The 57671-nt window shown below is 60.6% G+C and carries 51 protein-coding genes and 1 riboswitch (1 of these 52 running past the window's edge); of the genes, 17 read left to right on the forward strand and 34 right to left on the reverse strand.

Annotation, left to right across the window (positions count from 1 at the left end):
- The 11 genes from B5F88_RS06785 to B5F88_RS06835 all read right to left on the reverse strand — a co-directional run.
- On the reverse strand, positions 1 to 247 hold a 247-nt coding region (locus B5F88_RS06785; RefSeq protein WP_275532917.1), incomplete at its 3' end, for a cyclic pyranopterin monophosphate synthase MoaC.
- Positions 190 to 1227: a molybdopterin molybdotransferase MoeA gene (locus tag B5F88_RS06790; protein WP_087343355.1), complete on the reverse strand. Its 1038-nt coding sequence runs from the start codon at positions 1225 to 1227 to the stop codon at positions 190 to 192. The genes B5F88_RS06790 and B5F88_RS06785, both read right to left, overlap by 58 nt.
- An 83-nt stretch (positions 1228 to 1310) precedes the next feature.
- Positions 1311 to 1428, reverse strand: a riboswitch (molybdenum cofactor riboswitch).
- 16 nt (positions 1429 to 1444) lie between these two features.
- Complete coding sequence (locus B5F88_RS21765) at positions 1445 to 2014, reverse strand: hypothetical protein (RefSeq protein ID WP_087343358.1); 570 nt, start codon at positions 2012 to 2014, stop codon at positions 1445 to 1447.
- Positions 1951 to 2442 (reverse strand): hypothetical protein, encoded by a 492-nt coding sequence (locus B5F88_RS21770; protein ID WP_087343359.1) that lies wholly within the window; start codon positions 2440 to 2442, stop codon positions 1951 to 1953. Before B5F88_RS21770 ends, B5F88_RS21765 begins: the two co-directional genes overlap by 64 nt.
- Positions 2443 to 2466: 24 nt before the next feature.
- Positions 2467 to 2991 (reverse strand): 4Fe-4S dicluster domain-containing protein, encoded by a 525-nt coding sequence (locus B5F88_RS06805; protein WP_087343362.1) that lies wholly within the window; start codon positions 2989 to 2991, stop codon positions 2467 to 2469.
- 3 nt (positions 2992 to 2994) lie between these two features.
- A complete protein-coding gene (locus B5F88_RS06810) occupies positions 2995 to 5148 on the reverse strand; it encodes a molybdopterin-dependent oxidoreductase (RefSeq protein WP_087343367.1) in 2154 nt (717 codons plus the stop codon).
- Entirely contained in the window at positions 5141 to 6418 is a 1278-nt protein-coding gene (locus B5F88_RS06815) for an NAD(P)/FAD-dependent oxidoreductase (RefSeq protein WP_087343369.1), read from the reverse strand. Before B5F88_RS06815 ends, B5F88_RS06810 begins: the two co-directional genes overlap by 8 nt.
- Positions 6419 to 6525: 107 nt before the next feature.
- Complete coding sequence (locus tag B5F88_RS06820; RefSeq protein ID WP_087343372.1) at positions 6526 to 8001, reverse strand: MmgE/PrpD family protein; 1476 nt, start codon at positions 7999 to 8001, stop codon at positions 6526 to 6528.
- A gap of 37 nt (positions 8002 to 8038) precedes the next feature.
- Complete coding sequence (locus B5F88_RS06825; protein ID WP_087343375.1) at positions 8039 to 9421, reverse strand: MmgE/PrpD family protein; 1383 nt, start codon at positions 9419 to 9421, stop codon at positions 8039 to 8041.
- A 28-nt stretch (positions 9422 to 9449) separates the two neighbouring features.
- Positions 9450 to 10175 (reverse strand): aspartate/glutamate racemase family protein, encoded by a 726-nt coding sequence (locus tag B5F88_RS06830; protein WP_242959665.1) that lies wholly within the window; start codon positions 10173 to 10175, stop codon positions 9450 to 9452.
- A 31-nt stretch (positions 10176 to 10206) separates the two neighbouring features.
- Complete coding sequence (locus B5F88_RS06835; RefSeq protein WP_087343378.1) at positions 10207 to 10926, reverse strand: aspartate/glutamate racemase family protein; 720 nt, start codon at positions 10924 to 10926, stop codon at positions 10207 to 10209.
- 167 nt (positions 10927 to 11093) lie between these two features.
- Here B5F88_RS06835 and B5F88_RS06840 point away from each other — a divergent pair, with 167 nt between their 5' ends.
- The 4 genes from B5F88_RS06840 to B5F88_RS06855 all read left to right on the forward strand — a co-directional run bounded on the left by B5F88_RS06840 (position 11094) and on the right by B5F88_RS06855 (position 15647).
- A complete protein-coding gene (locus B5F88_RS06840) occupies positions 11094 to 12461 on the forward strand; it encodes a hypothetical protein (protein ID WP_087343381.1) in 1368 nt (455 codons plus the stop codon).
- Between the two features lie 133 nt (positions 12462 to 12594).
- Complete coding sequence (locus B5F88_RS06845) at positions 12595 to 13662, forward strand: NAD/NADP octopine/nopaline dehydrogenase family protein (RefSeq protein ID WP_087343383.1); 1068 nt, start codon at positions 12595 to 12597, stop codon at positions 13660 to 13662.
- A 68-nt stretch (positions 13663 to 13730) separates the two neighbouring features.
- A complete protein-coding gene (locus B5F88_RS06850; protein ID WP_087343386.1) occupies positions 13731 to 14609 on the forward strand; it encodes a LysR family transcriptional regulator in 879 nt (292 codons plus the stop codon).
- Between the two features lie 75 nt (positions 14610 to 14684).
- Complete coding sequence (locus B5F88_RS06855) at positions 14685 to 15647, forward strand: LysR family transcriptional regulator (protein ID WP_162612128.1); 963 nt, start codon at positions 14685 to 14687, stop codon at positions 15645 to 15647.
- A 122-nt stretch (positions 15648 to 15769) separates the two neighbouring features.
- On the opposite strand, the gene B5F88_RS06860 is transcribed toward B5F88_RS06855, so the two are convergent.
- From B5F88_RS06860 to B5F88_RS06915, 12 genes are all read right to left on the reverse strand, one after another.
- Positions 15770 to 16582 (reverse strand): PHP domain-containing protein, encoded by an 813-nt coding sequence (locus B5F88_RS06860; RefSeq protein ID WP_087343392.1) that lies wholly within the window; start codon positions 16580 to 16582, stop codon positions 15770 to 15772.
- A gap of 4 nt (positions 16583 to 16586) precedes the next feature.
- The gene (locus B5F88_RS06865) at positions 16587 to 17330 is read right to left on the reverse strand and encodes a phosphocholine cytidylyltransferase family protein (protein WP_087343395.1); all 744 of its coding nucleotides are present in this window, start codon (positions 17328 to 17330) and stop codon (positions 16587 to 16589) included.
- The gene (locus tag B5F88_RS06870; protein ID WP_087343399.1) at positions 17327 to 17923 is read right to left on the reverse strand and encodes a gamma-glutamyl-gamma-aminobutyrate hydrolase family protein; all 597 of its coding nucleotides are present in this window, start codon (positions 17921 to 17923) and stop codon (positions 17327 to 17329) included. The genes B5F88_RS06865 and B5F88_RS06870 overlap by 4 nt, the downstream gene beginning before the upstream one ends.
- Complete coding sequence (locus B5F88_RS06875) at positions 17920 to 20217, reverse strand: PEP-utilizing enzyme (protein WP_087343401.1); 2298 nt, start codon at positions 20215 to 20217, stop codon at positions 17920 to 17922. Before B5F88_RS06875 ends, B5F88_RS06870 begins: the two co-directional genes overlap by 4 nt.
- Positions 20218 to 20221: 4 nt before the next feature.
- On the reverse strand, positions 20222 to 20995 hold the full coding sequence (locus B5F88_RS06880) for a class I SAM-dependent methyltransferase (RefSeq protein WP_087343403.1): 774 nt from the start codon (positions 20993 to 20995) through the stop codon (positions 20222 to 20224).
- Positions 20986 to 21489, reverse strand: a complete 504-nt coding sequence (locus B5F88_RS06885) for an adenylyl-sulfate kinase (RefSeq protein WP_087343406.1) — start codon at positions 21487 to 21489, stop codon at positions 20986 to 20988. The genes B5F88_RS06880 and B5F88_RS06885 overlap by 10 nt, the downstream gene beginning before the upstream one ends.
- A gap of 18 nt (positions 21490 to 21507) precedes the next feature.
- Positions 21508 to 22971 carry a hypothetical protein gene (locus tag B5F88_RS06890; protein ID WP_087343411.1) on the reverse strand — a complete coding sequence of 488 codons (1464 nt, stop codon included), beginning with the start codon at positions 22969 to 22971 and terminating at the stop codon, positions 21508 to 21510.
- A gap of 13 nt (positions 22972 to 22984) precedes the next feature.
- On the reverse strand, positions 22985 to 25135 hold the full coding sequence (locus B5F88_RS06895) for a glycosyltransferase (RefSeq protein WP_162612129.1): 2151 nt from the start codon (positions 25133 to 25135) through the stop codon (positions 22985 to 22987).
- A 124-nt stretch (positions 25136 to 25259) separates the two neighbouring features.
- The gene (locus tag B5F88_RS06900; RefSeq protein ID WP_087343415.1) at positions 25260 to 26879 is read right to left on the reverse strand and encodes a flagellin; all 1620 of its coding nucleotides are present in this window, start codon (positions 26877 to 26879) and stop codon (positions 25260 to 25262) included.
- A 403-nt stretch (positions 26880 to 27282) separates the two neighbouring features.
- Complete coding sequence (locus B5F88_RS06905; protein WP_087343418.1) at positions 27283 to 28434, reverse strand: RNA-guided endonuclease TnpB family protein; 1152 nt, start codon at positions 28432 to 28434, stop codon at positions 27283 to 27285.
- A gap of 21 nt (positions 28435 to 28455) precedes the next feature.
- Positions 28456 to 28905: a carbon storage regulator gene (locus tag B5F88_RS06910; protein WP_087343420.1), complete on the reverse strand. Its 450-nt coding sequence runs from the start codon at positions 28903 to 28905 to the stop codon at positions 28456 to 28458.
- A 169-nt stretch (positions 28906 to 29074) separates the two neighbouring features.
- Positions 29075 to 29683, reverse strand: a complete 609-nt coding sequence (locus tag B5F88_RS06915) for a recombinase family protein (protein ID WP_087343423.1) — start codon at positions 29681 to 29683, stop codon at positions 29075 to 29077.
- Between the two features lie 324 nt (positions 29684 to 30007).
- Between B5F88_RS06915 and B5F88_RS06920 the strand changes: the two genes are divergently transcribed.
- The gene (locus B5F88_RS06920; protein ID WP_087343426.1) at positions 30008 to 31138 is read left to right on the forward strand and encodes an anaerobic sulfatase maturase; all 1131 of its coding nucleotides are present in this window, start codon (positions 30008 to 30010) and stop codon (positions 31136 to 31138) included.
- Between the two features lie 56 nt (positions 31139 to 31194).
- Here the strand turns inward: B5F88_RS06920 and B5F88_RS06925 are convergent, their stop codons facing one another.
- From B5F88_RS06925 to B5F88_RS06935, 3 genes are all read right to left on the reverse strand, one after another.
- Positions 31195 to 32553 carry an alpha-L-fucosidase gene (locus tag B5F88_RS06925; protein WP_087343490.1) on the reverse strand — a complete coding sequence of 453 codons (1359 nt, stop codon included), beginning with the start codon at positions 32551 to 32553 and terminating at the stop codon, positions 31195 to 31197.
- Positions 32554 to 32675: 122 nt separating this feature from the next.
- Positions 32676 to 34460 (reverse strand): histidine kinase, encoded by a 1785-nt coding sequence (locus B5F88_RS06930; protein ID WP_087343429.1) that lies wholly within the window; start codon positions 34458 to 34460, stop codon positions 32676 to 32678.
- On the reverse strand, positions 34457 to 35536 hold the full coding sequence (locus B5F88_RS06935) for a response regulator (protein WP_087343432.1): 1080 nt from the start codon (positions 35534 to 35536) through the stop codon (positions 34457 to 34459). The genes B5F88_RS06930 and B5F88_RS06935 overlap by 4 nt, the downstream gene beginning before the upstream one ends.
- 228 nt (positions 35537 to 35764) lie before the next feature.
- Between B5F88_RS06935 and B5F88_RS06940 the strand changes: the two genes are divergently transcribed.
- From B5F88_RS06940 to B5F88_RS06975, 8 genes are all read left to right on the forward strand, one after another.
- Positions 35765 to 36718, forward strand: coding sequence for an ABC transporter permease subunit (locus B5F88_RS06940; protein ID WP_087343433.1), 954 nt, complete (start codon positions 35765 to 35767; stop codon positions 36716 to 36718).
- A gap of 23 nt (positions 36719 to 36741) precedes the next feature.
- Positions 36742 to 37674: a carbohydrate ABC transporter permease gene (locus B5F88_RS06945; protein WP_087343435.1), complete on the forward strand. Its 933-nt coding sequence runs from the start codon at positions 36742 to 36744 to the stop codon at positions 37672 to 37674.
- A 73-nt stretch (positions 37675 to 37747) separates the two neighbouring features.
- Positions 37748 to 39295 carry an ABC transporter substrate-binding protein gene (locus B5F88_RS06950; RefSeq protein ID WP_242959667.1) on the forward strand — a complete coding sequence of 516 codons (1548 nt, stop codon included), beginning with the start codon at positions 37748 to 37750 and terminating at the stop codon, positions 39293 to 39295.
- A 108-nt stretch (positions 39296 to 39403) separates the two neighbouring features.
- A complete protein-coding gene (locus tag B5F88_RS06955; protein ID WP_087343438.1) occupies positions 39404 to 40864 on the forward strand; it encodes a sulfatase-like hydrolase/transferase in 1461 nt (486 codons plus the stop codon).
- 29 nt (positions 40865 to 40893) lie between these two features.
- A complete protein-coding gene (locus tag B5F88_RS06960) occupies positions 40894 to 41583 on the forward strand; it encodes a class II aldolase/adducin family protein (protein WP_087343496.1) in 690 nt (229 codons plus the stop codon).
- Between the two features lie 18 nt (positions 41584 to 41601).
- Positions 41602 to 43050, forward strand: coding sequence for a rhamnulokinase family protein (locus tag B5F88_RS06965; RefSeq protein ID WP_087343441.1), 1449 nt, complete (start codon positions 41602 to 41604; stop codon positions 43048 to 43050).
- 1 nt (position 43051) lies between these two features.
- Positions 43052 to 44836: an L-fucose isomerase gene (locus B5F88_RS06970; RefSeq protein ID WP_087343444.1), complete on the forward strand. Its 1785-nt coding sequence runs from the start codon at positions 43052 to 43054 to the stop codon at positions 44834 to 44836.
- Positions 44837 to 44890: 54 nt separating this feature from the next.
- Positions 44891 to 47884, forward strand: a complete 2994-nt coding sequence (locus tag B5F88_RS06975) for a glycoside hydrolase family 2 TIM barrel-domain containing protein (RefSeq protein ID WP_087343445.1) — start codon at positions 44891 to 44893, stop codon at positions 47882 to 47884.
- A gap of 19 nt (positions 47885 to 47903) precedes the next feature.
- Here B5F88_RS06975 and B5F88_RS06980 read toward each other — a convergent pair whose 3' ends face one another.
- From B5F88_RS06980 to B5F88_RS06990, 3 genes are all read right to left on the reverse strand, one after another.
- The gene (locus tag B5F88_RS06980) at positions 47904 to 48587 is read right to left on the reverse strand and encodes a D-lyxose/D-mannose family sugar isomerase (RefSeq protein ID WP_087343448.1); all 684 of its coding nucleotides are present in this window, start codon (positions 48585 to 48587) and stop codon (positions 47904 to 47906) included.
- A 292-nt stretch (positions 48588 to 48879) separates the two neighbouring features.
- Positions 48880 to 50970, reverse strand: coding sequence for a rubrerythrin (gene rbr / locus B5F88_RS06985; protein ID WP_242959669.1), 2091 nt, complete (start codon positions 50968 to 50970; stop codon positions 48880 to 48882).
- A gap of 13 nt (positions 50971 to 50983) precedes the next feature.
- On the reverse strand, positions 50984 to 51343 hold the full coding sequence (locus B5F88_RS06990) for a transcriptional repressor (RefSeq protein ID WP_087343454.1): 360 nt from the start codon (positions 51341 to 51343) through the stop codon (positions 50984 to 50986).
- A gap of 419 nt (positions 51344 to 51762) precedes the next feature.
- On the opposite strand from B5F88_RS06990, the gene B5F88_RS06995 reads away from it, so the two are divergent.
- From B5F88_RS06995 to B5F88_RS07010, 4 genes are read left to right on the forward strand one after another with little or no spacing between them, the layout of a single operon-like run.
- Entirely contained in the window at positions 51763 to 52035 is a 273-nt protein-coding gene (locus tag B5F88_RS06995; protein ID WP_087343457.1) for a DUF6809 family protein, read from the forward strand.
- A gap of 2 nt (positions 52036 to 52037) precedes the next feature.
- Positions 52038 to 52244: a hypothetical protein gene (locus B5F88_RS07000; protein ID WP_087343463.1), complete on the forward strand. Its 207-nt coding sequence runs from the start codon at positions 52038 to 52040 to the stop codon at positions 52242 to 52244.
- A gap of 33 nt (positions 52245 to 52277) precedes the next feature.
- A complete protein-coding gene (locus tag B5F88_RS07005) occupies positions 52278 to 53483 on the forward strand; it encodes a site-specific integrase (protein ID WP_087343466.1) in 1206 nt (401 codons plus the stop codon).
- Entirely contained in the window at positions 53441 to 54415 is a 975-nt protein-coding gene (locus tag B5F88_RS07010; RefSeq protein WP_087343471.1) for a tyrosine-type recombinase/integrase, read from the forward strand. The genes B5F88_RS07005 and B5F88_RS07010 overlap by 43 nt, the downstream gene beginning before the upstream one ends.
- 55 nt (positions 54416 to 54470) lie before the next feature.
- Here the strand turns inward: B5F88_RS07010 and B5F88_RS07015 are convergent, their stop codons facing one another.
- The 5 genes from B5F88_RS07015 to B5F88_RS07030 form a co-directional block, all read right to left on the reverse strand.
- Entirely contained in the window at positions 54471 to 56105 is a 1635-nt protein-coding gene (locus B5F88_RS07015) for a recombinase family protein (protein WP_087343475.1), read from the reverse strand.
- Positions 56105 to 56551, reverse strand: a complete 447-nt coding sequence (locus B5F88_RS07020) for a recombinase family protein (RefSeq protein WP_087343478.1) — start codon at positions 56549 to 56551, stop codon at positions 56105 to 56107. Before B5F88_RS07020 ends, B5F88_RS07015 begins: the two co-directional genes overlap by 1 nt.
- A gap of 100 nt (positions 56552 to 56651) precedes the next feature.
- Entirely contained in the window at positions 56652 to 56804 is a 153-nt protein-coding gene (locus B5F88_RS20630; protein ID WP_162612132.1) for a hypothetical protein, read from the reverse strand.
- 578 nt (positions 56805 to 57382) lie between these two features.
- Positions 57383 to 57625: a helix-turn-helix domain-containing protein gene (locus tag B5F88_RS07025; RefSeq protein WP_087343480.1), complete on the reverse strand. Its 243-nt coding sequence runs from the start codon at positions 57623 to 57625 to the stop codon at positions 57383 to 57385.
- Positions 57622 to 57671, reverse strand: the final stretch of a protein-coding gene (locus tag B5F88_RS07030) for a sigma-70 family RNA polymerase sigma factor (RefSeq protein ID WP_162612133.1). 370 nt of this gene lie beyond the right edge of the window; 50 of the gene's 420 nt are visible here — the last part of the coding sequence; the start codon falls outside the window, past its right edge; it ends in the stop codon at positions 57622 to 57624. The genes B5F88_RS07025 and B5F88_RS07030 overlap by 4 nt, the downstream gene beginning before the upstream one ends.

Below are 57671 nucleotides of genomic sequence, written 5' to 3' on the forward strand. Positions count from 1 at the left end.
TGAGCAGCAGGGGGTGGCACAGGGGGATGACCTCCCAGGTGCGCTTGGCGGCCATAATGCCCGCCACCCTCGCCACCCCAAGCACGTCCCCCTTGGCGGCGGTGCGGCCAGTGATGGCGTCCAGAATGGGCCGGGTGACGAAGATTTTTCCCTCGGCCACAGCGGTATGGTAGGTGGGCTCTTTGCCGGTCACATCCACCATAACGGCGTTGCCCGCCTGGTCAAAATGATTGAAAACAGGTTCCATGACAGCCTCCTCATTCCAGCAGCAGAATCCGCACCCGGGTGCCCGCCTCCGCCGGGGGAGAGCCCGCCGGCAGCTCCGCCAGGCAGTTGCACCCCACCAGAGAGGCGAGCATCCCGGAAGAGTGTCCCTCCGGCAGGGTGATATGTCCATGTTCGTACCGGCCCCGGATAAACCGCCGCCATCAGGGGGAGGGCCTGATGAAAGATATCCTTGTCCCCCACCGACACCCCGCCGGTGGTGAGCAGTACGTCGCAGGTTTCCAGCAGCTCCCTCATGGCCTCCGCCACGGCGGCGGGGTTGTCCCCCTGGTGGGCGGTTTCGGTCTCAAACCCCAGCTCCGCCAGCCGGGCGGCCAGCAGCATCTGGTTGGAGCCGTAGATCTTCCCGGCGGGGAGGGGCGTTCCGGGGGACACCACCTCGTCTCCGGTGGTGAGCAGGCCCACTCTGGGCCGGCGGCACACCTCCACCTCCGTGAGCCCAGCGCTGGCCAATACCCCCAGGGCGGCGGCGTCCAGCCGGGTGCCCTTTTCCAGCAGCAGGGCGCCCTTCCGGTAGTCCTCGCCCTGATAGACATAATTCTGGAAGGGCTTCAGGGAGACAAACACGGAGACCGGGTCTCCCTGGTCGGTGTCCTCCTGGGGTACCACGCAGTCGCAGCCGGGGGGCAGCATGGCCCCCGTCATGAGCCGTACCGCCTGACCGGGGCCCACGGGGATTCTGGCTTCATCCCCGGCATACACCGTGTCCACCACCTCCAGCACGGCGGGGTGTTCCCGGTTCGCCCCCGTCAGATCAGCGGAGCGAAGGGCGTAGCCGTCCAGAGGGGAGCGGTCAAAGGGGGGCTGATCCAGGGGGGCGGCGACGTCAGCCGCCAGGGTCCGGCCCAGGGCCCGCTCCAGGGGCAGCATCTGCGTGCCCAGCGGGACTCGGTTCAGCAGGATGGCTGTCTGGGCCTCTTCCAGCGTAAGACCTGTTTTCATCAGCAGCTTCTCTCCTTCGGTGAAAGTGGCGTTTCCCACAAAATGCGGGGGAGCCGTCGGAAAAGACGGCTCCCCCGCATTTCATCTGTCCTGGAGCAGCCCCTTTTCAAATACGGAAGGTCAGACCGTTTCCGGTCTGGCCCAGGCGGAACCGCCATAGCCAAGGCCTGCAGGCGATTCCACTCGGAGCAATTCAGTTGTATCTCTCTATCCTGGTTCAGGCCAGCCGGAACGTCTGGCCCAGGCCCTGTTCCCGCGCCCGCTCGTATACCGTGGCGGCGCAGTTTACGTCGTGGGCCCCCATTCCCATGTGGGTGGAGACGATGATCTCATCCTCTCGCTCTCTGCCGGGGCACTTTCCGGTGAGCAGCTCGGTCATATCGCCGAACACGTCGGATTCTGTCAGCAGGTGGCCGGGGTTGAGCTTGGGGCTGCGGAGAATGTGGGCGTCGGGCACCCGATAGCCCAGATACCACTTGTCCGCCGTCTTGCCCAGCCGGGGATCCAGGTCCCGGAAGCCCTCAATGCCGATGACGGTGGTGCCCGGGCGGAGCAGCTCCGCGGGGAACAGGGCCTGCTGGGCTCCGGAGGCCATCAGCACCAGATTGCTCCCGGCCAGGGCCTCCTCCGGGGCGGCGCAGAGCACCGTCTCCACCCGGCCGTCGTACTGCCGCCGGACCTCCTCCATGGGGCCCCGGCTGCGGCTGAAGAGGTGCAGCTGCTTCAGGGAGGGGAAACCCTCCAGAAAACCCCGGATGCCGGCTCTGGCCTGGGCGCGCAGCCGAATACCGTCAGCACCTCCGGCTCCGGGTTGGCCAGGTGTCTGGCCTGGACCACCCCGTGGCCTCCGGCGGTGCGCATGTTGGTGCTATTGGTGGCGCCCACGATGGCCACCGGGGAGCCGGTGCGGGTATCGCTGAGAGCCACCAGATTGCCGTGGCTGAAGGGATAGCCCGGCAGCGGTGCGGCGTAGGTGTCAATCCACTTCACGCCGGCGTAAGCGCGGTGGCGCAGGATGGCGGGCATGGAGTGGAAATTGTTTTTGTGCTCGGGGTCCACGTACATCAGCCCCATCTCGCCCACGGTGATCTCCCCCGTACCCACGCGGTAAAAGGTGTCCTCCGCCAGGGTAATGACGTCGGCGGGGGTGAGAAGGGCCAGCACGTCGTCCTCACTGAGCAGGAGCAGCTGCTCCTGGGGATAATTGATCGCCATATTACGCTCCTGATCCTCCCCGGCTCACTTGCGCCGGAGGTGGAGGCTGTCCAGCAGGGCGCTGCACGCCTTGTCGCTGCCGCTGGCCCGGTACTCCTCCTCGGTGACGCAGGTGAGGGCCCCGAAGGTGCAGGCCCGCACGCAGGCGGGCTGGAGGCCGTTTTTCACCCGGGTGTTGCATCCGTCGCACTTGACCATTTTGCCGTCGCTCTCGCGGTAGCGGGGCGCGCCAAAGGGACAGGCCATGGCGCAGCTCTTGCAGCCGATGCAGTTGGTGTTGTCATAGATGGTAAAGCCGGTCTCCGGGTCCTTTTTCAGGCAGCCCACCGGGCAGGCGTCGATGCAGGGGGCGTCGGTGCAGTGCATGCAGGCAGTGGACAGGTAGGCGCAGTACACCCCTCCGTCGGCCAGCTCGATTTCATTGTCAAAGGTCTTCCGGTAGCACTGCTCGCCGGCGGCCAGGTCGATGTCGTTCTGGTCCATGCAGCCCATCATGCAGGCCGAACAGGCGCAGCACTTGTCCGCATCAAATACAAAGACATGTTTCATGGTTCAACCCTCCTGGACATTCCGAATGTTGCAGCGCATCCCCTTGAAGCCGGGGAAGCCCGAATAGGGGTCCAGATGGTCCCGGCCGATGAGCAGGTTTACGTTGGCCTCGGTGTAGCCGTGGAGCATCATGATGACCCCCGGCTTGATCTTGTGGGTAAACTTCACCTTGACCCGGATGGAGCCGTAGGGGCTGTAGAGCTCCACGCTGCCCCCCTCTTTCAGGCCCAGGCGCTTGCCGTCCTCGGGGTTGATCTCGCAGGTGGGCTCGGGCCGCAGGCTGCGCAGCCAGGGGGTCTCATGGGCCCGGGAGTGGATGGCGTGGGCCAGGCGGGCGCCGGTACACAGGTAGAAGGGGTAATTCTCTCTGGTCTGCTCGTCGTTCTGGTCGGCCAGGGAATCATAGTAGGAGGGCAGGGGGTCCAGGCCGTACTTGGGGTCGATGGCGGCGATGGCGGTGGAGTAGAACTCGAACTTGCCCGTGGGGGTCTTGAAGCCGTCCCGCAGGCACTTGCCGGGCTCCGCCGGCCACTTGGCAGCGGGCACCTTAACCGGCAGGTCGCTCTTTTTCAGGTCGGCCACCGTCAGGCCGCAGCCCTCCATCATCCAGTCCAGGCTGGCCTCGTACCCCTTCTGGAGGTATTCGTCATCCAGGTTCATCAGCCGGGCCAGGTCACAGAGGATATCCACATCCGACCGGGACTCATACAGGGGCTGGATGGCGGGCTTGGTGTAGAACAGATAGCCCCCCTGGTAGGCCTTCAGCTCGCTGCGCTCCACCGAGGTGCAGGCGGGCAGGACGATGTCGGCGTACTTTGCGGTCATGGTCATGTACACGTCGGTGTCCACGAAGAAGTCCAGCTTGTCCTTCATGGCCCGGAGCAGATCGTCGGTCTGGGGGTACATCTTGGCGTTCATGCCCAGGGCAAAGATGGCCCGGACGGGGTAGGGCTTGTCCTCCTCCAGCTGGCGCAGCAGGTCCATGCCCTGCAGCTCATCGAACTGGGCGTTCCACAGTGGGAAGCGCTCGGCGCCGATGCGCTCAGCGCCGCCGGGGTAGCGGTCGGAGCGGAACTCGTGCTCCCGCATTTTGAAGCCGGCGGGCTTGTGGAGGTAGGTGGCCGGGTTGGGCACGTTGCCGCCGGCCCGGTCAAAGTTGCCGGTGAGGGCGGTGAGGCAGAAAATGGCCCGGTGGGAATTGAAGCCGTTGATGTGGTGCACCAGGGCCGAGGCGGAGAAGTTGGTGCAGGCCGGGCCGTTGGTGGCGTACAGCTTGGTGGCCTCATAGATGTCATTGGGGTCCAGGCCGGTGATCCGGGCCACCTTGTCCAGGGGGTACTGGTCGGCCAGGGCCTTGTACTGCTCAAAGCCGTAGGTGTACTTCTCCACATAGTCCATATCGGCCCAGCCGTTGTCAATGATAAGCTTTGCCATGCCCAGAGCCAGGGCGCCGTCGGTGCCCGGGTTGATCTGCAGGAAGATGTCGGCCAGGTTTCTGGAGGCCGGGGTCTGGCGGATGTCGATGATGATGACCTTGCCCCCCCGCTCCTTCAGCTTCTGCACGCCCAGCACGGACAGGTGGGCGGAGTAGTAGCCGTCAAAGTTCCAGCCCAGGAAGGTGTTGGCGTGGGCCATGTCCGGTCCGGCGCCGGTGCCGGCGGTGACCTTGTTGGCGATGACCATGGCGGCGCTGCAGGTGGAGTCGTCGGTGCCGAAGTTCACGCTGCCGAACACATGGGCAAAGCGGTGGAGGATGGGGCGGTACCACTTGCAGTAGCCGCTGAGGAAGGCCACGGAATTGGGGACGTACTGCTCCTTGACCTCATTGAGCTTCCGGGCGATGGTCTGATAGGCCTCGTCCCAGCTGATGGGCTCGAACTTGCCCTCGCCCCGCTGGCCCACCCGGCGCAGGGGGGTCCTGATGCGGTCCTCCCGGTAGACGGCGTTGCGCAGGGCGGAGCCCTTGGTGCACAGGTGGCCGTGGTTGTAGGGGTGCTCCGGCGTGCCCTCCACCCGGATGATTTTGCCGTCCTTCACATAGCAGTCCACGCCGCAGTGGTGGCCGGGGCTGCAGATGGCGCACAGGGAGTGCTTGATCTCGATTCCGGTATCGGGACCGGGGATCTTGGCTTTGATTTTCTCTTCAAGCTCAGTCAACGGATTTCCCTCCTAAAAAGTCGATGAAGCTGTCCGGAAAGCCCTTGTCCTTCAGATAGCAGACCGACCGGATGTCGATGCCGGCCGCCGGGCTCTCAATGGACTTGATAAAGATGTTCTTGAGCAGTCCGTTGCTTTCCGCCGAGCCGATCACGTTCAGGCACTTGACGCCCCCGCCGTTCCGGACGCCCCGGATATAATAGCGGGCGTCCTCATATTCATAGACGGCGTCCTCCGGCCCGCAGGCGCTCACGTCGCCGATGCTGATAAAGTCATAGTCCAGATAGTGGGCCAGGTTGACCAGCACGTTGGCGTCAAACTCCATCCGGCCGCCGGTCATGTTGGCCCCGGCCACCCGGCCCTGCTTCTGGGCGTTGAACCACACGCCGATGTTGCGATGGGTGCCGCTCTGGATATCCAGCGCCTCGCAGCAGTCCCCGGCGGCATAGACGCCGGGATAATTGGTGGCCATGGTCTTGTCCACCACTACCCCCCGGTTCATGGCCACCCCGCTGTCCTTGAGAAAAGCGGTATTGGTCCGCACGCCGATACAGACGGCGATGAGGTCGGCGGTAAACCGGTCCCCGCTCTTGGTAACGGCAGTCAGCCGCCCGTCGTCCTCCCGCTCGATGCGCTCCAGCATCTGGTTGAAGGAGAGGCTGACGCCCTTGTGCTGCAGATCCGCCTGGATCCGCCGGGCGCTCTCCTCAAAGGCGGCCACGTAAAACATCCACGGGGCCCCGTCGATCAGGGTGCAGGGGATATCCCGCACCGCCAGGTCCTCCACCACCTTGATGCCCACCCAGGACGAGCCGATGACCAGGCCGCTCTTTACCGCGCCGCTGTCCAGCCGCTGCTTCAGCTCCTGCGCGTCCTTTACGGTACGCATTTTGAGCACGCCGGGCAGGTCCATGCCCGGAATGGGGGGCGCCACGGCGGAGGCGCCGGTGCTGATGAGGATGTTGTCATACCCGGCCTGGCTGCCATCGGCAAAACGAAGCGTCCTGTTCGCCGGGTCCAGCCCCGTAACCGGCCGGTTGGTGTAGATGTTCAGGTTCAGCTTCTCCCGGATCTCCTCCAGGGAGCCATAGGGAAACATGGCGTCATAGGGGATGGCGCCCTTTACGTAGTAAGTGGTCAGCATGGGATTATAGGGCCCCAGGTCTGTGTCCGAGTAGACGTCAATCACGGCCTTGGGATCCCGTCTCCGCGCCTCCTCGGCGGCGCAGAAGCCGGCGCCGCCGAATCCGATAATGGCGATTTTGTTCATAGGGTTCCTCCAAGCAGTACAGTCATAGTTCTCTCCGGGCAAGGCGCTCCGGAGGCGGGCTGAGCCGGCCTCCGGAACAATGCGCGCCTATGGCCCGTGAGGGATGGTCAGCCCAGCAGCCCGTCCAGCGTGGAGATATCCTCCACTTCCTCGATTCTGCACAGGGTATCCAGCGCCTTTTCCAGGGCCTCGCCCTGGAGCACCGGGGCGGCCTGGACCCGGAACCGGTCGGCAAACTGCTCCCGGCTCATCATGTTGTCGGGGTGGCCGGGATGGCAGTCCATTTTCTCCACAAAGGTGCGCCCGTCCTTGAGCTTGACGGTGATGGTCTTCATGGGGAAGCCCCGCTCCTCCCGGAACTGCTTGAAGCTGGACATGGGGGACTCCTCGGGGGAGGGACCGGCCTTGACCCGCTTGGCCAGAGCGATGCGCTTGGGGTCCTTCATGCGCTCAGGGGTGTACCAGTGGGCGCCGGGGTGGGGATCGTAGAGGAAGGAGGCGATGGCGAAGGGGATGGAGAACTGGGCGTGGGTGACGGAGGTAAAGCCCTCGTCGGGGGCCCACATCCGGGCGCGGACGGGGGGATCCACGATGATCTCCTCCACATCCTCGGGCCCGAAGCCCTCCCGCTGCACCAGATCTCTGATGATCTCCACCGGGGTCTGCACCCACATGTTGGCGGGCCAGTGCTTGAGCAGGGTGCGCATGATGAGGTACCGCTGGCCCAGCTCCTTGGTCAGCCAGGACAGGTCGGCCTCCTCCGAGCGGATGGTGGTCTCGCCGGAGCCGTTGGAGCCGTCGTTGCCGCAGATCACGCCGGTATAGCACCGGGGCTCATCCAGGGCGTCCCGGTTGTTGCGGATGCCCTTCTCCACCGCCTTGGCGATGCAGAAGCCGTCCCGGGCCCGGTAGCCGTGCTCGTAGTGGTAGAAATCCGACATGGTGGTGGCGTGGTAGGCCACGGGCAGGGTGGAGCACTCGCAGCCCATGCCGATGGCCTGGTTGATCTGACGGGCGTCCAGGCCGTAGAGCTTGGCCACCGGGAGGATGCAGGCGAAGATCTGCCAGCTGGTCAGGCCCCAGCCCTTCTTCTTCCACCGCTCGTCGGAGGGCTGCACCGCCATGGCGATGCGCTGATAGACCTCATAGCCGGCCACAATGGCGGTAATCAGGTCCTTGCCGCTCCTGTGCCGCTCCTCGGCGGCCAGCCAGGCGCAGGGGATGACGCCGGCGGCGGGGTGGCCGGTCCAGGAGCAGTCCTCCCAGTCCAGCGCGTCGCTGGCGGTGCCCAGGGCCAGGGCCGCGTTGATGGCGGACAGCTTTTCGCCGGTGCCCCACATGGTGGTGGCGCCGCCGGCGCCGCCGTTGGCCTCCTTTGCCATCCGCAGCGCCTTTTTATAGATGGGGGTCCCCTTGGCGCCCAGCGTCACGCCGATGGTCTGGAGCAGAATCATTTTGGCCCGCTCCACCACCTCCGGCGGGATATCCTCGTACTTCAGATTGGCCGCGTACTCGCTCAGCGTCTGGGTATAGGTGGTGGGAGTGAGGAAATTGTTATCTTTATACAGACGATTGTACCGCATACTGTACCTCCTGCTTCATCAATATCGGGTCTGCCGCTCAATAGAGGAACTGGGGCAGCACAGAGGCGTCCTCATACTCATCCAGATGGCAGATGCAGTCGATGGCCTTCTCCGCCTGCTCGCTGGCCAGCACGTTGCGGGTCTCCAGGCGGAAGCGGTCCTTGAACTGGTCCCGGGTGAGCATGTAGTGGGGATGGCCGGGGTGGGTAAAGGTGCTCTCCACATACTCGGTGCCGTCCTTCATGCGGACGAGCATGAATTTCTCCGGGTGCTTGCCGTCGATGAGGTCCTTGATGAACTTCATGCCCGTCATCTTGACAAAGCCGTCGGCCTTGACCTTCATCATCAGGTCGATGATCTTCTGATCCTTCATGGTCTCAGGCTGATACCAGACCGCTCCGGGCTCCGGGTGATACATGGCGCAGGCGGCGGCGTAGGGGATGGAGAACTGGGCCTGGGTGATGGACTCGTAGCCCGTCTCGGAGTACCAGTGGCGGAAGGCCACCGAGGGACGGATGATGATTTCGGCCACGTCGTCGGGATTGAACTTGTATTTGGTGACCAGCCGGGCGGCCAGCTCGGCGTAGGTCTGGACAAAGACGTTGGCGGGCCAGTGCTTGACCAGCAGCATGTCCATCATCATCCAGTGCTCGCCCAGCTCCTTGGTCAGCCACTCCGGCTCCTGATAGCCGCAGTGGGCCAGGTAGGCGGTGGGGTCGTCAAAGGCGTCCTCCATGTTCTCGATGCCGTACAGGGCGGTCTTGATCATGCTGATGGTGCTCTCATCCCGGAAGCCATAGAGGTAGTTCAGGGAGTCGGACATGGTCAGCTCGTGGACGTTGGCGGGGATGATGGCGCAGGCGGTGCCGATGCCGAAGGCCTGGTTCATCTGCTCCTCGGACAGGTCCAGCAGCTTCATCAGCACGGTCAGGTTGCCGAAGATGTTGTAGCTGACGATGTTGCTCCGGCCGGCCAGGGCCACCCGCTGGTAGACCTCATAGCCGGCCACAATGGCGGTGAGCATCTCCTTGCCGCTCTTGTGGAGCACCTCGGTGGCGATGACGGCGGTGGGAATGACGCCGGCGGAGGGGTGGCCCGTCACCGAGCAGTCCTCCCAGTCCAGGGCGTCGCCCATGGTGCCGGCGGTGAGGGCGGCGGCCTCCCAGCTCACCTTGGCCCCGTCGGCCCACAGGGTAGCTTTCCCCTCGCTGCCGGGGGACATCTCCTTGGAAATGGCGATTACGTCCTTGATCTGCTTGAGCTCGGCGCTGCACAGGCTGACGCCCACCGTCTGCATGACCATCATCTTGGCCTGCTCGATGACCATGGGGGGAATGTCCTCATACTTCAGCGTCTTGATAAAATGGCACAGCTGCTTGGTCCAGTCGGTGGTCAGCGGCCCATGTACATTAAATCCCATATTGTCTCCTCCTTACGATATGTCCCGGTCAGATGGTAAACAGCTTGCCCAGGCCGGGCAGCTTGTCGTTCACCCGGCTGTGGCGCAGGCAGGCCCACAGGCTGGCCTGATGGCTGGTGATGACGGGCATGCCCAGATCCTCCTCCAGGATCTCCACCAGCTCCATGGTGGCCAGGCCCATGCAGCTCAGGAAAAACACCTCGGCTCCCTCGGTTTTCAGCTGCTTGGCCTTGCGGTAGAGGAAGTATTTGCTGGGGTGGCTGAACTCCCCCACCTTGTTGAAGCCCACGCCGGTGATGGAGGTGACCTCCAGGCCGTTGTCCTCCAGGAACTTCTTCTCCGCCTCGTTGGTCTCGTCGGGATAGGGGGTCATGACCACGGTTTTGCTCAGACCCAGCGCCTGGAAGGCCTCCAGCACGGCGGTGCTGGTGGTCAGGCCGGGCTTGCCGCTGGCCCGCTCGATGCGCTGGATGCACTCCTTGTCAAAGCCGTAGCCCTTGATGCAGCTGCCGGAGGTGCAGCCGAAGAGCACCACGTCATGGCGCTTTTTGGCGTACATCTTGGCGGCCTCCTCCAGCTGGTCGGAGAGATAGATGAGGCCCTCCGGGGTGGGGCCGGGGAAGGAGAGCCGGGTGCTGTCGAAGGACACGCCGGCGGGGGCGTATTTGTTGAAGGCGTATTCCACCTGATCATCCAGCGGGGCGATCACGCCGATTCTCGCCCGCATGCTGTACATTCCGTCACGATAATACATGAAAAACTCGCTCCTTTCCGCGGTTGTCCCCTCAGTATGTAAACAGCTTGCCCAGGTTGGGCAGCTTGGCGCCCACCCGGCAGTGGCGCAGCGCGCTCCAGAGGGTGGCCTGGTGGCTGGTGACAACCGGAACGCCCATCAGCTTTTCCAGCTCGTCCACGATCTCCATGGTGCTCAGGCCCATGCAGCTCAGGAAAAAGGTATCCGCGCCCTTCAGATCCATCTCCATGGCGTTGCGGTAAAGGAAATACTCGTCGCAGGCCTCCATCTTCCGCCCGTCGCAGCGGATGTAGCTCACGTCCATGCCCACGATGTTGGTGACCTCGTAGCCGTTATCCTCCAGGAACTTTTTCTCGGCCTCATTGGTGGCCTCGGGATAGGGGGTGAGAACGGCCACCTTTTTGGTGCCCAGGGTCTTCAGGGCCTCCAGCACGGCGGTGCTGGTGGTCAGGCCGGGCTTGCCGCTGGCCCGCTCGATCTGCCGGATGCACTCCTGATCCCAGCCCAGGCCCTTGATGCAGCTGCCGGAGGTGCAGCCGAACACCACCAGGTCCGCGTCGTAATTTTTATAAATGGCGGCGGTGGCCTCCAGTTGGTCGGTCAGGATGGCCAGTCCCTCCGGGGTGGGGCCGGGGAACTGGATCTTCATGGAGGCGAAAGAAACCTCTTCCGGGGCATAGATGTGGAACGCGTGCTCCGCATTTTCACTCATGGGCGTAATCAGGCCGATTTTTGCTCTCCAGCCATACATAACGCATACATTCCTTTCTCCGGATGGATTTGCCAATTCAGAACCGCTCCCCTCTTTTTCCCCGCCCCGACCACGCCGCGGGCCCCCGGAACTCCGGCGGGCCCGCCCGGTCCGGGCCCGTTTGCCAGGCGCCTTCCCATTTCAGAAAAGAGAAAGGAACTGTTGGTATGTCTAATGAAAAAAGCGTCCGCCAGCGCAAGGGTTACTCCCCCGCGCAGTACGTCCACATCATCATCACCCTGCTGCTGATGTTTGGATTCGGCTACCTGCCCACCTTTTCCACCCTGACCCCCGTGGGCATGAAGCTGCTGGGCCTTTTCCTGGGCGTTATCTATGGCTACTCCACCTGTGAGGTCATCTGGCCCTCCCTGTTCGCCTTTATCGCGTTCGGCCTGAGCGGCTATACGGACATGAACGGAGCCATCGCCTCCATGATGGGCGGCTCCACCGTGTTCCAGATCATTACCCAGTACTTTACCGCCGGCGCCATCGTCATCTACGGCTTTGGCAAGTGGTTTATCCGCTGGTCCCTGACCAAGAAGATTTTCAGAGGCAAGCCCATCTTCTACACCTGGTGCTTCATGTTCATCTTCATGTGGACCTCCATTGTGATCAGTCAGATCCCCATGGCCCTGCTCCTCTACGCCATCTGGAACGACATCGCCGACTCCTGCGGCTATGACAAGAAGAGCACCTTCCGCTACTACGGGTTCGGCGGGATCCTGCTGTCCCTGATGATGGGCGGCGCCATGATCCCCTACAAGAGCTGGCAGCTGGGCCTGGCCAGCACCTGGCAGCAGGTGACCAGCGGCAACATCAATCTGGGTCTCATGTTCCTCATCACCGGAATCTGCGGCACCCTGATCATCACCGCCTATGTCCTTCTGGGCGCCCGGCTGTTCAAGGTGGACTTTTCCACCATGGAGGCCTTTGATGTGGAAAAGCTGGGGGAGGAGAGCAAGCATCTGCGCCCCCGCACCAAGCGCATCCTGGTGGTTTACCTCATCACCATGCTGCTGGCCATCTTCTCCGGCACCTTCCTGAACAACCCCCTCTCCGACTTCTTGAACAACACCCTGACCGCCGGCGGCCTGTACTGCGTGTGCTCCGCCCTGCTGATGGTCATTCCCAGCGGCGAGGGCGACGGCCAGGCTGCCATTCACTTCAATGACATCAAGCACTCCGACAGCGCGGTCAGCTGGCCCGTCATCCTGATGTGCGCCGTCACCATCCCCCTGGCCACCGCCCTGACCAACGAGTCCACCGGCGTGCTGCCCTGGCTCACCGGCATCTTCAGCCCCATCTTCGAGGGCCGCAGCCCCGTCTTTATCCTGGTCTTTACCATTATCGTCATGCTGATTCTGACCAACGTGGGCCTGGTCCTGCCCGGCGCTTCCGCCCCCGCCTCCATTTTCCACGGCCGCAGCGAGATTCCCGACGCCGGACTGCGCACCAAAATTGTGCTCTTCTCCGCCGCGTTGCTCCTGATCATATCCATTGTGGTGTTCTCTCTGGCCTATCTGGTTACGGCCTGACGCCGGCCCCTCCCTGTGGACCCGGCGCGTCCCGCCAGAGGGCCGGGTCTGCGCACAGCTGCCTTCCATTGATACCGTATCAGCACTTGCGGAGCGTCCCGCTCCCCACGCAGACAAAGGAGATGTCACTGTTATGATTCAGAAAATCACTGTAATTGGCGCCGGTGCTACCGGCCACGCTGTTGCCGGCGTCATGTCCATGCGCGGCTTCCAGGTCACCCTCCACGACGACGAGCGCTTCCAGCAGGAGCTGGACGCGGTCAAGGAGCTGGGCTTCATCCAGCTGCGGGGCAAGATCCGGGGAACCGGCGCCCCCGCCAAGGTGACCACCGACCCTGCTGAGGCCATCCACGGCGCCGAGGCCATTTTCGTGGACGTGGCCGCCGACCGCCACGAGGAGGTGGCCCGGCGGATCGCCCCCCATCTGGAGGACGGGCAGCACATCCTCATCATCCCCGGCAACCTGGGCGCCTTTGTGTTCCGCCGCGTATTTCAGGAGCTGGGCGTCACCGCTCAGGTGACCCTCACCGAAAAGGAGGGCAACTTCTGCCCCTGCCGGCTCACCGCCCCGGCGGAGGTCACCGTGGGTCTGCCCCTGAACCTGAAGGGCAAGGTGGCCTCTCTGCCCGCCTCCGACACCCCCAAGGTCCTGGCGGCCCTGGAGGGGGTGGTGGAATACACCGCCAACCAGAACGTGTTTGAGGGTGTGGTCAACGCAGGCAACGTGATCAACCACATCGCCAGCACCGTCCTCTCTGCGGCGGAGATCGACCACAAGGGCGCCTCCTTCTCCCTCTTCAAGTACGCCTTTACCCCCTCGGTGGTCCGCTGCATCCGGAAGATCGCCAGTGAGCGGAAGGCGGTCATCAACGCCATGGGCATGGCGGTCCACGGCGTGCCCACCGGCATGATCGACAAGGTGCTCCACCTGGAGGAGCACCCGGAGATCAGCGTCTTTTACGAGTACATGGACGGACCCTACGCCCTGGACCACCGCTATCTCCACGAGGACTGCGGCTGCGGCGGCGCCTTCGTACTCTCCGTTGCCAAGCGGCTGGGCCTGGAGATGCCTGTTCTGGAGTCCTTCCTGGGGGTGGCGGGCGCCCTCAACGACCGGGACTACATTCGCGGCGGCCGTACGCTGGAAAATCTGGGTTTCCCTGCAGAGCAATCTCTGGAGGAGATTTACAAACAGATCTGATTCTGATATGCTTACAGGCAGGGGAGCAGCGTGCTGCTCCCCTGCACTGTTTTCAACAGGAGGATGCCATGAAGCTGGAACACTTTCGCTATTTCCTGGAGATCGGGCGGCTGCACTCCATTTCGGCGGCTGCCCGGTCCCTCCATATCCGGCAGACCACCTTGAGCGCCATTGTCAAGGGTGCGGAGGAGGAACTTGGTTATCCCATTTTTCGACGGACCCCCGGCGGCGTGGCCGCCACCGTGCCGGGTGAGCAGTTTCTGGTCCTGGCCTGGGAGATCAACCTGAAATATGAGGAGCTTTTGAGCCTGAAGCAGCGCTCCACCCAGGAGGCCCCCACCATCCGCCTGCTGCTCCCCCCTTCCGTGGGTTCCTGCCTGCCCGTCCTCCTGACCAACGAGTTCTACCAATATGACCTGAGGGGAAATCTGGCGTTTGAGGAGTGTATCAGCACCGCGGTAGGGGAGCAGGTTCAGAAGGGGGCCGCCAACCTGGGACTGGCCTATCTCACGGAGGAAAACATTTCCCTGCTTCAGTCCAACCCCCAGTGTGCCGAGCTCCAGCGGCTGCTCCGAGACCAGATCTATCTGGTTGTGGCCAAAACCCACCCCCTCGCCTCCCTGCGGGAGGTGGACATGTCCCAGCTCTACGGAGAACGGCTGGCTTCGGCCAAGTCGGTGCAGAATGACGCCATTCTGGGGCCGATTCTGGCTAACTGGAGCCGGATCACCCGGTTCCCCGACGTGGATCTGCTGAAGCAGGCGGTGCTGCGTCAGAGTATGATCTGTTTTCTCCCCCGGTATACCATTCTCTCGGAGGGAAGCCGGCTCTCCCCCGCCCAGTTTTCCGTCATTCCGGTGCGCAACACCGCGCGCCCCAACCGGCTTACCCTGTGCCTCATCCATCGCCCGGAGGAGGCTCTGAGAGCTGCCAGGAAAAAATCCTGAGAATTTGTATTCTGGATTGCTTCTGGCGATTCCGAACCTCCCACAGCGGCTGTTTTTCAATGGAGGATGAACCATATGCGAATGGAATATCTTCGTTACCTTCTGGAAATTAGCCGGCATCGCTCCATTTCCACCGCCGCCCAGGCCCTTTACCTGAGTCAGACCTCGCTGAGCACCACCGTGCGCCGTATCGAGGATGAACTGGGCTTCCACATCTTCAGCCGCACGCACAGCGGGGTGGAGATTACGGCAGAGGGCGAGGAGGCGCTGGCTCTGATCACGGAGATTCTCACCCGGTTTGATAAAATTCAGAGACTGGGCAAGCTGGGCTCCGCCGCCACTCCGGCGGTCCTGCTGCTCTCCCCCACCATCAGCGACGCGCTGAGCATCCCGCTCAGCCAGATGTTTCTGGAGCGGCTGCCGGAGGGAAACCTGGAGTTCCACATCGCGTCCGGCGACGAGATCGGCAGCCAGATCATCAACAGCAAAAGCAACATCGGCGTCACCTATTACTCCGCCGACCACCTCTCAGAATACTGCTCCATTGCCTCCAAATACCTGGTGGAGGTCTCCGTTTTATGCCGGGATCAGCTCTATCTTTTGGTGCGGAACAGCCACCCGCTTGCCGGCCGGGCACAGGTTTCCATTGGCGAATTGAATCACCTGAATTTCGCCATCCTCCCCCACTTCAACGCCCAGGAGGATTCCATCGCCTATGCCAAATCCCTCGGCACCGGAAACCGTTACACCACCTTTTCCTCCGTGGCGCTGCTCAAGCAGGCGGTGCTGCAAAACGATATGGCCTCCCTTCTGTGCGGCTACGCCATCCACCATGGCTCCGGCGCGTACCGCGACCAGCTCAAGGCCATTCCCCTGGTCGGGACAAGGAGCAAAAATGAAATCGCCATATGCCTGCTCCACCGCAATAAACAGTCCATCTCCCATCAGGAAAATGTGCTGCTGGAATGTATCCAGGACTATTTCAAAGACCTGGACTGCGCCGGCAGTCCAGGCCCTTCTCACGCCTGTGAGCCATAGCCTGCACCAAGGAAACAGCAAAACAAAACCGCCCTTTTCCAGTGGAAAAGGGCGGTTTTGTTTTGAGTCTGCCCGGATGTAAACCGGGGAGCTTATCCTTGCCAACACAGATCCGGCTTACGCTATAAAAGCCAGTCCAGCTCCAGTTCCGTAGGCATAAGACTCACATCCGGCTTGACCCGTTCTCCATGGAAATCGCTGCCGGCTGTGACGTGCAGGCCGTACATGTTGGCCAGTTTCAGATACCAGGCCGTCTGCGCCCGGGTGTGTTGGGGGTAATGGCACTCCAGGGCGTCCAAACCGACCTCTTTCAGCCGGGCCAGCAGGGCCTCCAGCTTTTCGTCCGGATAGCCCAATTGACAGGGGTGGGCCAGTACCGTCTTTCCCCCGTCGGCGTGGATGGCGGCGATGCAGTCCTTTGCTTCCGCTTTGAACCGCTCGATTGCCTGGTATTCCTCCGTATCCAGATAGCGGTCAAAGGCCTCCCGGAGGGAGGAGACATAACCCCGCTCCAGCATGACCCGGGCAAAGTGGGGCCTGGCCACCAGCCCTCCGCCGGCCAGGGCCTCCACCTCCGCCAGCGGGATATCCATTCCCTTTTCCCTCAGAAAGTCCGCAATGCGGAATTTTCGTTCCGCCCGGCTGGCCTGCAGGGTGCGGCACAGGGCCTCCAGCGCGGGATGCTCCGCACCAAAGCCCAGGCCCAGGATATGGAGGTGCCGGTCCTCCTTGGCCCCCAGCTCCACGCCGCGGATCACCGTAAGCCCCAGCTCCGCTCCGGCCCGGAGCCCCTCCTCCAGGCCGCCAGTGGTGTCATGGTCCGTGATGGCCAGGCACCCGATGCCGGCCGCCTGCGCCCGGCAAACCAGCTGCCGGGGCGTATACTGTCCATCGGAGGCCGTGGTATGGGTATGTAAATCTGCCCTGAGCCTCATACCGTCAGCCCCGGAGCATCTGCGGAAAGCATTGCTCATAGGTGAGAATATCCTGCTGCGTGTCGCATTCCAGCCAGAGCTCCTCCACAGGAATGGTCTGGATGGGAAAGCCCTGCAAAATCATGCCCTGAAGCAGGGTTGTCATGTCCAGCTTGTCCGCCGGCTTGGGCAGAGGCCGGCGGAGGGTCTGCCCCACCCAGTCCCAGCTCTGGGGCGTAAAGCGCAGCAGACCCATAAACTGGCCCTGGATCTGCTCCCGCCGCTCCGGCTTTTGCCCGATCTCCAGAAGGCGGCCGGAAGGGTCTGTCCGGAAGGTCTCCAGGTCCTCCAGGGGATTGTCCATCCGCTGCTCCCAAAGGGACCAGTAGCCCGAGTAGGAGGTGATGGCAAGGGGGGCCGGGCTGTCCATCAGGACACGGACCGCCTTGGGATGAAAGACAATATCAGAGTAGCAGACGATGCAGTCCTCCCGCTCCAGCCAGTCTTTTGCCATGGTGAGAGAGTAAAACATATTGGTCTGCTCCCAGTGGAGATTGTGAAAATAGGTTACGCCGGGAACCGTAAACAGCTCGCTTCGATAGCCGGTGACAATTCCGGTTTCTTCCCGCCGGACCCCGGCCTGCTCCAGGCTGTCCAGGCAGCGGTCCAACAGCGTCCGCCCGCCCAGCATACACATACATTTGGGTCTGTCCTTGGTGCGTTCACCCAAGCGGCTGCCCCGTCCGGCGGCCAAAATAACGGCCTTCACAGTGTAAATACCTCCTTTATCCACCCAACATCCCGGGGCCGAGGCGGGAGATACCGCTCCGGATGCCACATGATCCCATGTATCCAGGGATACGCCCGGTGCCCCACCGCTTCCAGCACGCCGTCCGGCCCCCAGGCCCTGGGGTACAGGGGCGGCGGACAGGCGGTGGCTCCCCAGCCGTGGTAGCTGTTTACGGTGTCTCCATTGTCCAGCGGATGCTCCACCCGGATGTGGCCGCTGACACGCCGCAGCGGCACGCCGAAAACGGAGAGCAGCATCTGCATCCCCCGGCACACCCCCAGCAGCGGCACCCTGTTTTCGATGGACCAGGCGATCAGAACTTCCTCCACCTCATCCCGCTCGGGCGCGTCGCCCCCATAGGCGCTCAGATCATTGCCGCCGGTCAGCAAAATTCCGTCCAACGGGGTCTGGCTCAGGATCTGCTTCACCGTGGGCAGATGGTTAGGCAGAATAACGGGGCAAAAGCCGCAGGCCTGGGCAAAAACCGCCCACTCCTGGGAAAGGGCGTCCCGCCGCTCCCCGGTTTGCTCCACCACCTGCACCCGCTGCGTGATGGCAATTTGCTTGCTCATAGTATCATGACCGTCCTGTTCCCGCAGTCTACCGCCAGCCGCCGGGCCGCGGCATAGCGGGCAAACTGCTTTTCCCCCACGCCGATGACGGCGGGAATCCCAAATTCCGCCGCCCGAATGGCCATATGGGAATTGGCCCCGCCGTAGGCGGTGATAAACCCGGCAATCTGATGGGAGAAAATCCAGTCATAGCCCGGGTCGGCCCCCTTGATCAGCACCAGCTTCCCCGTCAGCGGCTCCTCGGAGGGCAGCGTCACCGTCTCGGCGGTACATTGCCCCTGGGTGATAAAATTTGGCACGCCGTCGGGCTGGAAAAAGCTGTATACCTGCCCCTCTTCCCACAGCAGCGGCGGAAGGGTCAGCCCAGCGGCCGCCTGTGCCATCGCCTTTCCCTCCCGGATGGAATCCCGCAGCACCTGGCCCAGGTCGCCGGCGGACGAGCAGAACTCCATCACCCGCCGGATGGAGACATAGGACATCTCCTCCCGGCTCAGGCCGTACGCCTCACCCAGTTGGGCCAGCAGCTCCAGCACGTCGGAGAGGGTGCGGGTAAAGACGAATTTCGCGTACTCCCGGCCCTCAATGGCCTGCTGGATGAAGGCAAACAGAGACAGCACATCGGCGGAAAGCCGGTGTTTCTCCAGCAGCTGCTGAAGGCGCGTAAACTGCTCCAGGGAAAGCTTGAATACCGCTTTGTCCGACGTCACCTGCCGGGGAAGGGCCGTGTCGAAGTAGCGGCTCTCCTGGTCGTACCGGGGCGAGCGGATGTCGTAGGTCCCCGGCCTGAGATGGCCGTATTTTTCCAGAAAAGCCTGCCGGGACAGGCGGGAGAGATCTTGGGAGATATTTTTCCCCACCGTGGCCAGGCTGCCCAGGTAGGCCGCCCGCTCCTCCTCGGTGAGCACCCCCACCGCCACCATGGAGCGCAGAAACTCCACCGCGATAAAGCCCGCCCGGGCCAGCCCCGCAAAGGGCAGCGTGCCGTAGCGTTTGCAGTATTCCAGCAGCCAGTAGATCTTTTCCACCGGACTTAACTCGCTGTCCAAAATCTGCCGGTGCTTGGTCTGCAGAATTTCGATCTTGCGGGCGTCCTTTTTCCACAGGCCGTCCTGACAGATGATGGAGTTGGTCAGCGCCCGCAGCGCCTCCACCAGACAGTCCTCCTCCTCCCTGGTAAAGCCGCAGGCGTCCAGACGCCGTACCCGCTCCGGCAGGTCGAAGGGATAGCAGGTGAAGGCGATTTCAAACTCGATCTTGTCGTGAAACTCCGGGTGCAGCCGCAGCTGGCTCAGATAGTGCTCCGTCAGCTTTTCCGCCAGCTCCCCCGGCAGGCTTTTGGGCAGGAAGGAGTTGAAGCTCACCCGGGCGTCGATGTAGGGCAGCCCCCGGAAATTCTGCATCAGCGGAAAGGAGCGCAGGTTCCGGTAGCCGTAGTTGTCCCGCTGGTAGGCCCACACGCCGTCGGTGATGATCTCCAGATACAGGCTCAGGGCCAGGGGGCGGGGCCGAATGCCGATCATTTCCGCCGGGTTCCAGTCCGGCATCACGCCGTAGACCGCGGTGCGGCCGCAGAGGTCGGGATGGGGGCGCATGGAGGCCCGCAGTTTCTCCTGGATCTGCTCCAGGCAGCGGCTCTGCTCCTCCAGCCCGGCCAGGGGCCGGCGCAACACCAGGGGGCGGACCTGGAGCAGATAGAGCACATCCTCCGCAATGGCAAATTCCAGGTCCAGGGCCGGGCGCTGGAAAAGCTCCTCCAGTTCCCGGCACAGGGCGATGACCCGGTCCAGGGGCGCAGGCGGGGGCACGGGGGAGCGCTTAAAGTGGTAAAAGGTCTCCAGCCGGGCGCCGGTGCCGTCTGTCACCGAGCTGGTGGAGCCGGTGGTTTTGTCGTAGTTCAGGATGTAATAGTTGCCGCCGGTGTTGGGGTCCGCGGTAAAGGCCACGCCGCATACCTGGACCCGCTCCAAACAGGGCTGGAGAAAGACCTGGTTTTCCGGGTCGTCCCCCATGGCGGCGGCCACCTGCTCCACGGCCTGCAAGATGGCCGCCTCACCCCGTACATGGGCAATGGAGAGGAATTTCCCCGCGTTGGAGCTTTCCGCCGTGTCCTCGCTGCGGGCGCTGCTCCGGACAATGAGAGGCCGGTTTTGCCATCCCGCCTCCCGCACCAGAGACAGCAGCCCTTCCGGCTCCAGCCCGCCCGTCCGCAGGCAGAGCTGAGGCAGCACCCGGGCGGTGGTCAGAACCGGCTCCAGCGCCCGCAGGGTGTCCGCCTTGCTGCCAAATGTTATCATAAAATCACCGCTTTGTGGAGCGGACTGTGAACGCGCGGGAGAGGTAGGGGACGGTGATCTCCTTCAGTCCGCTGATTTTTTCTTCGATCATCTGCAAGATCTCCTCAAACAGGGTGTCCCCCGCCTGGGCGTGGATATCGTTGACGGAGCGCCACGCGCCCATATACCGCTCTTTGCTCATCACGGCCTCATGGGGGCCTTCGATGAGGAACAGGTCCTCAAAACAGGGGGTGCAGAGCAGCTTCTCCTCCATGTCCGTCATGTTCATTCTGGACCCGGAGGAAACCCGCTTCAGATGGGGGACCATCTCCTGGATGGCGCGCTCAATGTCCATGTGGAATGGGCTGCGCTCCAGATCCCTGGGGTTCCAGATGGCGGTGAAACATCCGCCCGGCTTCAGGATCCGGTAGAACTCCCGCAGCGCCACAGGCGCGTCCGCCCAGTGAAAGGACGAGCCCATCAGCACCCAGTCTACACAGCTGTCCGGCAGGCCGGTGACCTCCGCCAGGCCCTTGGACCAGGTAAAGCTGGTCTGCCCTGCGAAAAGACGCATTCCCTCCTCCCGCATGGCGTCGTTGGGCTCTACGGCAAAGCCCCTCAGACCCAGCTGCGCCAGGTTCTCCGTCAGCTTTCCGGTTCCCGCGCCCACGTCGGCCACAGCGGAAACAGGGCCGTTCTTCTTCTCTATGTAGGCCTGGATCACCTGCAGGACCGTGAGGGAATAGCCTGTCCGATTTTTATAGGCCTGGGCAAGCTGAGTAAAATCTCCTAATTCCATGCTGCAACTACCTCCATAATTTTTTGCGCCTGCTCCTCCGGCGTTTTTTCTCCGTCATTGCAAAGGATCAGGTCAGGCTCTTTGGGCTCCTCAATAGCAAAGTGGACGCCAGCCACATCGTTTTCACCCTGACTGTAGAGCCCCTTTTGATCCCGCCGGCGCAGGGTTTCCATACTTGCCTTGACATATATTTCGCAGTATCCGGGGATATGGGTCCGGTTCCAGTCCCGCACGCTGTCAAACATGGAGATGGTACAGCAGACCACATCCAGGCCCTGGTCAAACAGCAGTTTGCACAGGCGGGCGTTGCGCATGGCGCTTTTGAGGCGCTGCTCCGGCGTATAGCCCAAGTCGTCCCCAAACACCTGCCGCAGCTGATCCCCGTCCAAGAAAACCACGTTGTCTTGTTCTTCCCTGAGCTTTTGGTAAAGCAGCGTTCCGATGGTGGTCTTTCCCGCGCCGGAAAGGCCGGTCAGCCAATAGACTCTACTCATGCAAAACCTCCGGTTGAATCAATTTGGGACAGACGGGATTGGCGCATGTATATCTTGCCCCAACTGCTCCGAAATGGTCTGATAGACCTTTTCCCCGCAGGTGCCGTCGGTGTTGGCGTAAACTCGGGCGGCAGCCTTCCGGCTGGCGCTGGGGGGCTCTCCCTGCAGCAGCCGTCGGATCAGGGCCTTCCAGGCGGTCTCCTCCTCCGGGTAATAGTGGAAGGCGTCCGGTGGAATCATGGAGTGTTTTGGCATTTCGCCATCCAGAAAGATGATAGGCTTCTGGGTCAGCAGGAAGGTATTGAGCAAAGAGCTGGACCCCGAGAGCATCACATCCGCCCGGGACATGGCCTGCAGATAATCCGGGCTCTCATCCAGCACCACATGGCGGGCAGCGCCTTGTCCCCCGCGGATTTGTTGGATCAAAGCCTGGTAGTGGGGCTCGTACTGGGGATAATTCTGTCGGATAAAGGTCTCGGTCAGCGGATGAGGGCGCCAGATCACCGCCGCATTGGGAAACTGCTCCGGGAGATTCAACACCCGCTCCACCACCTTCAGCACACCGCCCACATGGTAGAGCGTATTGAGGAAAAAGACCTTCCGGTTCTCCAGCCGCTCCGTCCACTCCCTGGGGCAGGGCGGGGGCGAGCGCAGGGCCCGCACCACGGAGTCCAGCTTGGGCGAGCCCAGAGGAAGCAGCTTTTCTCGGGGCAGGCCAAAGCGCACGGCGGGTTCGGTGAGGAAGTCGCCGGCCAACACCACTTTATCCACGTTTTTCAGGGAAGGCAGGCCGAACCAGAACTCCGGGTCTCCAGGCTGGGGAATAAAAAAGGGGGACACAAAATAGGGGACATAGACCAGCATATCCGCGTACTGCCGCAGACGGTCGGTGTGGTAGGCCGGCTCCACCTGGGTCAGCGTGTTATAGTGGTCGTAGATGTTGTGGAGAAAGATGACGTCAGGCATCTCCCGTTCCAAATCGTACTCGGCATAGGGGATAACGGGAGCCTTTCCCCAGAACTGGGGCCCCTCGTCGATCAGCTCCCCGGCCTCCAGGCCGTTGGGCCCGTTGTGAAGCGGGCGATAGGGGACGGGAACCACATGGGCGATGCAGTCCGGGTCCCGGGCCGCCGCCTCATAGATGGAGGCCAGCGTGCCCCACATCTGGATTTTATAGGGCATAAAGACCACCTTGAGCTGGGTGGGAAGCCGGCGGATCTCCCTCTGGAGGGTTCTGACATCCTGGAGCAGGGCCTGCAGATCCAGGTTATCCTTTTCCAGCGCCCGGGCCAGGTCCTGGGCCTGTCCCAGGGCCTTCCGGCCGGGCTCGCCCTCTTCCTCCAGCACAGAGGCAATCTGCGTCAGCGCCTGTACGCCGTCTTTGAGATAGACAGATGGTTCTGAGAGTGTGGGGAGAAGTTCCAGCAGCTCCGCTACCGTGTCCATCAGCGGCAGCAAACGCTTTTTCAATTGGCGCAGCATCCGAATACCCTCCTCACTGTAAAATATTGGTCGATATCAACTGCCCTCTCCGCTCGATCAGGTGGGCTACCTTCTGATAGGCGGGGCTGGCCTTCAGCGCGGTTACCGCCGGGTCATTGGGGTCGTACCGGGCCAAAATTTCCCACACCTTATTTGCCAACTCCAGCAGCTCGGGCGGCTCGGTCTTCTGCTTCTTCTGCCATTGTTCCAGTTGCTCCAGCAGATACTCTACCATTCGCTTCATACCGGGGGCGTTTTTCAGACTGGCCCGCAGATTGCGCACATAGGCCAGCTCGTCCCCTTGCGCCAAAGACCGCTCGGCCTGACAGCAATACCAGGCAAAACGGTGCATACCTGGCAGCACACAGAGCGTATCCTGACTCAGAATATCCGGGTGATAGTACCAGGACAGGAACTGTTCCGACTGCCGCAGGAACCCACGGTGCAGCTTCATCAGCTTCTCCGGCTCATCTTGTTCCCAATCCGCAAATTTGATTGCCCCGATGTACAAATCATAGTCCCAGAGACGCTCCATAGGAGAACGGGGCTCCTGGCTTGGCAGCAGATCAATGATTTGGCTTCCCAGCTTTCTGGCCAGATTTTCTGCGTATTCCGTGAGTTTTTCTGAGGATGCCTCAAAAAATGGTTCCGGCATAGGGAAGTAAAAAATCAATAATTTCAAAGGGACCAAAAAAGGTATATTTCCCCAGTTTTTAATATGTTCCGCCGCTGCATATGCCTCTTCCCCTTCCTCCGCTAGCATAACCTGGGCCGCATAGGCCAGGTCACAGTCTCCCAAAGCTACCAGGAGCGGGTATGCCGGCTTTTCCGGATAAAACTCATCAGGCTCCAGGTCGGTGGGGGGAACATAAAAAAACATTTCATTGGAGCGCGCAATAAACGCGTCCCGGCACAGCTTCCATTTCTTGTCCTCTTCCTCAGGCTCCGCTCCGAAGAAGGCTTTCCCGGCCCGTTCAAACAGAGCGGTCAGGTCAATATACTCCCAGGAAAAATACGCCACATTCAGCCATTTCCCCACATTCCCGGCGGACATCGTCTCCACGGGATGCTCCTCCATCAGGCGCAGGCACTCCTCCCACTCCCGCCGTTTGGCGTGGGCCATAGCCATAGCCAGTATAACGCTCTCACGACTGCTGTTACTTCCAGCCGCAATGGTCCCGCAGCGCAAGCCATCCGGTCCAAAATCACCTCGTTCAAGCCGCTCTATTCCCTCCAAATAGCTCTGTCCATGTGTCAGAACCTTGTCATACCCGCGGGCCTTTTGGGCCGTCATGACAGCCATATAATTAGCGTCAACCTGAATATAAGGAGATTGTGGATAAGCTGCCAGCGCTTCTTCCAGCCAATCCTGATATTCAGGCATACCCATTTCCCCGCCAATACGCAAGGCGTCCCGATAAGCGGCAGCCGCCAGAACGCTATTTTCCTCCCTGGCTTTTTTTAGCTGTTTCACCATCCGCCTCACATACCGGATCGATTGCTCTGCCGTATATGAGGATTCTACCGCCTGCATTAAATACAGAAGATTATCGGGGTCTTCCGCAAGCTGCTGCTCAATAAGCGCCATGTTGCGTTTTCCTTTTTCAGAGGCCGTTAACACACCGTTATGAATATATCCGTCGTGCCAGAGAACAGTTTTTCTCAGATAAATATAATTTCGCAATGCGGCGTTGGGCCAAATCTCATGTATCTTTCCTTCAAAACGCAGTCCGGTAGACATGTTTAGCAGGCGGTTGGCCTCAAAAGCTGTATACTGGCCGTCATCATTTGGGTCCACATAGTTGTTAATAAGCAGATATGCACTGGTATACGCTTTTGTTCTGGGATCATTTAAAAACGCTTTTATTTCCGCAATATCCGGGTCAAGGGTTTCATCGGCATCCAGCGACAGATACCAGCTGCCCGAGCTGCGGTCCATGACCGCGTTTCTGGCCGCTGCAAAGTCATTGATCCATGGAAAATCAAACACCAGGTCGGCATATTGCTCTGCCACCTTGCGGGTTCCATCCGTTGAGCCGGTGTCGGCCACGATCACCTCACAGGGAACAGCCTCCCTCAGCGGCTGCAGCGCTTTGAGGCAGCGCTCAATACAGCGGATCTCGTCCTTTACGATCAAGCCTATTGTCAAAAGCGGTTTTGCCATATGAAAGTTCCTTTCTTTTCCCATTCCCCGTTTGGTTGGCCGGTGTGTGATAGAAAAGGGGGCTGGCCGTATAAGGCCAGCCCCCTTTGTCTGATCTTTGTGCTGTGAGCCAGGTTCCCTTGGCTTACTGCAGCAGCTGCAGCACGCCCTGAGGCACCTGATTGGCCTGAGCCAGCATGGCCTGAGCGGACTGGATGAGGATGTTGTTCTTGGTGTAGGACATCATTTCCTCAGCGATGTCGGTGTCACGGATGGTAGACTCGGCATCCTGGATGTTCTCGGTCATGACGCTCAGGTTGTTGATGGTGTGGTCCAGACGGTTCTGAGTGGCGCCCAGGGTACCGCGGACATCAGAGACGTAGTTGATGGCGTCCTTGATGATGTTCAGGGCATCGGCAGCGCCAGTCTGGCTGCCGATATCCAGGTCAGCAATACCCAGAGCAGCAGTGTGGCAGTCCTTGATGGACACGGTCAGCTGATTGAAGCTATCGCTGGTGTCGCCAATCTGCAGGGTCAGGGAACCGCTGCCGGCAGCACCCATCTGAACGAATCCGGCCCAGCCGGTGTCCTGAGTCAGGTCAAACTTGCTGTGGTCGATGGCGCCTTCCCGCTCAGTCAGGGTAATTTCTGTATTGTTGAAACCCACGCTTACCTGGGAATTGCTGGCAGCGGCCTTGCTCAGGGCCTCGGCGGCACGCGCATCAAGGTCCGCAGTACCCACCTCGTACGCGGTCAGATCCACCACATTTTCCGCACCGGTAAATTTGCTGTTCTTGCCCACGGCAAAGGTATAGGTGGTATCGCCAATCTTAATGGCCGTACCGTCTGCAATATTCTCCAACTCAAAGGTAGCCTGCGCCATTCTGGTGGCGGTGGCCGCCTGGGCGGTGGTAATGGTCTGAGAACCGGTGTTGAACTTGCCGTTGTTGGTCATATTGGCTGCATTGGTTATGTCGACCTCAAAACCGGTCTGAATCGAAGCAGCGGCGCTGGCGGTGGGCGCGGCGGTCATCTCAAAGACCAGCTTGCCGCCTTCTTGGGAAAGCAGTTTGTAGGTAGTGCCACTGGCAACCAGCGTAGCATTGGTAAAGCTGGCAGCCGCAGCGATTTCCGTACCATTCATGGTGGTGTTTGCAGCCACTGAGACAGTAATGTTGGCGGTGCCGATGGCGATGGTAACCGTCTGAGCGGCGTTACTGCTGTTGGTGACCGTCAGCTCGGACAGGTCCACCTCAAACTTACCCTTCACAGCCTCAGTACCAGCCTGATAGGTTGCAGTGCTGGTTACATTGACGTCGGTCAGTCCGGTAGCGGCGCTGGACAGGGAGCCGTCCAGCAGGTTGATGCCGTTGAAGTTGGAGGAGTCGGCAATGCGGTCGATTTCGGTCTTCAGCTGCACAACTTCCTTCTGCAGCTGGGCGCGGTCGGTCTCGTTCTCGTAGGTGCCGTTGGCGGACTGCTCAGCCAGGGAGTACATACGGTTGAGCATGTCATGGACCTCGGTCAGAGCGCCCTCAGCGGTCTGCACCAGGGAGATACCGTCCTTGGCGTTGTCCTGGGCCTTGCTCAGGCCGGTGATCTGGGCCCGCATCTTCTCGGAAATGGCCAGACCGGCGGCGTCGTCGCCGGCGCGGTTGATCTTGTAGCCGGAGGACAGCTTCTCCAGGTTCTTGGACAGGGCGGAGGTATTGTTGTTGTAGTTGCGGTAGGCGTTCATCGCCATAATGTTATGCTGGATCCTCATTTCGCTTGCTTCCTTTCATTAGAAATGATTTTGGGGTAATGCTGCGTCGCGTTTCGATGTCCTTATCTCCACGCATTTGGCCTGGTGCGTCTGGGGCCGGATGCCGTGGCCTTTGTCATCCGGCCTTCTCCGCACGGATCTTCTATTCCAACCGGCTCGCGAGGCCGGGTGAAACCAAACAAAAAATAATATTATGCTGAGTGGACCGCCCGGCAATGCGGGCTTCGGACGCGTCTCCCGCTTTGGGGCGGGAGAGTTGCCCTCTCTTGTTCCCACCTGACGGCTCTGTGGGAAGTTCCGACCGAACCGGCAAACTCTTTTGCCGGTCAGGTCGGCACTCCCCGCCGCACCCATGGGCATTCACCGGCGTCCCGACCGGCATAGCGGGGTGGCTCCGGCAGGCTCAGGCGACGCCCGGCTGCCGTGTAACGGCCATAAGGCCGAAATCCCGGATATTTTGGGCGGTATTTTCCTCACGGAGCAGTTCTTCCCCACAGAGGGGGCACACCCAGCTCCTGGCCCGCGCCGGCAGGTTCTCATTCACATGGCCGCAGGCGTGACAGGTCTTGGCGGCCGGCGCGTAAGGATCCACGTCGATGTACGCCTTGCCCTGGGCCTCCAGCTTATAGCGCAGAAACGCCCGGAACATACCAAAACCGGAGTCCGGCACATTGCCGCCCTTCAGGCGTTGGGCCATCACATTCAGGTCGTCGCCCCGCACACACACAGCGTCCCAGGCGTTGGCTATCCGCCTGCTCTGCTGGTGTGCGAAGTCCCGGCGCTGGTTTGCGATGCGCTCATATTGGAGCCGGATTTTATGAAGCTGTGCCTCGTAATTTTTGGAACCTTGCTGCATCCGGGAGAGCTTGCGCTGCATCCGGGCCAGCTTTTCCCTGGCGGCCGCCATCTGGGGCGGGAGCTCCGGGCTGTGGCCGTTGCTGTCCACATAGAAGCGGGACATGGAGTAATTGAGGCCCACCGTCCGGGCCGGGGTTGGGATCACCGGCTCCGGCAGCTCAGCTTCATACCCGAAGGTTATGGAGCAGAAATATTTTCCTGTTTTTGTCTTGGTCATGGTCACGGACCGCAGCGACCACCAGTGCAGGGGTTTTCTGTACAGTCTGACCTGGAGCAGCCCCAGCTTGGGCATCTGCAGCCCGGCGTCGGTGAGGCGCAGGGATGGCCCCGTGTGATAGGGGCGGCAATACACGGTAAAGGAATCCTTCCGTGCCTTCTTGGTCTTGGGCTTGGGATATTGAAAGACCTTGGGGTTCCGGAAAAAATCCAGATATGCCTTGCGCAGGCTCTGGTGTACGGCGCAGAGGGCCTGACTGTCCACTTCCTTGAGAAAAGGGGCCTGCTTTTTGTATCGGGCCGGCGTGGGGATGTAGTGGATGTCCGTGGCGGCGTAAAACTCCTGGACGTCGGAGAGCATCTGATTCCAGAGGTAGCGGCAGCAGCCGAAGGTCTTTTCCATCAGCTGGGCCTGCTCAGGCGTGGGGTAAGCGGGAACCTTGAGAACGGTATACCGGCTTTTCCTGGTTTCCGTTGACATTGCCGTCCGCGCTCCTTTCCTTTACCCCCGGGCTGTGGACTCCACGGCGGCAAATCTGCCGCACAGAGCCTTCAGCCTCTCCCGCACCCCTGTGCTTCCATACGCCGTCATCAGCTCATCCAGCCTGTCCGCAACCTCCGTCAGCTCTCGCAGCGTATCTCTTCTCTCTTCCTCCGCCCGCTGATACCGCGCCTCACGCCGGGCCTTTTGTTCCAGCCACATCTCCTGGCGCTTCGTGTCGTATCTGCGCCTGGCCAGGCTTTTTGGACGCTCCGCCAACAGGCCGTCCGGACGCTCGCCTGAGCGTTCGTGGACTTCGCCCCGGAGTATGGGGATCTCTCTGGGGGCCTGGATCTCCACGCAAACTGCTGAGCCAGGCTGTTTGAATATCTGCAGGATGATGTTTTCGCCAATGGTGAGGTATTCTCCGGATTTTAGTCTCAGTGAGAGCACGAAAGCCTCCTTCTCCATCCAGGCGCATCCCTGCGCCGTGCGAATTTGTGTTTGTGTAGGTTTGCAAACTGAGTCGGCAAGCAAAAAAATCAGGTCAGAGCCCTTAATTTTTTTCAAAACCAGCCGAAAGAAATAGTGAAGGCAGTTTGAAAAAGTGGTTTTGCAAACCTACACTTTTTCAAACTGCCTATTGTATTGCTTCCTGCTTTTCAAATCTGACCGCTTTTGCGTAAAATGTGTCCTTCGGCATCTCGCACAGCTGCGCCGCCTGTCGGAGCGTCAGCTCCTTGCTCCGCCAGGCCCGGTATACCTGCTGAAAATTATCCGGCAGAGGGAGGGGCGGACGGCCGAAGCGGACCCCCCTTGCTTTTGCCGCCGCAATGCCCTCGGCCTGCCGCTGGCGGATGTTGTCCCGCTCGCTTTCCGCCACGAAACTCAAAATCTGCAGAACGATATCGGAGAGGAAGGTCCCCATCAGGTCCTTTCCCCGCCGGGTGTCCAGCACCGGCATATCCAATACCGCGATGTCCGCCCCCTTCTCCTTGGTGATCAGCCGCCACTGCTCCAAAATCTCCTCATAGTTCCTGCCCAGGCGGTCAATGCTTTTGATGTAGAGCAGATCGTCTTTTTTCAGCCTGTGAATCAGGTTCTTGTACTGGGGCCGTTCAAAGTCTTTGCCCGATTGCTTGTCCAGATAGAGGTGCTTTTCCGCTACCCCGGCTTCCCGCAGCGCAATGCGCTGCCGGTCCTCATTCTGGTCTTTGCTGCTCACCCGTATGTACCCGTATGTTGTCAAAACAGCTCCTCCTTTACAATGTCATAGGCAAATCTCCTAACCTTTCAGTTTACAATAAAGTAAGCTCCCGTTCCCACCCGCCACCTTCAGATGGACGGGAGAAAACGGGCGTTTCCCGTATACAGAAAAAAAGAGCGCTGCAGCACAAAACGCTGCAGCGCTTTCAATCTGTGGGGAAATCCGGGACACACGAGAAAACACAAAAGTCAGATACGCTTTCTCCAGTGTCCGGCTGGACATTTGTCCGTAATTGGGATAGGATAAACGTAATTGGGATAACCCGTGGATATGTTGCGGGGAATCATCTTGGGAGGAGCGTGGACCATGAAATCCATCACCCTGCTGATCAAGCCGGCGTCCAGCCTGTGCAACCTGCGATGCCGCTATTGCTTTTACGCCGATATCGCCGGCCAGCGTACCGTTCCCAGCTATGGAATTATGACCATGGACACCGCGGAGCGGCTGATCGCTTCCGCCTTCCAGGCGGTAGGAAACAGCGGACAGATCCAGTTTACCTTTCAGGGCGGGGAGCCCACCCTGGCCGGGCTGCCCTTTTTCCAGCGGTTTGTGGAGCTGACGCAGGCCCACAGCCGGCCGGGGGTGGAGATCCACTGGTCCATTCAGACCAACGGGATGGTTCTGGACGACACATGGGCCGCTTTCTTCCGGGACCACAACTTTTTGGTGGGTCTGTCCGCCGACGGAACCAGGGAAGTCCACGACGCCTGCCGGGTGGATCCGGAGGGAAACGGCACATGGCAGACGGTGGCCGCCGCCGCCGCGCTGCTCAAGCAGTATGACGTTTCCTTCAATCTGCTGTGCGTGGTGACAAAGCAGTGCGCCCGCCGGGCGCAAAAGGTATATCACGCCCTTCAGAAGCTGGGGAGCGGATACATCCAGTTCATTCCCTGCCTGGACGCGCTGGAGGAGCAGCGGGGCAGCGCGTCCTACTCCCTTACGCCAGAGGCCTACGGCAGCTTTTTGTGTACCCTGTTCGACGCCTGGTATCTGGACTGGAAAGGGGGACGCTACACCAGCGTGCGGCTGTTTGACGACTACATCCAGCTGCTGATGGGCCTGCCGCCGGGAACCTGCGCCACCTCGGGGCAATGCGGCAGCTATCTGGTGGTGGAGAGCGACGGCAGCCTCTACCCCTGCGACTTTTACGTGCTTGACCGCTGGCGTCTGGGGGATATCCGCACCTGCACCCTGGAGGAGGCCGCCGCCTCCGGGCTGGCCCAGGACTTTCTGGCGGAGGGCCGCCGCCGTCCGCAAACTTGCCTGGCCTGCCGCTGGTATCCCATCTGCCGGGGCGGGTGCAAGCGGGACTGGCAGCAGCATGGAGGGCAAACGGAACATTACTATTGCACATCCTTTCAGCGCTTTTTCTCCTATGCCGCGCCCCGGCTGGAGGAGATTGCCCGGGCGGAGCTGCTGGCCCGCCGGGGCAGATAGACCAAGCCCCGTTCAGCACAAAGCTGAACGGGGCTTTTGCAAAACACCGGTTTGATTCAGGCAAAGGTCAGCTCAAAGCCTTCCGCATAGAAGGCGCCTCCCATGGGCAGACACTCCAGGTCAAGGGTTACCTCGCCGTCGCCCTGGCGGAACCGCAGGGTCTGGCCGGTGCGCATACAGCGGGCGGACGCCACCGGCTGGGACAGGCGGAGGGTCAGCTTGTCCGGCAGCGCGGGCACCTCGTCATAGGCATAGAAGGCATAGGCGCACCCGTCGGTGCGGGTGTAGAACAGGCGGGGCGCAAAATAGGGCGGGCAGATGCGGGTGTTGTAAATTCCCTGTCCGAACAGCTTGAGCCAGGCGCCCATCTCCCGCAGGGAGCGCTCGGCGGGCGCGGGGAGCATTCCGTCGGGCTGGGGCGCGATGTTCAGGGCCAGGTTGCCGCCCTTGCTCACCACGTCCAGCAGCAGGTGCACCAGCTGGCGGCCGCTCTTGAAGGTGTCGGTGTAGTGGAAGGAGAATTTCTGCCCCACTGTGGTGCAGGTTTCCCAGGGCACGGTGAGGGCGGTATCCGGCACGGTTTTTTCCGGGGTGATGAAGTTCTCGTATTCCCCGCCGCAGGTGCGCTCGCACACGATCATCTGGGGCTGGGTAGTGGCCCGGAGCTCCTCCACGATCTGGCCCAGGCGGATATCCTGCCCCATATTGTCCGGCCGCACCCAGCCGCCATCCAGCCACAGCACGTCGATTGTCCCGTAGTTGGTACACAGCTCCCGGATTTGTTCATGGGTGAAGCGCACATATTGCTCCCACAGCTCGGGGTGCTCCGCCACATCATAGTTTACGTTGCGGGTGGGGGCGCTGCCGAACTGGGGCGCCCAGTAGTAAGGGCTGTGCCAGTCCGGTTTGGAGAAATAGGTGGAGATGGCCAGTCCCCTGCGCCTGAACTCCCGGTAAAGCGCCCCCACCACATCCGCGTCCGGATGGGTATGGAAGGGGCAGTCCGGACCGGTGATCTTGTAGTCGGTGGTCTTGGTGTCGTACATGCAGAAGCCGTCATGGTGCTTGGTGGTGAACAACAGATATTTAAAGCCGCACTCGCTGGCCAGCTGGGCCCAGGCGTCCGGCCGGAACTTCACCGGATTGAAGGTCTTGTTGGCGTCCCAGTACTGCTGCTTGCATACCTCGGCGGGCGCCCAGGTAAAGTCCTCCTGGCTCCAGTCGGCGTCGCCGTCGCTGAGGGGCCAGCTCTCGTAGGTGCCCAGCTGGCAGCCAGGAGCCCAGTGCATCATAAAGCCCAGCTTCAGGCCCATAAACCACTCCAGATGCTGTTGCACCTGGGGGGATTTGGGCGGGACGTACTCCTCCGGCGGGGTATAGTTATGAATACCGGCTGCAACAATTTCTTTTTTCATGATGTACGGTTCCTTTCCCACAAACCCGGCCATGCCGGGGCTTTTTTTCACTATAAAAGAAATGCGGGGAATGGGAAAGGGTGAATTCTTTTTTTGAGGTGTACTTTTTTTGGCTGCCCCTCTTATGGCCAGGTATCGGAGGCAGCGTCGCACTCGCTGGGCAGGGTAAGCCGGGCCAGCAGCTGCCGGCCGTCGTAGTTGAAATAGCGCAGCCCGCCCCGCTGGCCGAACCGCAGCATCAGCCGCTCGTTCACGTTGCGGATGCCAAAGCCGTGGGTGACCTGCAGCTGTACATCCTGATAGTCCAGATAGGCGTTCAGCAGCGCCGCGTCCCCGCCCCGGCCGGTATCGGTCACCTCCACGATGAGCAGCCCGTTTTCCTCCCGGGCGCGGATGCGGATGGTGATGCCCGGATCCTGTCGTGTAATGCCGTGACGGATGGAGTTTTCCACCAGCGGCTGGAGGGTGAATTTGGGAATGACCACCTGAGCGGGGTGCAGTCCGGGCAGGATCTCCAGCCGGATGTCCTGCTGGAACCGGAGCACATACACCGAAATGTATTCCCGGATGTTCTCCAGCTCGGTGCTCATGGTCACCATGCGGTCCGGCTCGGTAATGCTGTAGCGCATGAGGCTGGCAATGGAGTCCACGGTGGCCGCGATGTCGTCCTCCTCCCGCGCCAGGGCCATATAGTTCACCGCGTTCATGGCGTTGAGCATGAAGTGGGGGTTAATCTGGGCCTGCAGGGCCTTCAGTTCGCTCTCCCGCCGCAGCTTCTCCTTGGCGGTGAGCTCCTGAATGAGGGTGTTGATGCGGTCAATCAGACTGCCGAAGCTGCTGCTGAGCTGCTGGATCTCCCGCGGCCCCCTGATATCGGCGGGGTTCCATTCCACCCCCCGGGTATCACGGATGGTCTCCAGCTTTTTGGTAAACTGCACCACCGGCCGGGAAATGCCGGCGGAAAGCATCAGGGAAAACAGGATCCCCACCAGCATAAAGATCACCGAGCACAGCAGATAGGGGAACATCATGCTCCACACCTGGCTGGTAATGTCCCGATACGGGGTCAAAAACACCAGCTGGATCCCCCACTCCAGTTTTTGGGAGGTACACAGGTATTCCTGTCCGCCGATATTTAGCTCGGAGCTGACCGAATTGGGGATGAGCAGGGCGTCGGCAATGGACAGCTCCGACAGATTGGCGCTGCGGTAGATCTGGTCGCCCTGGTCGTTGAGCAGGAGAAACCCGCTGTGCCTGGTTACCGGCACCAGGGAGAGCAGGCGGGATATCTGGTTCACCGGAAGGCTGCCCAGCAGCACGCCCATGCCGTCCTTCTGATAGGCGCCGGTAAAGGTGCTGCTTTGCAGCCGGCGGGCGAAGCACAGCCGGGTCTGATCCTCATTGAGAAAGATGTGCTGTCCGCTGCGCCGCTGCAGGGCGGCCTGATACCAGTCCTCCTGTTCCACCATCGCGCCGCTGTATACCCGGCTCACCTCCGGAATGGTGCTGGAGGGCAGAAACAGCTGGCTCACCTCCAGCGCCGGATTGACATACAGCTCCGCCCGGAAGCCGTTGTTCAGCAGCAGGGGCTCCGCGTTCTGCTGGTAGATCAGCCGGTTATTCAGGGCAAACTTGGTATTCAGATCCCGCAGCTCGTCCTGGCCGATGTCCCGCCCCAGCAGCTCGCCCAGCTGCTGGTCGCTGGTATAGCGATACACCAGCTGGTCCACCGTCTGGGTAAAAATGCCGCTCAGGCGCACATTGGCCTCAATAATGGCCTCCTGAGAGGTAATGAGCTGCTGGGTGATGGAGGCCCGGAAGAGCAGATAGGTGGCGCCGTTGAGGGTGAGCAGAATGGCGGAGATGATGCAGCAGATGATGAGAAAGGTGCGTTTGGTAATGCTCATGGAGCCTCCTCCCCGCCGGGCGCGGCACAGGGCTGGCCGGCATAGAGGTTGCGGTATTCGCTGGGGGTCATGCCGGTGTGCTTTTTAAAGAACTTGGCAAAGTAGCGGGGATGGTCGTAGCCGGAGGAGGCGCACACATCCTTGATGGATATGGAGGGATCCCGCAAAAGCTCCCGGGCCCGCTCCAGCCGCTTGGCGGAGAGATAGCTGCTGATGTTCTGGTTGGTGGCGTTTTTAAACACGGTGCTCAGATAGGAGAGGGAGAGGTTCAGGGTGTCCGCCAGGTTGGAGATGTTGAAGTTGGAGTCGGTGTAGTTCTCCTGGATGGCCTGCAGGCAGTAGGACACAATGGGGTTTGCGTATTCGCCCTTGCAGCTCTGGGCGTATTCCATCAGATCGTAGTACTGGGTGGCCAGATAGGCCAGCCGCTCCTGCTGGGTGGTAAGCTTCCAGTATTCCACCATGGCCTTCTGGCGCATGGCGTCCAGGCTGTCCCGGTCCTTGCCCAGCTCCTCCTGATACAAAAACAGGTAGTTGAGCAGCTGGATACCCAGCACATCCCGCCGGTCCGCCAGGGAGCGGAACACGTCCTGGCTGATGAGCAGCTCTCCCATGGCGGCCATGTCCCCCTTGCGCAGGGCCTGGCTGACCTGGGTGCGCAGGGCCTCGTCGCAGGCATACCAGGGGGGCACGTCCGCCGAGAGCTCGGCGCTGATGGCTGCCAGCCGCTCCTCCAGGCTGTTCAGCTTGGCCCGGGTGATGGGCTTCAGGATATAGTCGGTCACCTGATACTGCAGAGCCCGCTGGGCGTATTCAAACTCACCGTGGCCGCTGATGAGGATCATGCGGGTGTTGGGACAGTGCTCGTATAAGTAGCGGGCCAGCTCCAGGCCGTCCATGCCGGGCATGCGGATATCGGAGATGACTACATCCGGGTGATGGGCCTCCAGCAGGGCCACCGCCTCCTCCCCGTTGGTGGCGCAGCCCACCAGTTGCCCGTTGAACTGCTCCCAGTGGAGCATGCGGGAAATTCCGTCCAGCGCCATGCGGTCGTCATCCACAAGAATGATCTTCATAAAACAGGGGGCTCCTTTCGGTACAAGACAACAATTACCAAAAACCGCCCCCAGTATATCACACCTTTTGACGCTGCGGCTGCAAATTTTACAAAAAGATTTTCCAAACCCCGGCCCGCCGCTGCGGCGGCCCCGTCTAAAAAAAGTGCACCCCACTTAAAATTAGTCTCATTGTTGGCGCCGGAGGGGGCGTTTATAATGAATACAAAGCCGTAAGGAGGAGAGGCAATGAAACGACTGGCAAGGCACGCTGGCGGAGCGCGGGGCAAAGCCGGATTTTTCAAGACATTCAAAAAGAATCTTCCGCTTACCCTGATGGCGCTGCCCGCGCTCATCGTCATGTTCCTGTTCCGGTACCTGCCCATGTCGGGCCTGCTGCTGGCCTTCAAGCGGTTCAGCGTGCGCAAGGGCATTTTCGGGAGCGACTGGGTGTGGCTGGACAACTTCAAGTTTTTGTTTGAAACCACCGACGCCTGGGTCATCACCCGAAACACCATCTGCTACAACGTCCTGTTCATCGCAATCGATCTCATCCTGGCGGTGGCCATGGCCATCGGCCTCAACGAGCTGCTGAACAAACGGCGGGCAAAGGCCTATCAGACCATCTTCATGGCGCCCTATTTCCTGTCCTGGGTGGTTGTCTCCTTTATGGCCTTTTCCCTCTTCAGCGTGGACGACGGCCTGTTCAATCACCTGCTGGCCTACTTCGGGTTCAAGGGGGTTGACTGGTACTCCGAGCCGGGAAAGTGGCCCTTCATCCTCACCTTCTTCCAGCTCTGGAAAACTGTGGGCTACTCCACGGTTATGTACATCAGCAGTCTGACCGGCATCTCCAACGACTACTATGAGGCGGCCGTGCTGGACGGCGCGACCAAGTGGCAGCAGATCAAGTGGATCACCCTGCCCTGCCTGAAGCCCATGATGATCGTACTTACCATCCTGGCCATCGGCCGCATTTTCTACACCGACTTCGGCCTGTTCTTCCAGCTGCCCCGCAACTCCGGCCCCCTGTATCCGGCAACCCAGGTCATTGACACCTATGTGTACCGCGCGCTGAAGGAAACCGGCAACGTGGGCATGGCCGCCGCGGCCAGCCTGTACCAATCCGTGGTGGGCTTTCTGCTGGTGGTGGGCGCCAATCTGGTGGTGCGCCGCATCGAACCGGACAGCGCCCTGTTCTAAGTCAACGGGAGGGGAAATCACCGATGAAACTCTTTCAGAAAAAGGCGGATGGGTCCCAGGACGGCCTGGCTATCAACCGCATCTCCAAAAAGGCAAACGCCGTTTTGAACACCGTGTTCCTCCTGTGGGCCCTGGCCTGCGTGCTGCCCCTGATCCTGGTGGTCATCGTATCCTTCAGCAGCGAGCAGAGCATCTTTGAAAACGGCTACAGCTTCTTCCCCAGCGAGTGGAGCCTGGACGCCTACGAATTCTTCTTCAAGCTGGGCGACCAGCTCATCCGCTCCTACGGCATCACCATCTTTGTGACCGTGGTGGGCACCCTGTTCAGCCTGACCATCACCTCCATGTTCGCCTATGTGCTCAGCCGCAAGGACTATGCCTACAACCGGCTCTTCACGCTGCTGATGCTCTTTACCATGCTGTTCAACGGCGGCATCGTGGCCACGTACATGGTAAACACCCAGCTGCTGGGCCTGGGCAACAGCATCTGGTCGCTGATTCTGCCCATGTCGCTGAACGCCTTCTACGTAATTGTGCTGCGCACCTTCTACAAGAGCATTCCCATTGAGATCATTGAGGCCGCCCGCATTGACGGCGCGGGGGAGTTCAAAACCTTCTTCCGCATTGTGCTGCCCCTGTCCAAGCCCGGCCTGGCCACCATCGGCCTGTTTACCACCATCGCCTACTGGAACGACTGGTTCCTCGGCATGCTGTACATCGTAGATCAGAAGAAGTACCCGGTGCAGACTCTGCTGTGGAGCATGCAGAACAGCCTGGAATTCATGAAGCAGTCCTCGGCCAACGCCCTGGAGTACGCCGAGATGGCCGCCAACGCCCCCACCGACAGCGGCCGTATGGCCCTCACCGTTCTGGTGGTGCTGCCCATCCTGCTGGCCTATCCCTTCTTCCAGAAATACTTCATCAAGGGTCTGACCGTGGGCGGCGTAAAGGGCTGAGCAACTGGATCAAACGCGTTTCTTTCTTGCGGAAGCGCGTGATAAAAGGATCAAATTGTGAGGAGGAATTGTAATGAAAAAGCACCTTTCCAAGCGCGTCGCGGCATTGGCTATGACCGCGGCCATGAGCGTGGGCCTGCTGGCCGGCTGCGGCAGCTCCGACGCCCCTTCCGGCAGCACGGGCTCTGGTGACGACGAGATCACCACCCTGATCTGGTACATGTCCATCAACCCGGTGGCCGCCGACACCGACAAGGTCATCGCCAAGCTGAACGAGTACACCCGGGAAAAGATCGGCGTGGAGATCGACTACAAGGTGATCGCCAACCCGGACTACAAGGAGAAGATGCCCAACCTGATCAACGCGGGCGAATACTACGACATCTGCTTTACCTCCAACTGGACCACCGACTACCTGCAGTTCACCAGCAAGGAGGCCTTCCTGGACATCACCGAGCTGCTGCCCCAGTACGCCAAGGAGACCTATGACTTTATCCCTGAGGCGGTCTGGGACGCGGTAAAGGTGAACGGCTCCATCTACGGCGTGCCCTCCTACAAGGAGATGGGCTGGCAGGGCGGCATCGTCTACAACAGCGATATGGCCGAGGCCTACGGCATTGATATGAGCGCCGTCAAGACCCTGGAGGACTACACCAAGGTTCTGGAAGTGGTGGCCGAGAAATCCAAGGCCGAGGGCAAAAACGTGGTGGGCGTTTCCGGTCTGACCAACGCCTGGCCCATGGCCGCCCCCTATGAGTCCCTCACCGGCAACCCCAAGCTGCCCGCCGCGGCCGCCGTGCCTGAGTTTAACAACTTCCAGGACGTGTCCGGGCAGGCCGTATTCAACCAGTACGCCAGCGAGGAGTACATGAACTACTGCCAGATCGTCCGGGGCTGGAACCAGGCCGGCTATCTGGGCGGCGACCCCGTGAATTACGACAGCGACATCGCCAACCGGGACAACGACTTCAACAACGGCGCCCTGTTCTCCTACTTCATCCAGTATGCCCCCGGCACCTCTGAATCCATGAGCGCCTCCAGCGGCCACGGCGTGGGCTTTGTGCCCCTGATGGAGCCCCTGTTTGAAACCCGCAGCGCCATGGGCGGCCTGCTGGCCATCTCTTACGCCAGCGAGCATCCCGACAAGGCCCTGGAGTTCATCAACCTGCTGAACACCGACGAATACGTGGGCACTCTGATCCGTCACGGCATCGAGGGCGAGCACTACACCGCGGTGGGCGACAACCAGGTGGACAAGACCATGGGCGGCACCCTGACCGACAACGGCTACGACTACACCTACGGCTGGCAGTTCGGCACCCCCTTCAACCAGAAGTGGGACATCAGCTACCCCGACAACATCGAGCAGCTGTTCCAGGACTACAACGACTCGGCGGTCATCTCCCCCAACAACGGCTTCACCTTTGACATGATCCCCGTGGAGACCCAGGTGGCGGCCCTGACCAACGTTATCGCCGAGTACGCCCCCTCCCTGGAGACCGGTTCGGTGGACCCCGCCGAGTACATCCCCAAATTCCTTGACGCGCTGAATGCCAACGGCGTGGATACCCTGCTGCAGGAGGTTGACGCCCAGCTGACCAGCTTCAACGCCGCAAAGTAAGTCTGACACAATACGCCGGCGAGCCGCAGCTGATCCATCACCCACAGACAACAGGCCGGCAGCTCCTGCTTCGGGGCTGCCGGCCTCTTTTTGAAATGAGGGACTATCATGAAAAAGCGACCCAACCTTTTGTTTATCCTCACCGACGACCAGGGCGCCTGGGCCCTGCGCTGCGCCGGCAATACGGACATCCAGACCCCCAATCTGGACCGGCTGGCCGCCCAGGGCACCCGGTTCGACAACTTCTTCTGCGCCTCGCCGGTGTGCAGCCCGGCCCGGGCGTCCATCCTCACCGGGCGGATCCCCTCCCAGCACGGGGTCCACGACTGGATCCGCAGCGGCAGCCTGGACAAGCAGGCGCTGGGCGAGCACGCCGACCACCCCTATTTCGCCAGCGAGGGGGTGCCCATCCAGTACCTGCAGGGGCTGATCACCTACCCCGACCTGCTGGTGCAGAACGGCTATACCTGTGCGCTGGCGGGCAAATGGCACCTGGGCGACAGCATGCACCCCCAGCACGGCTTTTCTCACTGGTACACCATCGGCCGGGGCGGATGCCTGTACAACCAGGCGGATGTGGTGGAAAACGGTGAACTGCACTTTGAAAGCCGCTATATCACCGACCTCATCACCGAGCACGCCCTGGATTATCTGGACGCCTTCGCCAGGCAGGACAACCCCTTTTATGTGAGCGTCCACTACACCGCCCCCCACGACCCCTGGGACGAGGACCAGCACCCGGCCAAGTACATCGACCTGTACCGGGACTGCGCCTTCACCGCCACGCCGGACGAGCCCCTGCATCCCGACCGGCTGCCCACCGCCCCCGGCGGCACCGGAGAGGAGCGCAAGCGGCTGCTGCGGGGCTACTACGCGGCGGTTACCGCCATGGACGCCGGCGTGGGCCGCCTGCTGGACCGGCTGGAGGAGCTGGGCGTGGCGGAGGACACCCTGGTGATCTTCACCTCCGACAATGGCATGAACATGGGCCACCACGGCATCTGGGGCAAGGGCAACGGCACCTTCCCCTTCAACCTGTTTGACACCGCGGTCAAGGTCCCCTTCATCGCCCGCTGGCCCGGCCACATCCTGCCCGGCCGGGTGACCCCCAGCATGTGCAGCCATTACGACATCATCCAGACCCTGAACGAGCTGATGGACCTGGGCGCCCAGCTGCCGGAGGACCTGCCGGGCCACAGCTTTGCCAACGTGCTGGAGCGGGGCGAGGACACCGACAACCATGTGGTGATCCTGGACGAATACGGCAACAGCCGGATGATCCGCAGCCAGGAGTGGAAGTACATCCACCGCTACCCCTACGGCCCCCACGAGCTGTACCACCTGACCCAGGACCCGGGGGAGAAGGAAAACCTGGTGTACCGGCCGGAGTACGCCCAGATCCAGGCCCAGCTGCTGGATGAGCTGCAAAACTGGTACTACACCTACGCCGACCCGGCGGTGGACGGCACCCGGGAAGGGGTGACCGGTTTCGGCCAGATGCGCCGCCCCGGCATCCACTCCGAGGGGAAACCGGTCTATGCCACCAGCCCCAAATACCAGAAGGCATAATACAATTTATGAGAAACGAGGCAAACACCATGCAATTGCAGGCTATCAAGGAACAGATCTGCGACGTCTGCCACAAGATGTGGCAGCTGGGCTGGGTGGCGGCCAACGACGGCAACGTGTCCGCCCGCCTGGAGGACGGCACCTTCCTGTGTACCCCCACCGGCATGAGCAAAAGCTTTATCACCCCGGAAAAGCTCATCCGCATCGACGGCAAGGGCGGGGTGCTGGAGGGCGCCCAGGGACTGCGCCCCTCCAGCGAGATCAAGATGCATCTTCGCTGCTACGAAAAGCGCCCCGACGTGGGGAGCGTGCTCCATGCCCATCCCCCCGGCGCCACCGGCTTTGCCGTGGCCCACAAGGCGATGGATATGTACAACATGATTGAGGACGTGGCGGTGATCGGCAGCGTGCCCCTGACCCCCTACGGCACCCCCAGCACCTCCGAGGTGCCCGACGCCATCGAGCCCTATTTGGAGGAGCACGACGTGATGCTGCTGGAAAACCACGGCGCCCTGGCCGTGGGCAGCGACGTCATCACCGCCTTCTACCGCATGGAGAGTCTGGAGCTGTGGGCGAAAATCACCATCAACGCGGTGATTTTGGGGGGCAGCGTGGACATCAGCCGGGAAAACATCCAGAAGCTGATCGACCTGCGGGGCTTCTACCAGGTGACCGGCCGCCACCCCGGCTACAAGAAATTCGACAACGGCCTGCGCTGACCGGGAAAGGAAGGGCCTATGAAACGAGTTCTGGCCTTTGACTTCGGCGCGTCCAGCGGCCGGGCGATCCTGGCGGAGTACCGGGACGGCGACCTGCGCTGTCAGGAGGTACACCGCTTTGACAACCAGCCCCGCCAGTCGGAGGGCCACTTCCGCTGGAATTTCGCCGAGCTGATGGCCAATGTGTACCTGGGCATGGAAAAGGCGGGGCCTTTTGAGAGCGTCGGCTTTGATACCTGGGGGGTGGACTTCGGCCTGCTGGACGAGGGGGGCCATCTGCTGGGCGACCCGGTCCACTACCGGGACAGCCGCACCGAGGGCATGGTGGAGCTGGCCCGGGGAATTTTGCCGGAAGAACAGCTGTACGCCGCCACCGGCAACCAGATCATGCCCATCAACACCCTGTTCCAGCTGCTGGCGCTGAAGCAGAGCCAGCCGGAGCTGCTGGAGCGGGCCAGGCGGCTGCTCTTCATGCCGGACCTGTTTGCCTACGCCCTGTGCGGCGCGGAGGTCTGCGAAACCACCATCGCCTCCACCAGCCAGATGCTGGACGTGCGGACCGGCGGGTGGAGCCAGCCGGTGCTGGACGCCTTCGGCATCCCCGCCCGCCTGCTGGCCCCCCGGGTGGACAGCGGCAGCGTGGTGGGCACTTATCAGGGCGCCAGGGTGATCGCGGTGGCCGGCCACGATACCCAGTGCGCAGTGGCGGCCATGCCCGCCCCCAAGCCGGGCGCGGCCTTTTTGTCCTGCGGTACCTGGAGCCTGCTGGGCTGCGAGCTGGACCAGCCGGTGCTCACCGAGGAGAGCCGGGCCCTGGCCCTCTCCAACGAACGGGGGGCCAACGGCAGGGTCAACTACCTGAAAAACATCATCGGCCTGTGGCTGGTGCAGGAAAGCCGCCGCCAGTGGCAGCGGGAGGGCAAGGACTACTCCTTCTCCCAGTTGGAGCAGCTGGCGCTGGAGGCCCCGCCCCTGCAGAGCTTCATCGACCCGGACGCCCCGGAATTCACCCCGCCCGGCGATATACCCGGCCGGGTGCGGGACTTCTGCCGCCGCACCGGCCAGCCGGTGCCTGAAACCGTGGGCCAGGTGACCCGCTGCATCTATGAAAGCCTTGCATTGAAATACCGCTTTGCGCTGACTCAGCTGAGCCGCGCCACCGGGCAGTCCTTTACCGCCCTGCACATCATGGGCGGCGGCGCCCAGGCCAAGCTGCTGTGCCGGATGACGGCGGGCTGCATCGGCCTGCCGGTGCTGGCCGGGCCGGTGGAGGCCACCGCCCTGGGCAATGTGCTCATCCAGCTGGTGGCGCTGGGGGAGCTGGCGGACCTGGAGGAGGGCCGGGCCCTCATCGCCCGCACCCAGCCGGTGGGGCGGTACGAACCGGAGGATACGGCCCTTTGGGCCGACGCATTCCACCGTTATCAGGCCATTTTGAACCAATCCGCAACAAAGGGAGGAATTTAACATGCTCTATCCGAAAATCGGTATTCGCCCCACCATCGACGGCCGCTGGGGCGGCGTGCGGGAGAGTCTGGAAGAACAGACTATGGCCATGGCGAAAAACGCCAAGGCCCTGATCGAGGCGCATCTGCGCTATCCCGACGGCACCCCCGTCCAGTGTGTGCTGGCGGACTCCACCATCGGCGGCGGGGCCGAGGCGGCCGCCTGCGCCGACAAGTTTACCACCGAGTATGTGGTGGCCACCCTCACCGTGACCCCCTGCTGGTGCTACGGCAGCGAAACCTTCGACATGGACCCCCGCACCATCAAGGCGGTGTGGGGCTTCAACGGCACCGAGCGCCCCGGCGCGGTGTATCTGGCGGCGGTGCTGGCCGCCCATGCCCAGCGGGGGCTGCCCGCCTTCTCCATCTATGGTCACGACGTGCAGGACGCCGCCGACACCAGCGTGCCCGCCGATGTGGCGGAAAAGATCCTGCGCTTTGCCCGCTGCGCGGTGGCGGTTGGCTGGATGCGGAACAAGGCTTATGTAAACCTGGGCGGCGTGGCCATGGGCATCGCCGGCAGCTACTGCGACGCCTCCCTGTTCCAGAAGTATCTGGGCATCCGGGCGGAGTGGGTGGATATGACCGAGATCATCCGCCGCATTACGCTGGAGATTTACGACCACGAAGAATACGGCCGGGCCCTGGCCTGGGTGAAGGCCAACTGCAGGGAGGGCTTTGACTGCAACGCCGGCAAAAACCTGCCCCAGGTCATCACCAGGTCCAAGGTGGTCCCCGCCGACAAGGACTGGGAGTTCGTCACCAAAATGACCATGATCATGCGGGATATCCTGTACGGCAATCCCAAGCTGGACGAGATGGGCTGGCATGAGGAGGCCCTGGGCAAAAACGCCGTGGCCGGCGGTTTCCAGGGCCAGCGCAACTGGACCGACTGGCTGCCCAACGCGGATTTCTCCGAAGCCATCCTGGCCTCCACCTTTGACTGGAACGGCCCCAAGCAGCCCACCCCCTTTGCCACCGAGAACGACACCTTAAACGGCGTGGCCATGCTGCTGGGCACCCTGATCTCCGGCACGGCCCCCTGCTTCCACGATGTGCGCACCTACTGGAGCCCCGACGCCTGTGAGCGGGTCACCGGCCACAGGCCCCAGGGGGTGGCGAAGGACGGCTTCATCCACCTCATCAACTCGGGCGCCACCGCCCTGGACGGCTCCGGCGCTGCCATCAACCACAAGGGCGAGCATGTGATGAAGCCCTTCTGGGAGATGACCGACCGGGATATGGCCGCCTGCCTGGAGGCCACCGACTGGTGCCGGGCCAACTACGAGTACTTCCGGGGAGGCGGATTCTCCAGCCACTTCCGCTGCTCCGCCGAGATGCCCGTCACCATGCTGCGGGTGAACATTGTGGAGGGCGTGGGTCCCGTGCTGCAGCTGGCCGAGGGCTGGACCGCCCACCTGCCCGACGAGGTCCATACCCCCATCGACCTGCGCACCGACCGCACCTGGCCTACGACTTGGTTTGTGCCCCGTCTTACCGGCAAGGGTCCTTTTGCCGATGTTTATAGTGTGATGGCCAACTGGGGCGCCAACCACGGCGTGACGGTGTATGGCCACGTGGGCGCGGACCTGATCACCCTGGCCTCTATGCTGCGCATCCCCGTGGCGCTGCACAACCTGCCGGAGGAGCGGATCTACCGCCCCCACGCCTGGGCGGCCTTTGGCACCGGCAACGCCGAAGGGGCGGACTTTGCCGCCTGCAAACACTACGGGCCGCTGTACCGCTGAAGGGAAACGCCGGGGGCGGGCGGCCATCCCAACTGAGCAAACAGGAGTGAGTCTATGAAACACTGCCACGAATTTGAGGACTGGGCCCGTCCCCACGAGGGCACACAGCCCAACCGGGCCTATTACATCCCCTTTGCGCCGGAGCAGGACCCGGTGCAGGCCCCCCGTGAGACCTCGGACCGGTTCGTTCTGCTGAACGGAACCTGGCAAATGAAGCTGTATGACAGCATCAGCGCTGTGCCGGAGGACTTTTACCAGCCGGATTTTGCCGGGCCGGATTTTATGGAGATGCCAGTGCCCTCCTGCTGGCAGACCCAGGGCCTGGACCAGAACCAGTACAGCAACGTGCGCTATCCCATTCCCTATGACCCGCCCTTCGTGCCCCATCAGAATCCCTGCGGGGCCTACCGCACCCGCTTTACCGTGGAGCAGGCCCTGCTGGGCGGGCGGGTCTACCTGAACTTTGAGGGCGTGGACAGCTTTTTCTATGTCTGGCTCAACGGCCATCGGGTGGGCTACAGTCAGGTGAGCCACTCCACCAGTGAGTTTGACATTACCCCCTATCTGGCCGAGGGGGAAAACCTGCTTGCGGTGCTGGTGCTGAAGTGGAGCGTGGGCACTTATCTGGAGTGCCAGGACAAGTTCCGCATGTCCGGCATTTTCCGGGACGTCTATCTGCTGGCCCGCCCGGAGCGCCACATCCGGGACTTCGGGGTGCGCACCTGGGGCTGCGAGGATTACACCCGCGCCGTGATCCAGGTGGGCGTGGCGTGGGCCGGCGGCGAGGGGGAGCTGGAGTGGGAGCTGCTGGATCCCCAGGGCAGCCCGGTCTGCCGGGGCAAGGCGGCCGGCGAATTTACCATCCACCTGGAGCAGCCCCGCTTCTGGACCGCCGAGACGCCCCATCTGTACCAGCTGCTGCTGCGCACCGGCCAGGAGGTCATCTGCCAGCCGGTGGGGGTGCGGGATATCACGGTCAAGGGCCGTCAGGTGCTGCTCAACGGCAGGCCCCTGCGCTTAAAGGGGGTAAACCGCCACGATTCCGACCCGGTTACCGGCTTTACCATCAGCTACCAGCAGGCGCTGAAGGACCTGGCCCTGATGAAGCAGCACAACGTAAACGCCATCCGCAGCAGCCACTACCCCAACGCCCCCTGGTTTGTGCAGATGTGCGAGCGCTACGGCTTCTATCTCATCGACGAGGCCGACGTGGAGTGCCACGGCGTGACCGAGGTATTTGGGGGCGGCGATGAGACCACCTTCGGCCTGATCGCCCAGCAAAAGGAGTTTGCGCCGTTGATCCTGGACCGGGTGCAGCGGTGCATCATCCGGGACAAAAACAGCCCTGCGGTCCTCATCTGGTCCCTGGGCAACGAGTCCGGCTACGGCCCCGGCTTTGAAGAGGCGGGCCGCTGGGGCCGGGACTATGATCCCACCCGCCTGATGCACTACGAGGGCTCCTGGCACCAGACCGGCGGCCATGTGAACGACACCAGCATGCTGGACCTGTACAGCCGGATGTACAACGAGCCCGATTTTGTGCGCCAGTGGCTGGAAAACCCCGCCAACACCAAGCCCTTCCTGCTGGTGGAGTACTGCCACGCCATGGGCAACGGCCCGGGGGATCTGGAGGATTACGAGACGCTGTTTCTGGAGCAGCCCGGCATTCTGGGCGGCTTTGTGTGGGAGTGGTGCGACCACGCCATCGACGGGGGGACCACGGCGGACGGCCGCCGCAAATTCCTGTACGGCGGCGACAGCGGCGAGTTCCCCCACGACATCAACTTCTGTGTGGACGGGCTTGTATCCCCGGACCGGATTCCCCACACCGGTCTGAAGGAGCTGAAAAACGTCTGGCGGCCGGTGCGGGCCCGCTGGCTGGGGGATGACATCGAGCTGCGCAGCACGCTGGACTTTGTGGATGTCAGCCAGCTGGCGGAGTACCGCTGGGAGCTCCAGCTGGACGGCGTGGTGGTGGAGCGGGGCGAAGGGACGCTGCCCGCCCTGCCCCCCAGGGGCACGGCGCGGATGGCGCTGCCCTGCCCGCTGCCCCATCAGTCCGGCCGGGTGGACCTTCGCCTGATCTATCTGGCCCGCACCAGCTCTGACTTTGTGCAGGCCGGGGAAGAGCTGGGCTTTGACCAGCTGACCCTGCGCCAGGCCCAAAGGCAGGCCCCCGCCCCCAAGCCCGGCCGGCTGACGGTAGAGGAAACCGATGCGGAGATCCGGGTAAGCGGCGAAACCTTTGCCTATGTGCTGGATCGGTTCACCGGCTGCTTCAAGAGCCTGGTGTGGAACGGGGCCCAGCGGCTTGCCGAGCCCATGGGCTTCAACGTGTGGCGGGCCCCCACCGACAACGACCGCAAGATCCGCCGGGTCTGGGAGCAGGCCGGGTATGACCGCGCCCAGGTGCGGGTGGCCCGCTGCCAGGTGCTGGAGGGGGAGGAAACGGCCATCCGGTGCGAGCTGGTGTTCGCCGCCTCCATCCGCCAGCCTTTCCTGCGCTGCACCGCCCTCTGGCGGCTGGACGCCGCCGGTACTATCACGCTGGAGCTGGACGGGGTGCGGGACGAGGCGTTCCCCTTCCTGCCCCGGTTCGGCCTGCGCATAAAGCTGCCCGCCGGGTTTGAGCAGCTGGACTACACCGGCTACGGCCCCCAGGAAAGCTACCTGGACAAAAAGAACGCCTGCTGGTTCGGCCGGTTTACCGGCACGGTCAGCGGCGAATATGTGGACTATATCAAGCCCCAGGAGCACGGCAGTCATATGGGGTGCCAGCGGCTGCGCCTGAGCTGCGCCGACGCGGCCCTGTGGGCGGCGGGCCAGCAGCCCTTCAGCTTCCGGGCCTCCCACTATCCCCAGGAGGCGCTGGCTGCCGCCGCCCATAACTTCGAGCTGCAAAAGAGCGACCAGGTTGAGCTGTGTCTGGACTACAAAAACAGCGGCATCGGCTCCAACAGCTGCGGCCCGGTGCTGGCCGACCGGTATGCGCTCATCGAGCCGCGCTTCCACATGCAGCTTTCCTTTGGCTTTACATCTGTGGACTGAAGAGGCAGGCCGCTCTCCCCTATTTCGCAGCGGGGTATTCGTTGCACAGCAGCCGGTAGGGCGGCTCGTCCTCCTCAATGGCGGGAAAGCGTCCCAGCTTCTCATAAAAGCGGTTGTCTGTGTTGTCATCGTTGCACTGGCTCACTTCCCCCAACAGGACGGGGCCGGAGCCGGGCTCCACCTGGAAGTCATGGTAGAGGCAGGGGTAGATGGTGATGCTCTCCCCGGGAGTCAGGCGCACCTGGCTGCCCGCGGGAACCACCAGCTCCCGGCCGTCCACATGGACGTGAACCTCCGATTCCCGGTCCAGCTCCTCCTCAGGGGTGGAATGGTACACCCGGATGAGCACCGTTCCCCCTCCCCGGTTAATGATGTCCTCCATTTTGGACCAGTGAAAGTGCATGGGGGAATACTGGCCCTCTTTCAAATACAGCAGCTTTTCCGCATAGGTCTTGGTATACTGGTCCATCTTCAGGTTACCGTTGCGGAGGGTGATGAGAGAAAAGCCCAGTTTGTCAAAGTCTCCCATGCCATAGTCGGTAATGTCCCACCCCAACATGTTGTCCCGGATCTCATCGTAGTCATGACCCTTTTCCCTCCACTGCTCCGGTGTGAAGCTGCAGAAGGGCGGCAGGGCAAAGCGGTACTCTTTCACCATCCGCTCCATCTCCCTCAAAGCGGCGTTGATCTCGCTGCGTTTCATGATTTTAACCTCCTTATCCAGGCTTTGCATCGGATTGTCTGGTCTCTCTGCAAAGATAGGGCTCGCGCTTTGGATTATAACACATTCCGTTCTGTCTGTTACTCCAAATTTGCCGGTTTTGCACGCAGAATCCCCAGGACACCGCCACCGAACCCAGGTGGCCGCCATCCTCATGCGGTTCATCCAGTTGGGGCAATCACGCAATAGAATTAAACCATTCCAAGAGAATAGATGAATCTTAATAGAAGGGCGCTGCAGAATCTGATCTGCAGCGCCCTCTGTTTTTATGGAATCAATAGTTGTCGCTGTGAATTTCAAAGAAGCTCTTGGCGTACAGGCAGGTGGGACACACCTCCGGAGCAGCGGTACCCACCACGATGTGGCCGCAATTGCGGCACTCCCACACCTTGACCTCGCTCTTTTCAAAGACCTGGGCAGTCTCCACGTTGCGCAGCAGGGCGCGGTAACGCTCCTCATGACGCTTCTCAATGGCGGCCACCAGACGGAACTTGGCGGCCAGCTCGGGGAAACCCTCCTCCTCGGCGGTTTTGGCAAAGCCGTCGTACATGTCGGTCCACTCGTAGTTTTCCCCCTCAGCGGCATGGAGCAGGTTCTCGGCGGTATTTCCCACGCCGTGCAGTTCCTCAAACCACAGCTTGGCGTGGGCCTTTTCGTTTTCCGCGGTCTGGAGGAAGAGGGCGGCGATCTGCTCGTACCCCTCGCGCTGAGCCACAGAGGAGAAGTAGGTGTACTTGTTCCGTGCCTGAGATTCTCCGGCGAAGGCAGCCTCCAGGTTCTTCTCGGTCTGGGTACCGGCGTACTTGTTGGCGCTCTTGACGGGGGCCTCCTCCATCAGCTCGAAGGCGGAGGCGGGCTGCTTGCAGAGGGGGCAAGACTCCGGCGCGCTGTCCCCTTCGTGAATATATCCGCAGACTTTACATTTCCACTTTTTCATAACCTGTTTTTCTCCTCCTGAGATGGGTTCCTTACAGGCAGTGGGTTTCAACACCGCTTTGGCTGCCTGCGCAGGAAAATAGGTGGTATGAAGCATCCGCTCAGCCAGCTCGCTGAGGGGCTGCCCGTAAAAGGCCTCATAGACCACTTTGATTTCGGGATTTTCGTGGCTGGTGCGAAGGGCCATGGAGCCGTCCCGCCGGTAGAGCGCGGCAATGCGGCTCTTGCGGGTCTCGTCGGCGTTTTTCATCAGGTCCTTGGGCTGTCCGCCGCCGCCAATGCAGCCGCCGGGGCAGGCCATGACCTCCACAAAGTGGTACTGCTTTCCGCTTTCCTTCATGCGCTGGAGGAACGCGCGGGCGTTGGCGGTGCCGTAGATCACAGCCACCTGCAGCGTCAGTTCCCCAATCTCCACCTGGGCCTCCCGCACGCCTTCATAGCCCCGGACGGGGCTGAGCTGAAGCAGCTCCTGAGGCGCCGCCTGGCCGGTGAGGTATTCATAAGCGGTGCGCAGAGCGGCCTCCATCACCCCGCCGGTGTTGCCGAAGATGACCCCCGCGCCCGAGGCCTTGCCCATCAGGGAGTCGTAGGCAGAGTCCTCCAGGGTGTTCCAGTCGATTCCAGCCGCTCTGGCCCACCGGGCCAGCTCTCTTGTCGTAATCACCTGGTCGGTGTCCCGCATGCCCTCCACACCGTGGTAGTCGGCGGCCGCGTGCATCTCCTCCCGCCGGATCTCAAACTTTTTGGCCGTGCAGGGGGTCAGGGCCACATGAACGATCTGCTGGGGATCCAGGCCCATCTGCCTGGCAAAGTAGGTCTTTACCGTAGGACCCTGCATCCCGATGGGGCTTTTGGCGGTAGACAGATGCGGCAGCAGCTCCGGAGCGTAAATCTCCGCAAAATGTACCCAGCCCGGGCAGCAGCTGGTAAACTGGGGCAGAGGGCGGTCCTGCTCTTTGATCCGGCGGAGCAGCTCGCTGGCCTCCTCCACAATGGTGAGGTCGGCGGCAAAGTTGGTGTCCAGCACATAGTCCACCCCCAGAGCCCGCAGCAGGGCCACCATCTTCCCTTCCACAAAGGCGCCCGGCTCCATGCCGAACTCCTCACCCAAAGCAGCCCGGACGGAGGGGGAGGTGCTGACCACAACCACCTTGTTGGGGTCGGCAATGGCCGTTTGTACCTGGGAACACTCGTCCCGCTCCGTGATACTGTCCACGGGGCAGACATTGGCGCACTGGCCGCAGTAAATGCAGATTGCCTTGCCTCCGGTTTGCTCCAGCGTATACGTGCCGTGTACCCCCATCAGGTTGGTACAGGCCTCCTTGCACATGCCGCAGCGGATGCACTTTTCTTCCCAGCGGACAATGCTGGGGTTGTCCGCCTCAATGGGGACACGGACAGATAAAGGCAAATGGTTCAGTTTGCTCACATTCCTTTCTTTTTCATTTGTTCTGGCAGTCCTCACATACATAAGTCAGCTTCAGATCATACGACAAAATAGAAATTCCGGCCTTTTGCTCCAGCTGTGAGGTGAGATCACCCAGATCAATGTCCAGCAGCCTGCCGCACCTCTTGCACACCAAATGATCGTGGCGCTGGATACGGTCATACCGATCGGGCATTCCCTCCACCGATACCTTGCGGAGCAGATCCTCCTGCCACAGGCGGTTGAGGTTGTTGTACACGGTAGCCAACACCACAGACGGATAGGTCTGCCGAAGTGCATCAAAAATTTCCTCAGCTGTCATATGGCTGCCGGAGGAACTGACAATCTCTAAGATTTTCTTTCCATACTTGGTCATGGCTGCAACACCAAAATTAGAATTATTCTAATTTTATTATATCGACTTTGCAACTCCCGTCAAGAGGCAAAGCGCCCAAAAATAATGGGGCCTGTTTTGGGCAGGAGGGTGACAGCGCGGGAAACAGGCTGCCGCTCTCCCCTCTGCCAGCGGCTCAAGGGCCGCCATCACAAGCGGCTTCCGGCGATCCAGGAAAAAAAGAGGAGGCCGGTGTCCAAAATCCTTACACTGCAGCGTTATTTAAAAGGTATAAGGGAATTTATATCTTTACACACTGGTCTGCAGTATCTGGAAAATGGCCGGGTCCTTCCCCACCACACGACTCCTTTACCTTTATAAAGCTGGCCTTATCGCGTAAAATCAAAGGTACAGCAACCGGAGGTAGGGTATTGTGTGTTGCTGCAAAGGAGGCGGCACACATGGGCTACTACATGAGCGAACTGTACCGGCGCTACTTCCGGGCCACGGGCTTCAGCGAACTGGAGGAAGAGATTGAAAACACCCGTCAGGAGGTGCGGGACTGTCTGGATCAGGCGCAGCAGCGGAAGCTGATGCATCTGATAGATGCGCAAGAGCAGTTGAAAGCGGAGCTGGCCCAGTCCAGCTTCGAGGATGGGTTCCGGCTGGCCATAGGGCTTCTCCGGGAACTGGAGGATAAGCGTATCCGGCTCCAACTGGAAGAGGAGGGGTAAACATGGGGAACACACAGTTTCCCGTTCAGCGGTGCCAGTATTGCGGAAGCGAGGATATCGGCCTGGGCTGGCAGCACGGTGAGGCACTGATTACCTTTAAGAAGCACGGTCTGCTGGGCAACCGGCTGCAATACCTGATCTGCCGCAGCTGCGGTGCGGTACTGTACCAGCGGGTGGCTGAGCCACACCGGTTCCTCCCTGTAAAGTAGCGTACAAAGATAAGACATAGGAGGTGAAGAAAAATGGCAAAGAGACGACCATCCGGGGACGGCATGGTGCGTAAAAGGGAAGATGGCCGCTGGGAGGGCCGCATCGTCATCGGCCATAAGGAGAACGGCGACTCCATCTTCCGCTACATCTATGCTGACACCCAAAAGGAGCTGACCGCCAAGCTCCGGCAAAATATCAACGTCTATCAGGGCGTGGACCTGACAGAAGAGTGTAAGATGACGCTGTCGGAATGGCTGGATCGCTGGCTGGAGCAGATGTCCTCCGTGCTCCGTCCCGGCACACTGGAGCACTACCGCAGTGACCTGGAGCATCATGTCAAACCCTACCTGGGGCAAAAGAGGCTCACGCAAATTACAGCAGACGATTTGCGAAAGCTCTACGACGCCTTAAAGCAACGAGGCAGAATACACCCCCGCCCCGGCCAGAGCCGTGGACTGTCCACAACAACCGTTCACGGCATCCATACCACGCTCCATCATGCTCTAAAATCCGCAGTAGATCAACGGCTGCTACCTTATAATCCCGCTGACCATGTGGCTCCGCCTAAGGTAGCGCACAAAACCATGACCACTCTGAACGACGAGCAGATGGATATCTTTCTGTCAGCGGTGAAGCAGGACCCTATCTGGTACGACTTCTTCTACACGGAACTGACCACTGGCCTGCGTCTGGGAGAGATCTGCGGCCTCATGTGGTCTGACCTTGATGAGCGAAAGGGAACGCTCAGTATCCACCGCACCCTCCACAAAGAAAAGGGCGGGCGGTTGGTAGTAGGTAATCCCAAGACCTGCGCCGGCACCCGCACCATTGTCCTGCCAGACAGCACAGCGGAGTTGTTGCGGGTGCGCAAAAAGGCATCTTACTCCCCCTGGATCTTTTACAATCCACTGCAGCCGGAGGCGCCCATGAATCCCTCCACAGCTTACCATCAGCTGAAAAAGATATTACAGGAAAACAAGCTACCCGACATTCGATTCCACGATCTGCGCCACACTTTCGCTACCCACGCTTTGGCCAATGGCGTGGACGCCAAAACGCTATCCGGTATTCTAGGCCATACAAAAGCCAGCTTTACCGTCGATACCTACACCCACACCACAAGCGATATGCACCGGAAAGCGGCTGAGATCGTAGGCAACTTTCTCACCGACTACCTGGGAGAGGAGATGGCCCCATGGCAAAGCACAGAAAGCGCGGCGACGGCAGCATCCATCTGAGGAAAGATGGGCGCTGGGAAGGCCGGTATGTGATTAACCGCGACGAGAAGGGCTTTCCAGTTACCAAGAATGTGCTGGCAAAAACCAAGGCGGAATGTGCAACAAAGTTGGCACAGCTGCGTGAGAGGCTCCGGGAACCTGTGAACGATCAGCCAAAGCCGGGGATTCTACTAAGTGACTGGCTGAACCTCTGGTACCAGGGATATAAGAAAGCAAACCTCCGCCCCAACACCCAGATGTCCTATGAGCGCCGGATCTATCAGCACATCATCCCTGCTCTCGGAGGTATCCAGTTGGACAAGTTGACCACAGGAGATATCCAGAAGTTCTACACAAATCTCAAAAAAGGTGGCAGACTGCTGCGGGCAGAACTCTACGGCGAAGGTCTGTCCGACCAGACCGTTCGGGGCATCCATACCACTCTCCATGCAGCACTGAATTACGCGGTAGAAGAAAAGCTAATCTTTCGAAACCCCTCAGACGGATGTAAACTTCCGTCTTCCAAGCCCAGAGAAATGAAGGTGCTGACACCGGAAGAAATCCAGCGGCTATTGATCCAGGCCAGGGAGGATGGCTGCTACGAAATGCTTCTGCTGGAACTATCCACTGGACTGCGCCGTGGCGAAATCTGTGCGCTAAAATGGGATGACCTGAACTTTAAAACAGGGGCCCTTCGGGTAGAGCGGCAGGTACATCGAGTACAGGGGGAGCTGGTGGTGTCGCAGCCAAAGACAAAAGCCTCCAACCGCAGCGTCATACTCCCTCCCCCAGTTCTGGCCGTCCTTAAAGCCTACAAAAAATCCGCCACCACCCAATGGATATTTCCCTCACCAGTGAAAGTGGACTCACCACAAGACCCGGCAGCGGTGCGGAAACGTTTATCCACAATCTTAAAGCGCGCCGAGTGCAAGCATATTCGCTTCCATGAGTGAAATCATTCATAAATGTATATTGCGACTTGTGTAGTGACGGGCTGGTGTTTAGGTTTCAAGTGTTTGTTTTGATGTACTCCGGGGACAAATCAATTTCACCGATAAAGTTGTAATGCACATCAATCTGCTGTACCCGCTGGCCGCTGGACCTATCCGGGGCATGGACAACAATTTTCTCCACGAATTCATGGAGTAGGAGCGGTGTCAATTCCGTGGGCTCGGTGTACTTCTTTATAATTTTCAAAAAGCTCTGGATATTGACTTCTTCCGTCTCCATTGTGCTGACAAGTTCCCGCAGCTCTTTTACCGAATTTTTCAAGTCGGTCTGTTCCTGCTCATACCCCGCAGACATCTTGACAAATCGTTCCGCCGTGAGCTTGCCTATAACGTGATCCTCATAAAGCCTTTGGATGATAGAATCCAGTTCAAGAATCCGCCGCTCCTGTTTTTCAAGCTGGCGCTTGGCCTGCTCCTGTTCGGTCATCCTTGCATTTAATTTGTTCCGCATGACCAGACGAACAAACTCATCCTCATCATCCTTGACATAAGCCATCACCCGTTGTAAGTTCTGCAAAACAAGCTGTTCCAAAACAACGGAGCGGATATAGTGAGCGGTGCATTTTATCCGACTTTGCGTGCCGGAACAGGTGTAGCACTCCTGCTCGTATGTCCACCCAGCGGATCGGCGGAGATGCAGCCTTGAGCCACAGTCGGCGCAAAAGACCAGGCCGGAGAACAGGCCCATTTCGCCCGTCCTGGTGGGACGGTGGCGCTGGGACAGCTCTTTTTGGGCCATGTCCCAGGTCTCCCGGTCAATGATGGCCGGATGGGTATTTTCAAACGTCACCCATTTCTCCGGGGGATTTTTTATCATCCGTTTGCTCTTATAGGACGGCTTGAATGTCTTGAAATTCGTGGTCTGACCTATGTAGGTATCTTGCTTGAGCATACAGGCGATCGTCCCTGTCGGCCAATAATATGGGGTGTCCGGGTGGTATCGTTTCGTGTGGCCGGTTCGCTGAAATTCCAGTGTGGCCGGGGAGGGAATTTTTCGTTCCTGGAGGATGCGAGAAATCTTCCTCGCCCCGTTACCCTCAATGCAGAGTTGGAAAATCAACTGCACCACTGGCTTGGCTTCCTCGTCGATAATCAGGCTTCCATCCGCGCACCGGATGTAGCCATAGGGTGCCCTGACTGCAATTCTTTTCCCAGACAATCCTTTATTGCGGAGCACCGCCCGCAGCTTTTTACTGGTATCCTTTGCGTACCACTCATTCATAATATTGCGGAATGGGGTGAAATCATTGTCCGATTGGTTATCGCTGTCCACGCCGTCGTTGACGGCCACGAACCGGACGCCCATCTCTGGAAAACGAATTTCCGTATAGAGCCCCACTTCTAGGTAGTTGCGGCCGAACCGGGACATATCCTTGACAATCACCATGCTCACCAATCCGGCCTCAATATCGGCCAGCATTTCTTGAAACCCAGGCCGCTTGAAGTTGGTGCCAGAATATCCGTCATCCTTATAAATTTTGTAGTTGGTAATGCTGTGCTCTTTTGCGTATCGGGTCAGTATCTCGATTTGGTGGGCAATGCTGTTACTGTCGCCCTCGTTTTCATCGTCGCGGGAAAGGCGGACATAAAGAGCCACCCATTTCTCCACAATGCTTTTGATAAGAGCTGCCATCACTTCCGTCCCCCTCTCTGGCTTTCCAGTTGAAAGAGGGCCAGGAGTTCTTCATACCGGGCCGCCGCGTCTTTCAGGTCTTGCGGGGTGGAAATGCTGTTCTCCTGGAGAATATGGAGTGTAACGTCGTGGTTCGGCAGGACAGAGCAGAAAAATTCATATCCGGCTTCCCATTCACGCCATAGGCGATTTATGCTCACCACAATGAGGTCAGACACATTTCCAGCCTCGATCTCCCGGAGCATCCTCTGATATTCCGGGCGCTCCGGCGTGGAGCCAGGAATCCCCCAATCACAAAAGAACTCTGAATTTTGGAGCCCATGCCCCGCCGCATATCCGGCAAGCCGCTCCATCTGGTTTCTGCGGATCAATCCGTCCATATCGCCGCAGGAACCTCCCACGCGGCAATAGAGCGCGGTGATTTTATTTGACTGCCTGTTCATCATAGCCTCCAATCCGGCAGTCACCGTTCCCTGTCTTGTGACACTTATATTATACTAAATGTCAAGCAAAACGTCAAATTTTTGCGGATTTTTGCAATATTTTTTACTTCTTTGTTTCCTTGTCAAGTACCCGCATGATTTTCTTGGAAACGGTGACGCCCTGGGAGGCAAAAAATCCATTCACCCGATAATATGTATTGCCAATCTTAATCTCTGTCTCTACTCTTGGCTGCTCCACCTGGGGCATGACAGCCATGGGAACACCCCCTTTATCTTTTGTTTTGCGTCTCATGGTGAGATTTATTTTACGACAAAATCCGCACCGACAAGCAGTGCGGATTCTATGATTCACGTTTCTATTTTCAGGACGGTTTCAGACGGCGGTTGGCTGGGCCGCTCCATAGGTCTTAATCGTGCCTCCCCCCATTCCCGTGGGCGGGGCGCCCTACGCTGTGACGCATAGCCGGCGCAAGTATCATCATCCCCGGATGTGCCTCGTGGCCTCGGCTCTGCCTGGAGCCGTTTGCGGCGCTGGTGGTGTTCGCTCCTTTCCTCCCGGCGTTGTTCCCCCTTTCCCGGTGAAAATATCCCCGCGCACCCGCCGTCTGGCTTCACACATACGGAATGTATCTGGTCGCCCTATTCAGTTGTGTTTCCCGGAGCATCCTCGTTAGGCGAAAAGAGCGGAATATTTTGCCCGGCTGGTTTCACCTGCCCGCTGGCGGGAGCGACGCCGTGCAAAATACCCAGTGGCCGTGGGGGAACTCCGGCAGGCTGTTTCCAGCCCGCAGAAGTGCGCCGCCTGGGGCGATGCACTTCGGCCGGATGGAAAAACTAAAGGGAGAAGTCCGCCGGGGGCTCCCGGAAACGAAACCGGCCCATGGCGGCAAACAGGGCGTTCTCTGCCTCATAGCAGAGGTCATCGTCCGGGAGGTTGTGAAAGCGGCCGTGTTCATCCAGAAAGGGACTGAGGGCTTTGTATGCTATGTACCCGGCAAAATGGCGCCGGACAAAACCTGTGGCTTCTGGATCGTAGTGCTGTGCCGCCTGGATGATTGCAAAGGGTACATACTTCATGGGTTTTCCTCCAATATCGTTTTCAGTTTCTTCTGTGCTTTCTCCC

This window comes from Flavonifractor sp. An306, from assembly GCF_002159455.1.
Taxonomy (GTDB): domain Bacteria; phylum Bacillota; class Clostridia; order Oscillospirales; family Oscillospiraceae; genus Flavonifractor.

Bases quoted from the DNA above. Each gene is read 5' to 3' on its own strand.
- B5F88_RS06980 (WP_087343448.1), bottom strand. From the start codon at position 48,587: ATGAAACGCAGCGAGATCAACGCCGCTTTGAGGGAGATGGAGCGGATG.
- B5F88_RS06995 (WP_087343457.1), top strand. From the start codon at position 51,763: ATGGGCTACTACATGAGCGAACTGTACCGGCGCTACTTCCGGGCCACG.
- B5F88_RS20630 (WP_162612132.1), bottom strand. From the start codon at position 56,804: ATGGCTGTCATGCCCCAGGTGGAGCAGCCAAGAGTAGAGACAGAGATT.
- B5F88_RS06890 (WP_087343411.1), bottom strand. From the start codon at position 22,971: ATGCTGCGCCAATTGAAAAAGCGTTTGCTGCCGCTGATGGACACGGTA.
- B5F88_RS06960 (WP_087343496.1), top strand. From the start codon at position 40,894: ATGCAATTGCAGGCTATCAAGGAACAGATCTGCGACGTCTGCCACAAG.
- B5F88_RS06895 (WP_162612129.1), bottom strand. From the start codon at position 25,135: ATGGCAAAACCGCTTTTGACAATAGGCTTGATCGTAAAGGACGAGATC.
- B5F88_RS06905 (WP_087343418.1), bottom strand. From the start codon at position 28,434: ATGTCAACGGAAACCAGGAAAAGCCGGTATACCGTTCTCAAGGTTCCC.
- B5F88_RS06920 (WP_087343426.1), top strand. From the start codon at position 30,008: ATGAAATCCATCACCCTGCTGATCAAGCCGGCGTCCAGCCTGTGCAAC.
- B5F88_RS06925 (WP_087343490.1), bottom strand. From the start codon at position 32,553: ATGAAAAAAGAAATTGTTGCAGCCGGTATTCATAACTATACCCCGCCG.
- B5F88_RS06955 (WP_087343438.1), top strand. From the start codon at position 39,404: ATGAAAAAGCGACCCAACCTTTTGTTTATCCTCACCGACGACCAGGGC.
- B5F88_RS06940 (WP_087343433.1), top strand. From the start codon at position 35,765: ATGAAACGACTGGCAAGGCACGCTGGCGGAGCGCGGGGCAAAGCCGGA.
- B5F88_RS07000 (WP_087343463.1), top strand. From the start codon at position 52,038: ATGGGGAACACACAGTTTCCCGTTCAGCGGTGCCAGTATTGCGGAAGC.
- B5F88_RS06990 (WP_087343454.1), bottom strand. From the start codon at position 51,343: ATGACCAAGTATGGAAAGAAAATCTTAGAGATTGTCAGTTCCTCCGGC.
- B5F88_RS06805 (WP_087343362.1), bottom strand. From the start codon at position 2,991: ATGAAACATGTCTTTGTATTTGATGCGGACAAGTGCTGCGCCTGTTCG.
- B5F88_RS07025 (WP_087343480.1), bottom strand. From the start codon at position 57,625: ATGAAGTATGTACCCTTTGCAATCATCCAGGCGGCACAGCACTACGAT.
- B5F88_RS06815 (WP_087343369.1), bottom strand. From the start codon at position 6,418: ATGAACAAAATCGCCATTATCGGATTCGGCGGCGCCGGCTTCTGCGCC.
- B5F88_RS06885 (WP_087343406.1), bottom strand. From the start codon at position 21,489: ATGAGTAGAGTCTATTGGCTGACCGGCCTTTCCGGCGCGGGAAAGACC.
- B5F88_RS06930 (WP_087343429.1), bottom strand. From the start codon at position 34,460: ATGAGCATTACCAAACGCACCTTTCTCATCATCTGCTGCATCATCTCC.
- B5F88_RS07020 (WP_087343478.1), bottom strand. From the start codon at position 56,551: ATGATGAACAGGCAGTCAAATAAAATCACCGCGCTCTATTGCCGCGTG.
- B5F88_RS06860 (WP_087343392.1), bottom strand. From the start codon at position 16,582: ATGAGGCTCAGGGCAGATTTACATACCCATACCACGGCCTCCGATGGA.
- B5F88_RS21770 (WP_087343359.1), bottom strand. From the start codon at position 2,442: ATGGCGATCAATTATCCCCAGGAGCAGCTGCTCCTGCTCAGTGAGGAC.
- B5F88_RS06855 (WP_162612128.1), top strand. From the start codon at position 14,685: ATGCGAATGGAATATCTTCGTTACCTTCTGGAAATTAGCCGGCATCGC.
- B5F88_RS06840 (WP_087343381.1), top strand. From the start codon at position 11,094: ATGTCTAATGAAAAAAGCGTCCGCCAGCGCAAGGGTTACTCCCCCGCG.
- B5F88_RS06850 (WP_087343386.1), top strand. From the start codon at position 13,731: ATGAAGCTGGAACACTTTCGCTATTTCCTGGAGATCGGGCGGCTGCAC.
- B5F88_RS06965 (WP_087343441.1), top strand. From the start codon at position 41,602: ATGAAACGAGTTCTGGCCTTTGACTTCGGCGCGTCCAGCGGCCGGGCG.
- B5F88_RS06825 (WP_087343375.1), bottom strand. From the start codon at position 9,421: ATGGGATTTAATGTACATGGGCCGCTGACCACCGACTGGACCAAGCAG.
- B5F88_RS06950 (WP_242959667.1), top strand. From the start codon at position 37,748: ATGAAAAAGCACCTTTCCAAGCGCGTCGCGGCATTGGCTATGACCGCG.
- B5F88_RS07010 (WP_087343471.1), top strand. From the start codon at position 53,441: ATGGCAAAGCACAGAAAGCGCGGCGACGGCAGCATCCATCTGAGGAAA.
- B5F88_RS06875 (WP_087343401.1), bottom strand. From the start codon at position 20,217: ATGATAACATTTGGCAGCAAGGCGGACACCCTGCGGGCGCTGGAGCCG.
- B5F88_RS06975 (WP_087343445.1), top strand. From the start codon at position 44,891: ATGAAACACTGCCACGAATTTGAGGACTGGGCCCGTCCCCACGAGGGC.
- B5F88_RS06910 (WP_087343420.1), bottom strand. From the start codon at position 28,905: ATGGAGAAGGAGGCTTTCGTGCTCTCACTGAGACTAAAATCCGGAGAA.
- B5F88_RS07005 (WP_087343466.1), top strand. From the start codon at position 52,278: ATGGCAAAGAGACGACCATCCGGGGACGGCATGGTGCGTAAAAGGGAA.
- B5F88_RS06935 (WP_087343432.1), bottom strand. From the start codon at position 35,536: ATGAAGATCATTCTTGTGGATGACGACCGCATGGCGCTGGACGGAATT.
- B5F88_RS06845 (WP_087343383.1), top strand. From the start codon at position 12,595: ATGATTCAGAAAATCACTGTAATTGGCGCCGGTGCTACCGGCCACGCT.
- B5F88_RS06790 (WP_087343355.1), bottom strand. From the start codon at position 1,227: ATGAAAACAGGTCTTACGCTGGAAGAGGCCCAGACAGCCATCCTGCTG.
- B5F88_RS06900 (WP_087343415.1), bottom strand. From the start codon at position 26,879: ATGAGGATCCAGCATAACATTATGGCGATGAACGCCTACCGCAACTAC.
- B5F88_RS06880 (WP_087343403.1), bottom strand. From the start codon at position 20,995: ATGGAATTAGGAGATTTTACTCAGCTTGCCCAGGCCTATAAAAATCGG.
- B5F88_RS06830 (WP_242959665.1), bottom strand. From the start codon at position 10,175: ATGTATTATCGTGACGGAATGTACAGCATGCGGGCGAGAATCGGCGTG.
- B5F88_RS07015 (WP_087343475.1), bottom strand. From the start codon at position 56,105: ATGGCAGCTCTTATCAAAAGCATTGTGGAGAAATGGGTGGCTCTTTAT.
- B5F88_RS06945 (WP_087343435.1), top strand. From the start codon at position 36,742: ATGAAACTCTTTCAGAAAAAGGCGGATGGGTCCCAGGACGGCCTGGCT.
- B5F88_RS06820 (WP_087343372.1), bottom strand. From the start codon at position 8,001: ATGCGGTACAATCGTCTGTATAAAGATAACAATTTCCTCACTCCCACC.
- B5F88_RS06870 (WP_087343399.1), bottom strand. From the start codon at position 17,923: ATGAGCAAGCAAATTGCCATCACGCAGCGGGTGCAGGTGGTGGAGCAA.
- B5F88_RS06970 (WP_087343444.1), top strand. From the start codon at position 43,052: ATGCTCTATCCGAAAATCGGTATTCGCCCCACCATCGACGGCCGCTGG.
- B5F88_RS06835 (WP_087343378.1), bottom strand. From the start codon at position 10,926: ATGTATGGCTGGAGAGCAAAAATCGGCCTGATTACGCCCATGAGTGAA.